Raw genomic sequence first — 54,391 nt, 5'->3', positions numbered from 1 at the left:
CTCGGGCAGCGGCGGCAGCGGGTCGCCCTCGGGCAGGCCGGAGTCGACGAAGCCGAGCCACTCCTGCCGGACGCCGAGGATCTCCCGGGCCTCCTCCATCTCCTTCCTGCGCACCTCGTGGATGTGTTCCTCGATGTAGGCGTCACCCTGCAGCTTGGGGTTGAGGATGGACCCGCGCTCGCCGCCGGTGCAGGTCACCACCAGCACGTCCACCCCCTCGGCCACGTACTTCGCCATGGTGGCCGCGCCCTTGCTCGACTCGTCGTCGGGGTGTGCGTGAACGGCCATCAGTCGCAGCTGGTCAGTCAAGACTCAATCCTCGGTAAGTCGGCGCCCCGTGTCTTCGGCGCAATCGCAGGCTTCTATAGTGACGGAATCGGGGGGCGATTGATTCCGCGGAAAGGACGATCATGAGCACGGCGAGCACGCGGCTGCCCGAGGGCCGCTACGGCCGCTCCTCGGACGAGCGCGCCGACCGCAGGCTCAAGGTCGCCGGCTCCGTGCTGGGTGTGCTCCTCCTCGCCCTGATCGGCTACTTCGCCTACCACTACATCGTGCAGAGCGAGATCAGCGCCCAGGTGATCGCCTTCAAGGCCTCCGACGACGCGGTCCGGGTCCATCTCGAGGTGCACAAGGACTCCGGCGCCTCGGGCTACTGCACCCTGCGCTCCCAGTCGGCCGAGGGCGCCGAGGTCGGCCGGGCCGACTTCCGCTTCAGCGGTCAGGACACGCGCATCGACAAGGTCGTCACGCTCCGTACGACGGCCAGGGGGACGACGGCCGAGCTGCTCGGCTGCCACGCCGACTGACCGGACGCAGGCCATGACCTGCCCCGACGCGATTCTGATGGCTTATGTCCTCCCCCTTCCGCCGTTGAATTGTTAGGCTCGTGGTTTCGCCCATCCAAGAGGGAACATTCTTCTGGGTAGGGCGATGCTTTGTATTTCCCAGTACCGACGAGGAGCACCCTGTGACCCAGACCAGCGAGAACGTCACCTGGCTGACCCAGGAGGCGTACAACAAGCTCAAGGACGAGCTTGAGTACCTTACTGGTCCTGCGCGCACGGAGATCGCCGCCAAGATCGCCGCCGCGCGCGAGGAGGGAGACCTGCGCGAGAACGGCGGGTACCACGCGGCCAAGGAGGAGCAGGGCAAGCAGGAGCTCCGTGTGCGCCAGCTGACCCAGCTCCTGGAGAACGCCCAGGTCGGCGAGGCTCCGGCTTCCGCGGACGGTGCCGTCGCGCCGGGCATGGTCGTCACGATCGCCTTCGACGGTGACGAGGACGACACCATGACGTTCCTGCTCGCCTCCCGCGAGTACGCGAGCGCCGACATCGAGACGTACTCCCCGCAGTCGCCGCTCGGCTCCGGCGTCATCGGCCACAAGGTCGGCGAGGACGCGGAGTACGAGCTGCCGAACGGCAAGAAGGCCTCGGTGCGGATCCTGAAGGCCGAGCCGTACTCGGGCTGACCCGCTCGCTGGACCAGGTTCGTGCCGCGCCCCCGGCGTCCCAGGACACCGGGGGCGTCTTCATGCCCTCACCGGCCGTCCGGCCTCACGCGGTGGCCGAGCGGTACTTGCGGACCGCGAGGGTCCGGAAGGCCACGGTGATCAGGACCGACCAGATCAGCGAGGCCCACACGGGGTGCTGCATGGGCCAGGCGTCCGGGGTCTGGAAGCCCGGCGGCAGGTTGCCGAACAGTTCGCGGCACGCCTGCACGGTGGCGCTGAAGGGGTTCCACTCCGCGATGTGCCGCAGGAAGGCCGGCATCTGGTTCGCGTCCACGAAGGCGTTCGAGATGAACGTCAGCGGGAAGAGCCAGATGAGGCCGCCCGAGGTCGCCGCCTCGGGGGTGCGCACGGAGAGGCCGATGAGCGCGCCGATCCAGGAGAAGGCGTACCCGAGCATCAGGAGCAGCCCGAACCCGGCGAGCACCTTGCCGAGGTTCTCGTGCGTGCGCCAGCCGACCAGCAGCGCCACCAGGGCGAGGACGAGCAGGGTGAGCGCCGTCTGGACCAGGTCCGCGAGGGTCCGCCCGGTCAGCACCGCGCCGCGTGCCATGGGCAGCGAGCGGAAACGGTCGATGAGGCCCTTGTGCATGTCGTCGGCGATGCCAGCGCCCGCGCCCGCCGTGGCGAACGTGACGGTCTGGGCGAAGATGCCGGCCATCAGGAACTCGCGGTAGGCCTGCGTGGAGCTGGACCCGCCGACCTGGATCGAGCCGCCGAACACGTAGGTGAACAGCACCACGAACATGATCGGCTGGATCAGCCCGAAGATGACCATCTCGGGGATCCGGCACATGCGGATCAGATTGCGCTTGGCGACGATCAGCGAGTCGCGGACGGACCGGCCGACGGGGTTGCCGGGGGCCGCGAGAGGCGCGGCTTCGGTCACGGCACTCATTTCACGCTCTCCTTGCCCTTGGCGCCCTTGCTGCCCTTGCCGGCCTGGTCACCGCTCCCCGCGGACTCCTCGGCCTCGGCCACGTGTCCGGTCAGGGAGAGGAAGACGTCGTCCAGGGTGGGGCGGCGCAGTCCGATGTCGTCCATCTCGATCCCGCGGGAGTCCAGCTCCCGGATGACCTCGGCGAGCAGCTTGGCGCCGCCGGTGACCGGGACCGTGAGCTTGCGGGTGTGCTCCTCGACCGTGGTGTCGCCCTTGCCGAAGCCGCGCAGCACCTCGGCGGCGGTGCCGATGTGCTCCCGCTCGTGCACCACGACCTCCACCCGCTCGCCGCCGGTGCGGGCCTTGAGCTGGTCGGATGTGCCCTTGGCGATGACCCGGCCGTGGTCGACGACCGCTATGTCGTGGGCGAGGTGGTCGGCCTCCTCCAGGTACTGCGTGGTCAGCAGCAGGGTGGTGCCGCCGGAGACGAGCTGCTTGATGACCTCCCAGAGCTGCTGCCGGTTGCGCGGGTCGAGACCGGTGGTCGGCTCGTCCATGAACATCACGGGCGGTGAGACCACCAGGGCGGCGGCGAGGTCGAGCCGTCTGCGCATGCCTCCGGAGTAGGTCTTGGCGGGGCGGTCGGCGGCGTCCGTCAGATGGAACTGCTCCAGCAGCTCGACCGCGCGCTGCCGGGCCGCTCGGGCCCTCATCTGGTAGAGCTGACCGACCATCTGCAGGTTCTCCCGGCCGGTCAGGTACTCGTCGACCGCGGCGAACTGGCCGGACAGGCCGATGGAGCGGCGTACGGCGTCGGGATGCCTGAGGACGTCGACGCCCGCCACGACGGCCCGGCCGCTGTCGGGCCGCAGCAGGGTCGTCAGGCAGCGGACCGCCGTCGTCTTGCCGGCGCCGTTCGGCCCGAGCAGGCCGAGGACGGTGCCTTCGGGGACATCGAGGTCTACGCCGTCCAGTGCCCTTACGTCGCCGAAGGTCTTCACCAGACCTTCGGCATAGATGGCGCCTGGCATGTGGTCTCCACGTCGTCGGGGATGCTTCGGAAAGGCTAGGTTCGCGTGCTCGCCGCCGCCTTCGGTTTTCCCTCGGCGGTCTCGTCCCGGGGCGTCCGCGTGGTTGCCGGACATCGCGAGCGGCACGAGACACCATAACGCGATGTATCGCGTTCGCCAATGGATTTACCCGTACGAGTGACACCGGGATGTCGCGCCGGCCCACCGCGCCGCCCGTCCGGGCCGCGCGCGCCTCAGTCGATGACCGTGTAGCCCGCCTCGCGCAGCGCCTGGCCGACCTCGACGCAGTGCGCCGGGCCCATCGTCTCCAGATGCAGCTCCACCTCGACCTCCGTGAGACCGAGCCGGGGGTCGGTCCGCACATGGCTCACGTCGAGGACGTTTGCGTCGACCGCGGACAGCACGCCGAGGAGCGTGGCGAGCGCGCCCGGACGGTCCGTCAGCCGCAGCCGGACCGCCAGGTAGCGGCCCTGCGCGGCCATGCCGTGCCGCAGCACGCGCTGCATCAGCACCGGGTCGACGTTGCCGCCGGAGAGCACGGCGACGACCGGTCCGGCGAAGGCGCCGGGCTCGGCCAGCAGGGCCGCGACCGGGCTGGCCCCGGCCGGCTCGACGACCAGCTTGGCCCGCTCCAGGCACAGCAGCAGCGCCGCCGACAACTGGTCCTCGCCGACCGTGCGGACCTCGTCCACCAGTTCCTCGATGATCCCGAACGGCACCACGCCGGGGCGGCCCACCTTGATGCCGTCGGCCATCGTCGTGGGGTTCAGCACCGACACCGGACGGCCGGCGGCGAGCGAGGGCGGGTAGGCCGCGGCGCCCGCCGCCTGCACACCGACGATCCGGACCTCCGGCCGCAGCGCCTTCACCGCGACCGCGATGCCGGCCGCGAGCCCGCCGCCGCCGATGCCGACGATGATCGTGCGCACCTCGGGGCACTGCTCCAGGATCTCCAGGCCGACCGTGCCCTGCCCGGCGATGACGTCGGGGTGGTCGAAGGGATGGATGAACACCGCGCCGGTGGCGGCCGCGTACTCCTGTGCGGCGGCCAGGGTCTCGTCGACCACCTGACCGTGCAGCCTCACCTCGGCGCCGTACTCCCGGGTCGCGCTGATCTTGGGCAGCGGGGCGCCCTTCGGCATGAAGACGGTCGCGTGCACCCCCAGCAGCGAGGAGGCCAGGGCGACGCCCTGCGCGTGGTTGCCGGCGCTCGCCGCCACCACCCCGGCGGCCCGCTCCTCCGGCAGCAGCCCGGCGATCCGGACGTAGGCGCCGCGCAGCTTGAACGAGCCCGTGCGCTGCAGGTTCTCGCACTTGAGGTGCACCGGCGCGCCGACCAGCCGGGACAGGTGCCGGCTGCCCTCCATCGCGGTCGCCCGCGCCACGCCCGAGAGCATCTTCTGGGCCCCGCGCACGTCGTCGAGGGTGACGGAGCGCAAGGAACCGGCCGTGCGGTAGCTCATGTCTCAAGTCTCGCAGTCCACGGTCGCGTGTGACGGGTGTGACCAACCTCCGAGACCGGGTTTGCACAGCGCCGGTACGGCTCACGCCCGGGCCGCGTACCCTGTCCCCCAACCCAGCAGCCCTCATGAAGCGAGCCTCCGGCCATGCCCACAACACCTGAAATGTCGATGGACATGACGACCGTCGGTGACACCGGTCTCCTCGAAACCCTCCAGCACGAGGTGGCGGTGTTCGCCCGGCGTGCCGAACAGACCCGGCTCGGCGGCGTCGGGCAGGTGCGCAACACCATGGACCGCGCCGCCTACCTGCTGCTCAACCGTCTCGACAGCGAGGGTCCGATGGGCGTCAAGGCACTCGCCGGGAGCATGGGGATCGACTCCTCCACGGTCACCCGGCAGGTGGCCCCGCTGGTCGACACGGGCCTCGTCAAGCGCACCTCGCACCCGGAGGACGGGCGGGCCGTGGTGCTCCAGCTCTCCCCGCGCGGCGCCGCCCGGCTGGAGGAAGTACGTTCGTCGAGGCGTCAGTTGATGGCCGAGCTGACACACGACTGGGCGCCGGAGGAGCGCGAGCAGTTCTGCGCGCTCCTCACGCGCTTCAACACCGCTCTCTCCGCCCGGATGACGGTCCAGCCGGCGCCGGCGGCCGAGCGGACGCCCGCTTCCTGACGGACCTCCCCCGGCACGGTTGCGGTCCCGAGTCTTGACCCCGGGCCGCCGCTGTCCTCATATGAGACCGGGGCCTGCGTGGTGCGCGGTCCGCCCGTCCCGTACCGGACAGGACCCCTCAGGGGGGAGGCGCGGTGCGTGATCGGCAGGCGTCCCGCGATGCCCGCCGGGCCCGGGAATTCGAGGCGTTCGTCGCGGGCGCGGCAGGGCGGCTGCTGCATGCCGCCACCCTCCTCACCGGGGAGGCCCCGGACGACGGTCCGCGCGCGCGGAGGCTGCTGGCTCCGGCGCTGGCCCACACCTACGCCCGCTGGCACCGGCTGCGCGGCGAGGACCCCTACGAATGCGCCCGGCAGTACCTGGCCACCCGGTTCGCGCACGAGGCCTGGCGGCACTACGGCGCCGTGGGCCGGGGCCGTCCGCACCCGCGCAGCCCGCTGGCCGAACTGGCGCCGCAGGAGCGGCTGATCCTGGTGCTGCGGATGTTCGAGGGGGTGGCCGAGGAGCAGACGGCGGCCCTGCTGGGCCTGCCCGTGGAACGGGTGCACGCCATCTGCGACCGCGCGACGGCCACCGTGCTGCATCCGGCGCGCAGACAGGCGCCGCGCGTGACCGGCGTGAAGGCGGCGTCCTCATGAGGCGGCGGCCGGGCGGGAGGCACCGGTGAACCGGGCCCAGCGGGAGGCCGCGGTGCGCCGGGTCCTGGAACAGGTCCCGGTGCCGGTGCCGCCCGACCTGCACGCCGAGGCGGTCCGCCGCGGCAGCCGCCTGCTGCGGCGCAGGTTGCTCGCGCACCGCCTGCTGTGGCTGCTGCTGTGCGCGGCCGTGGTGGCGTTCACCGTGTGGGCGGTGCGGACCCAGCCGTGGGTGGAGCCGCCCTCGCAGACGACTCCACCGCTCACCGGCTGGTGACCCGGACGGGCGGGCCGCGGCGGCGGCCGGCCCGCTCGCGGCCGGGGGCCCGCTGTCAGCCGAGGGCCTGCTGCAGGTCCTCGAGCAGGTCGTCGACGTTCTCGATGCCGACGGACAGGCGCACCAGGTCGGACGGGACCTCGAGGGCGGAGCCGGCCGCGGAGGCGTGGGTCATCCGGCCGGGGTGCTCGATCAGCGACTCGACGCCGCCGAGGGACTCGCCGAGGGTGAAGACCTTGGCGCGGTTGCACACCTCGACGGCCGCCTCCTCGCCGCCGTCGACCCGGAAGGACACCATGCCGCCGAACGCCTTCATCTGCTTGGCGGCCACCTCGTGCCCGGGGTGCTCGGGCAGGCCCGGGTAGAGCACGCTGCTCACGCGCGCGTGCCGGGTCAGCATGTCGGCGATCCGTGTGGCGTTCTCGCTGTGCCGGTCCATGCGCACCGCGAGGGTCTTGGTGCCGCGCAGCACCAGCCAGGAGTCGAAGGGGCCGGCGACGGCGCCCATCGCGTTCTGGTGGTAGGTCAGCTCCTCGCCCAGCGCCTGGTCGGAGACGATCAGCGCGCCGCCGACGACGTCCGAGTGGCCGCCCATGTACTTGGTCAGCGAGTGCACCACGACGTCGGCCCCGAGCGACAGCGGCTGCTGGAGGTAGGGCGTGGCGAAGGTGTTGTCGACGACGAGCCGCGCGCCCGCGTCGTGCGCGACCTGGGCGACGGCGGCGATGTCGGTGATGCCGAGCAGCGGGTTGGAGGGGGTCTCCACCCAGACCACCTTGGTCTTCGGCGTCATCGCGGCGCGCACGGCGGCCGGGTCGCTGGTGTCGGCGACGGACCACTCCACGCCCCAGCGGGTGACGACCTTGGCGAAGAGGCGGAAGGTGCCGCCGTAGGCGTCGTTGGGGATCACCACATGGTCGCCGGGGCTGAGCAGCGTACGCAGCAGGGTGTCCTCGGCCGCCAGGCCGGACGCGAACGCCAGACCGCGCCGGCCGCCCTCCAGCGCGGCGAGGTTCTCCTCCAGGGCCGTCCTGGTCGGGTTGGCGCTGCGGCTGTACTCGTAGCCGCCGCGCAGACCGCCGACGCCGTCCTGCTTGTAGGTCGAGACCTGGTAGATCGGCGGGACGACCGCGCCGGTGAGGGGATCCGCGGTGTTGCCCGCGTGGATCGCGAGGGTCTCGAAGTGCTGACTGATGTGCCTGTCGCTCATGTGCACCGAGCGTAATGCGCTTGGCCGGATGGTGACGTCCTACGGGCCCGGGAGCCGGCCGGCTCCGGGGCGCCGCCACTGCGGGGCCGCGGGTTTTCCACAGGTCCGGCGGGCGGGGTTGGCCAATCGGCGGCGGCGTCTGGTTCGCTTGAGGCATGGCGATTCTCTGGCTGCTCGTGGCGCTGGTCCTGCTGTCCTTCGTGCTGCTCCCAGCCCTGCGGCGCAGGCGCGGGGCGGCCGGGCGGGGTCCGGCGGCCCTGTCGGACGGCGCGCGCGTGGCGGCCTACGGCTTCGTGCCCGAGGACGAGCTGGACGTGCGGATGCCCGGCCCCGACAAGGATCTGCTGGACGTGCTCGACCTGGTGCAGCGCACTCAGGACTACCGCCCCGCCGCCCAGCTCCTGGCCGGCACCCCGGCGGAGGACGAGGCGCGCTGGCAGCGGGTGCAGGCCTTCGCCGGCGCGGCGGCGCTGGAGCTGGGGCAGCGCCCGGGCGGGGTGCACGAGACGCCGGGCGGGCAGTGGCTGCGGGTGTGGCGGGCGGAGCGCCCCAAGGACGCCGGCGGCGCGGCCGTGCACGCCGAGTTCCTGGCGCAGCAGGCGTGGCGGACGTCGACGCCGGGCACGAACGACTTCCGGATCATCATGGAGGAGGCCCGGCAGGCCTGCGGCGAGGCGGCGCTGCTCGCCCCCGGCGACCCGGTCCCCTACATCGTCGAGCTGTCCGCGGCACGGGGCCTCGGCTGTCCGCGGCCGGAGTTCGAGAAGCTGTGGCTGGACGTCCTGGACCGCGCCCCGCACCACATGGGAGCGCATCTGGCCGCGCTGCACTACTGGTGCGAGAAGTGGCACGGCTCCCGCGAGGAGGCCTACGCGTTCGCCGAGAGCGCCGCGGCCCGCGCCCCCGAGGGTTCGCTGCTGGCCGCGCTGCCGCTCTTCGCGGTCTTCGAGCACCTTCCCGAGGTGAACCTGGTCCGCAGCTTCTACCAGAGCGAGGTGGTCACCCGGGCGATGCAGGGCGCGCTGCACGCGGTGCACACCGCCCGCCCCGACGACCCGGTGCTCGCGCACGTCCGCCATCTGCTGCTGTTCTTCCTGGTCCGGGCCGAGCGCTGGCCCGAGGCCATGGACCAGCTCGCGCACGTCGACGGCCATGTCGGCGCGCTGCCCTGGATCCTGTCCGCCGACCCGGCCGCCGCCTTCGCCGCCCACCGAGCGCTGGCGGTGGCCGGGTACGAGGCGGCCGGCGGCAGCCCGGCGGGCCTGCCAGGCTGACCTGCGGGCCTGCCCGGCCGACCGGTCCGGGCGGGTCGCGGCCGGGCCCCGAACGGGATCGCTGCCCGTGGAGCGGCAGAACAGCGAGCACGCCGCCCCGCTGCCCGCGGACTGGACGGCGGCGCTCACCGCGGTCGGGGCGGGTGACCGGCGGCCCGCCGCCGGCCTGCTGAGCGGCGTCGGCCGGGACTGGGAGCGGCGGTCGGCGGCCGCGCCACCTGCCGGCGTTCCACCTCCATCGCAGGGCCGCGAAGAGGCCGCGCTCGAACAGTCCAAGCCGGCCGACGGCCACGTCAACGCGCTGCCCTGGCGCTACCGGGGTGACGGCATGGCACGCCACTTCTGCCAGGTGCGCGACACGGTGGCCCGCACGGTGACGGCCGCGGCACTGGTCCCCGCCCGCTTTTTCGGGCGACGGCACCGGCCCCGACCCCGTACATTCGCCCCTCGCACGAGAACGAGACGGCGAGAAGACGAGCAGACGGGAAGTCACAGGGCGGCGGGTCGTGTGACGACGCGTGAACGGGAGGGGCTGGATGGACGGTCGTACGTTTCTGATCGGTGGCGGCTGGGACCGGGCGGAGGTGTACGCGCCGTTCGTGCGGGCGGCCGCGGAACGCGCCGGCGGCGTGCCCCGGATCGCCTGTGTCGTGCTGGACGAGGGCGACGGACCGGCGCAGTTCGACCGGTTCGCGCAGGCTCTGGGCAAGAGCGGGGCCGCGTGCGCGCCCGTGCCGGTGCTGGTCCCGCTCGGTGGGCGTCTGGATCCGGAGAGCGCCCTGGAGGGCGCCGACGGGCTGCTGGTGTGCGGTGGGCTGACGCCCGCCTACCAGGAGGCGTTCGCCGGCTGCGCGGACCGGCTGGCGCGGCTGCTCGCCGAGCGCAGGGTGCCGTACGCGGGGTTCTCCGCGGGTGCCGCCGTCGCCGCCCGGCGGGCGGTGGTCGGCGGCTGGCTGGTGGACGGGGTTCCCGTGTGCCCCGAGGACACGGCGGAGGACCTGGCGGAGGTCGCGGTGCGGCCGGGGCTGGGGCTGGTGCCGTTCGCGGTGGACGTGCATGCCGCCCAGTGGGGGACGCTGGCGCGGCTGGTGACGGCGGTGGCGCGCGGGGACGTGCCCTACGGCGTCGCCGTCGACGAGAACACCCTGGTGGAGGTGGCGGGGCCGGCCGCCCGGGTCGAGGGGCTCGGGCGGGCGCACGTCGTACGGCCCGGCGCAGACGGCGTGAGCGTGCGTTCGTACGCCGACGGGGAGAGCTTCGGCCTCGCCTGAGCCGGCCGGCGGACCGGCGGACCGGACACCCGGACGCCCGGCGGACCGGAGGACCGCAGGACCGGCGGACCGGCGGACCGGCGGACCGGACACCCGGACGCCCGGCGGACCGGCGGACCGGAGGACCGCAGGACCGCAGGACCGGCGGACCGCAGGACCGGCGGACCGCAGGGTCCGGAGCCGTCGGCGGCCCCGGACCCGTTAGGACGCGGCGGTCAGATGGTGGCCGTGTCGATGACGAAGCGGTAGCGGACGTCGCTGGCCACCACCCGCTCGTAGGCGTCGTTGATCTCGGCCGCGCCGATCAGCTCGATCTCCGCGCCCAGGCTGTGCTCGGCGCAGAAGTCCAGCATCTCCTGGGTCTCGGGGATGCCGCCGATGTTGGAGGTGGTCAGGTTGCGCAGGTTGCCGAAGAGCGAGGACAGGGCCACGTGGACCGGCTCCTCGGGCAGGCCGACGTTGACCATCGCGCCGCCGGTGCGCAGCAGCGAGAGGTAGGCGCCGAAGTCGAGCGGGGCCGACACGGTGTTGAGGATGACGTCGAAGGTGCCCTTCAGGCTCTCGAAGGTCGCCGGGTCGCTGGTGGCGTAGTAGTGGTCGGCGCCCAGCTTCAGGCCGTCGTCCTTCTTGCGCAGGGACTGGGACAGCACGGTGACCTCGGCGCCCATCGCGTGCGCGATCTTGACGCCCATGTGGCCGAGACCGCCGAGGCCGACCACGGCGACCCGCTTGCCGGGGCCCGCGTTCCAGCGCTTGAGCGGGGAGTAGGTGGTGATGCCGGCGCACAGCAGCGGGGCGGCCACGTCGAGGGACAGCCCGTCGGGGATGCGGACGACGTAGTTCTCGTCGACCACGATCTTCTCGGAGTAGCCGCCGTAGGTCGGCTCCCCGTCCCTGCCGACGGAGTTGTAGGTCCAGGTCGGGCCGCGGTCGCAGTACTGCTGCAGACCGGCCTTGCAGTTGTCGCACTCGCGGCAGGAGTCGACCATGCAGCCGACGCCCACCCGGTCGCCCACGGCGAACTTCGTCACGCCCGGGCCGACCTCGGACACCACGCCCGCGATCTCGTGCCCGGGGACCATCGGGAAGATCGCCTCGCCCCAGCCCTCACGGGCCTGGTGGATGTCGGAGTGGCAGATGCCGGCGAACTTGATGTCGATCAGGACATCGGACTCGCCCACCGGACGCCGCTCGATGGTGGTGCGCTCCAGCGGGGCCTTCGCGGCGGGCGCGGCATAGGCGGCAACAGTGGTCATGGGGGGATCTCCTAGCAGACTCTCGGTGACCGGTCGCCTTCCGGCCAGGTACGTCTTCCAGCGTGCCCCATGTCCAGCGAGTCACCCAGGTCACGCCTTTTCGTACGACCATCGTGCCTACCACTGGCGGGGACAGGCTGACCGGCGTACGACCGCGCGGCACCACGGATACTTGGCCCTATGGACCTACAGCCGGAAGCCGCCGCCGGACCGCCCCTGGACCGGTGGGCCGAGCTGAGCGAGTTCCTGCGCAGCCGGCGTGCCCGGCTGCAGCCGGAGGACGTGGGACTGCCCCACTTCGGCCGGCGCCGCAGGGTGCCGGGGCTGCGCCGCGAGGAACTGGCCCAGCTCGCCGGTGTGTCGGTGGCGTACTACACACGGCTGGAGCAGGGCAACGGGCGGAACGTCTCGGCGGAGGTGCTGGACTCCATCGCCCGGGCCCTGCGCCTGACGGACGCCGAGCACGCCCACCTCACCCACCTGGCCAAGCCGACCGCGCACAAGAAGAAGCCGGCGGCCCGGCAGCAGCAGGTGCGGGCGGCGCTGCGCCAGTTGCTGGACTCGATGGACGGCGTCCCCGCGTACGTGGTCGGCCGGCGCTCGGAGATCCTCGCCTGGAACCGGATGGCGGCCGCGGTCTTCGGCGACTGGGCCGAACTCGCGCCCGTCGAGCGCAACTGGGCCCGGATGGTGTTCCTGCGCCCCGACTACCGGGACCTGTTCATCGACTGGGAGCAGAAGGCGATCGACATCGTCTGCGCCCTGCGCATGGACGCGGGCTGCTGTCCGGACGACCCGCGGCTGTCCGCCCTGGTCGGCGAACTGTCGGTGAAGAGCGCGGAGTTCCGCAGACTGTGGGCCACCCACGACGTCAAGGAGAAGGGCTACGGCGTCAAGCGCCTGCTGCATCCCCTGGTGGGTGAGCTGGCCCTGAGTTTCGAGACGTTCCGGCTGGCGGACGACGGCGACCAGGCGCTGGTCACCTACCACGCCGAGCCGGACTCCCCGTCCGCGCAGTCGCTGCGGCTGCTGGCGAGCTGGGGCACGGACGCGGCCCGCGGGGTGCCGTCGGCCTGACCAGCCGGACCGGTTCCGGGCCTGTCGTCCGGGTCGCCGGACAGGCGCCGGCGGCACGGCGAAGGGGCGTGCCGGAAGCTGTCTCCCGGCACGCCCCCGCTCGCGGGACCTCAGAACCGCTGCCCGCCGCTCACTTGCCGTAGTAGGCGTCGTAGACGGTGATCAGCGAGGTGTTGCCCTTCTTGTCGGTGATCTTGGCGCGGAACGAGACGGACTTGTTCCGCGCCGGGTTCTTCACGGTGATCCCGCCCCCGCGGACCTGGGTGGCCTTGAAGGTCTTGCCGTCGTAGGAGACGTACACCTTCAGGGACTTCAGGTTGCGGCCCGCGGCCGAGCCCTCGACGGTCACCGGGAAGGTGGCCTTCCTCCCGGCCTCGACCCGGCTGTCCAGTCCGGTCTTCGCGCCGAAGTGCAGCGCCGAGACGGGGAGCCGGGCGAATCCGTCCGCCGGCTTCTTCGAGCGGAAGGTCCAGCTCGCGTCGATCCGCGAGGAGGCCTTCGCGACCGTGGCCGGACGCCTGACCGAGGTGGTCAGCTTGTAGGCGGCGTTACCGGCCGGGACCTTGAAGGTCTCCTCGCCGAACAGCGGGTCGTGGTTGGAGCCGACCTTGACGCCGTCGCGGTACAGGGTCGTGCGCGCCGAGGAGAACACCGAGTAGCCGGTGTTCCCGGAGCCGTCGGCGAACAGCGGCAGCGAACCGTAGATCTCGTTGCCCTCCCGGAAGACACCGAGGTCGGCGCCGACGCGAGGGGCGAAGACGGCGGTGTTCATGGTCCTGGTGTACGTCTTGCCCGCCTTGAACGGCCACGGGAGCGACGAGTAGGCGGCGTCGGCGACCGGGAAGCCGTCCTGGTCGACCCCGCCGTCCTGCTCGAACTCGAGCTGCCACCGCACGCCGCCCCTGGCGGACAGGTGCAGGGTGTGCGTGGCGGGCAGCTTGCGCTGGAGGCTGATTGCGGAGCCGCTGGTGCTGCCGGGCAGCCGGCCCAACGCGCCCACGGAGCCGGTCTTGCCGCTCGCGGCGGCGCCGAGCCGGGCCTTGACCGTGGCCAGGTCGGCCGGCTTGTAGTGCTTGGTGTAACCGGTGGCGAACTGCTCGACCGGGCCGCCGGAGACGGTGGCGTACTCCTGCGTCGCGCCCTTCGACCAGTGGCCGTCCCACTGCTGGAACAGGGTGCCGGAGGCCGGCCGCGGGCCGAGGGCCGCGGTGCGGAAGTTCTTGTACGAGTCGAGCAGCCAGCCGTAGCCGTACTGGCCGTCGCCGACGGTGACGTCGAACTCCGGGACGGCGAACTCGGACCTGGTGCCGGACGCCGGCACGGTGATGTCCACCGGCTTGGCCTTGCGCGCGTCGACGGTGACCGTCTGCTTCTTGGTGACGGTCAGCTTCGGCTGGGCGATCCAGTCGGCGCCCTTGGCGGCGTTCGCGGGGTCGGCGATGACACCGCTGTTGAGGATGTACGTGCCCTTGGGCGCGCGCACCTTCACGGTGCCGGACTGGTCGTACGGGTTCAGGTACTGGCCGCGGGCCAGGCCCGACACGCCGGTCAGGTCGGCGCTGTAGTACGGGGCCGGCTTGCCGTCCCGGCCGATGAACTTCAGCGTCAGGTCGTACGATTCCGCCTCGCGCTGAACCGCGGCGGCCGTGCGGACGCTCTGCCCGCCGCCGGTCGCGGTCACGTAGGCGGAGTAGGAGCCGTCGACGGCGCCGCCCAGCCTGGTGTCGGCGGTGAGGCCGACCGAGGCCGTGCCGTGGGCCGGGACGGTGAGCTGGGTCGCGTCCAGCTTGAAGAAGCCGGCCGGGGCCGCGTGGCCCTTGGGGTCGGTGGCGGTGCTGGTCAGGTCGAGCGTGACGGCCTCGTCCCCGAGGTTGCGGTACGTCAGCGGCTTGGTGACCGGCTTGTCGTCGGTGTGCGGCCAGGCCTGGGTGCCGAAGCCGACCGAGACGGGCTCGGCGACGACGGACTGCTTGATCGCGCGGTCGACCGCGATCCGGCCCGAACCCTGCTCGAAGGGGGTGTACTTGCCGCCCTTGGCGGAGCCGGTGAGCGCGCCCTTCAGCTCGGCGTAACCCCAGTCGGGGTGCTCCTGCTTCAGGATGGCGGCGGCGCCGGCGACGTGCGGGGTGGCCATCGAGGTGCCGGAGATGGTCAGGTAGCCCTCGGGCTTCTCGCCGACCTCCCGGTCGATGACGCTGCCCTTGGCCGCCGCTGCGGTGATGTCGACGCCGGGCGCGGTGACGTCCGGCTTGATGGCGCCGTCGCCGGTCCGCGGGCCGGTGGAGGAGAAGTCCGCCAGCGCGTCCTTGTCGTCGACGGCGCCGACGGTGAGTGCGGCGTCCGCGCTGCCCGGCGAGCCGATCGACCGGGGACCCTCGTTGCCCGCGGCGATCGCGAACAGGATGCCCTTCTCGGCGGAGAGCTTGTTGACCTCGGCCTCGAGCGGGTCCACCTCGGGGGTGTCGTAGCCGCCCAGGCTGAGGTTGACGACGGAGGCGCCCTGCGCGGCCGCCCACTCCATGCCGGCGATGATGCCGGAGTCGTCACCGTAGCCGGAGTCGTCCAGCACCTTGCCGTTGAGGATCTCGGCGTCCGGTGCGACGCCCTTGTACTTGCCGCCCGACTTGGCTCCGGTGCCCGCCACGATGGACGCGACGTGCGTGCCGTGCCCGAAGTGGTCGGTGGCGTCGGCGGCCTGCGTGAAGTTCCTGGACTCGGTCACCTGGTCCTTGAGGTCCGGGTGGGTGGTGTCCACACCGGTGTCCAGGACGGCGACCTTCACGCCCTTGCCGGTGTAGCCGGCGGCCCACGCGGTGGGGGCGCCGATCTGCGGCACGGACTTGTCCAGGGACGCCTTGCGGACGCCGTCGAGCCAGACGTGCGCGATGCCGGAGGCGGCCCGGTCCCCGTCGGTGACCGCGGCCCACAGCCCCCTGGTGTCCCGGGCCGGGGCCTGCACGGCGTCCGCGTTCAGCGCCTTGAGGGTGCGGCGCAGGTGGCCCGCGTCGCGGACGTCGGTCCTGGCGGCGTTGGCGGTGCCGCGGTAGCCGACGATGACCTTCAGGCCGTTCTTCTGGGCCTTGCGGTTGGCCGCGCGGTTCAGCTCGGTGATGTCGAACAGCCGCTGGTCCAGCGTGCCGGAGGCGACCAGGCGGGCCGCGTCGGCCGGGACGACCAGGGTGTGTCCGTGGGCCTTGCGGACCTGGAACGGTATGTGCTCGCGTCCCTCGGCCCGTCGCAGGCCGACGATCCGGCCCTTGCCGTCGAGGGTCACGCGGTCACCGGTGATCAGGGTGACGTGGTGCCGGGCGGTTGACGCCGAGGCGGCGGCCGGGATCCGCCTGCCCTGGTTCGCCGACGCCGGGCTGGTCATACCCGCTGCGAGGGCGACGGCCGCGGCGGTGGCCACGGTGGCCGCGGCGGCTCTCTTCACTTGTCTGCGCAAGTTCTCCCCCTGGAGATGAGGTACCGGGCGAATTCCCCGTTCACCCGGCCGGGGGAAGATTCGTACACCTGCACGTCAATCCCCCCGGAGCACGCAGTATGGCGGGGGGTGATCGGAAGCCTCAAGAGCGGGAGACGGGACGGCAAGCCCCGCCGGGAACTGTTACGCCCCGGGCGGGACACCGTTACACAACCGCGAAGTCCCGCCGGAGCGTGCGGTGTTATGGGCGGTCAGGCGCCGGCGTTCTCCTTGACGGTGATCCGGCCCTTGCGCAGGGTCGCCAGCCGCGGGGCCTTCCGCGCGATCGAGGAGTCGTGGGTGACCATGATGAAGGTCAGCCCGTGCTCCTTCCACAGGCGTTCGAGCACGTCCATGATCTCGTCGCGCGTCCCCTCGTCGAGGTTGCCGGTCGGCTCGTCGGCGAGCAGCACCTTGGGCCGCTTGACGAGGGCCCGGGCGATGGCGACACGCTGCTGCTGCCCCCCGGACATCTCCGAGGGCAGGTGGGCCAGACGCTCGCCGAGGCCGACGGAGCTCAGCGCCTCGGCCGCCCGCTCGCGCCGCTCCCCCACCTTCCCCCCGAGCGGGACCAGGGCGGTCTCGACGTTCTCCTGCGCGGTGAGGGTGGGGATGAGGTTGAACGACTGGAAGACGAAGCCGATGTTCTCGCTGCGGACCCGGGTCAGCCGGCCCTCGGAGAGCCCGGCCAGGTCGGTGCCGTCCAGGACCACCTCTCCGGAGGTGGGCCGGTCCAGCCCGCCGAGCATCTGCAGCAGGGTGGACTTGCCCCCGCCGGTGGGGCCCTGGATGACCAGGCGGTCACCGTCGGGGATGGTCAGGTCGATGCCTTCGAGGGCGTGGACGCTCTCCTTGCCTCTCGTGTAGCGCTTGGTGACGTTCCTGAGTTCGTACATGGGGACTCCTGGGGGCGTTCGGATGGTGCGCGCCGCCGTGCGCCGCGCGTTCGGTGCGGGCCGGCCGCTACTCCACGCGCCGCAGCGCGTCGGCCGGACGCAGCCGCGAGGCCCGCCAGCCGCCGAACGCGCCCGCGGTCAGGCCGCCGGCCACCGCGAGGCCCACCGCGAGGAAGATCGTGGTGACGCTGACCGGGGCGGTGAGGGCCACCTCCAGGGTCCTGGCCGCCTGGCGCCCGGGGCCGCCGAAGCCGCCGCCACCGCCCGGTCCGCCGCCGAAGCCGCCGCCCCCGCCCGTGCCGCCGCCGAGCTGCGCCTGCAGGCTGGGGCTGATCGCCGTCACGGCGTAGGCGCCCGCCAGACCGAGCGCGATGCCGAGGACGCCGCCGACCAGGCCGTTGACGACCGCCTCGCCGACCACCTGCCGGGTCACCCGGCCGGACTTCCAGCCCAGGGCCTTCAGCGTGCCGAACTCGCGCACCCGGCGGGAGACGGCGGAGGAGGTGAGCAGTCCGGCCACCAGGAACGCGGCCACGAGCACCACGATCGACAGCCACTTGCCGACCTTGGTGGCGAGCGACGAGGCGGTGGACAGCGAACCCGAGACGGTCTTGGCCAGGTCGGCGGAGGTGGTGACCGTGGTGCCGGCGACGTTCTTCTGGATGGCGCTCTTCACCGTGTCGATCCGCTGGGAGTCGGTCGCCTTGACGTAGATCGTGGTGATCTTGTTCTTCTCGCCGGCGAGGGTCTGCGCCCGCTTCAGCGGGACGTACAGGTCGGCCGCGGCGTCACCGCTGTCGGCGGTGGCGATGCCGATCACCTTGAACTCGGTGCCCTTGACCGTGACCGTCGAACCGACCTTGTACTTCTTCGACTTGGCGTAGGCCGAGTCGGCGACGGCCACCTCGGCGTCGGTCTCGGTGGTGCGGAAGGTGCGGCCGCTGGTGATCTTCGAGCAGGTCAGCGGACCGAGCGCGGTCCGGGTCACGTCGGTGCCGAAGACGGTGTACTGGTTGATGTCGAAGTCGGCGCCGCCGCCGCGCACCTCGCCCTGCGGCCGGCCGCTCTCGGCGCCGCCGGGACGGCCCGGCTGCCCGCCGGCGTCGCCGTTCTGCTGGAACTGGCCGCGGGTGAACTGGCCGTTGACCTTGACCACGTTGAGGCTGAGACCGCCGACGGCCGAGGAGACCCCCCGCTGGCCCGCGACCTCGGTGACGGTCGAGGAGGCGAGGGTGGTGAACCCCTGCACCATGACCCGGTCGCTGCTCTGGGACTTCGAGTCGCCGTCGTTCTGCGCGTCGAAGCGGAAGCGCGGCCGCTGCGCGTCGCCGGTGGACGCCGAGGCGGCCTTGGTGACGGTCATGTCCGTGCCCAGCCCGTACAGCGACTGCAGGACCTTGTCCTGGGCCTTGCCCATCCCGCTGGACACCGAGTCGACCACGATGACGAGCGCGATGCCGAGCGCGAGACCGGAGGCGACGACGAGAGCCGCCTTTCTACGGCGGCGCAGTTCGCGCCTCAGGTAGGTGAAGAACATGCCCGCAAGCTAGGGACGGACCGTGATGACTCGATAAGGCCGAAATAAAAGAACCATGAGAAGGCCGCGCCCCGCGCCAGGAGGAGCCCGGAAAACGCCGGTGCCGCCCCTGTCGGCAGGGACGGCACGAAAGCGGGTGTGCGGGGAGCGCGGGATCAGACGGCCGAACCGGCCTTCCACTGCGCCCAGTCCATGTTCCAGCCGTTGAGGCCGTTGTCCGGGGAGACCGTCTTGTCACCGGTGTGCCGGACCACCACGACGTCACCGACGAGGGAGTGGTTGTAGACCCACGCGGCCGGCGTGCTGGGGTCGTTGGCGCCCTTGGTGTCGGACAGGCCCACGCAGCCGTGGCTGGTGTTGACGCTGCCGAAGATGGACTTCGCGCCCCAGTAGTTGCCGTGCAGGAAGGTGCCGGAGCTGGTCAGCCGGATGGCGTGGGGCACGTCCTTGATGTCGTACTCGCCCTTGCCGTCGTCGTCGGTGAAGCCCACGGTCGCGCCGTTCATGCGCGTCTGCTTGAACTTCTCGGACATCACCATGATGCCCTCGTACGTCTTGTTCTCCGGGGAACCGGCGGAGATCGGTATGGTCTTTATCGTCCTGCCGTCCTGCGTGACCTTCATCTTCTTGGTCTGCGCGTCGACGTAGGAGACCTGGTTGCGGCCGATGTGGAAGGTGACCGTCTTCTGCTGCACGCCGTAGACGCCGGAAGCGCCCTCGACGCCGTCGAGCGCGAGCTTCAGCGTGACGGTGGAGTTCTCCTTCCAGTACTCCTGGGGGCGGAAGTCGATGCGGTTGGCGTTGAACCAGTGGCCCACGACCTCCTGACCGCTGCTGGAGGTGACCGTGATCCCCTTCTGCACGGCGGCCTTGTTGGTGATCGCCTTGTCGAAGTTGATCGACACCGGCATGCCCACGCCGACGGTCGAACCGTTCTCCGGCGTGAAGTTGCCTATGAAGCTGTTGGCCGGCGAGACCGTGGTGAAGGATGCGTTCTCGTGGGCCACGCGGCCGGCGGAGTCCTTGGCCTCGGCGGCGAGCCTGTAGGTGGTCGACCGTTCCAGCTGGGCGTCGGGCTGCCAGCTCGTGCGGTCGGCGGACAGTGCGCCGGCCACGGTCTTGCCGTCCTCGGTGGTCATGGACACGTTGGTGAGGGTGCCCTTGGCGACCTTGACGGCGGCCGAGTTGTTGATGGAGGCGTTGTTCGAGCCGTCCTTCGGCGTGATGGTGATCTGGGCCTCGGAGGACTTCTTGGCCGCCGCCTCGTCGGCCTTGGCCTGCGAGGTGTCACCGCTGTCGGACCCCTTGGCGTCGCCGCCGCCGCCGGAACATCCGGTGAGTGCCAGCACGCCACCGAGCAGTGCGGACGCGACCGTGAGGCCCCTGCGCCGCTTGCTGTCCGTCATCACACGCTTCTCCATCGTTGCCGTCGTCGCGAACCCCGGGTCCCCATGGGAACCACCAACGCTACGGGCGATTCGCCCCGCTCCACGCCGACTGCGGGTGTGGGTCTCCCCACGTCCGCCCGTGACGGGTGGTGCCGAAGTCGTCCGCGCGCCCCCTGAGACGAGAAAACCCCGGACGGCGGTTGCCGTCCGGGGTGCACAAGTGCCCCTGGACGCTCAGCCGATGCCGCCCTCTTACTCGTCGTCCTCTACATCATCCCCGTCCATCTCCCAGTCCGGGGAGTCGGGGTCGTAGTCGATGTGCTCGCTGGACCAGGAGGCCTGCTGGAGTTCCACCCCGGGCACCTCGCTGACCAGGTCGAACGGATCCACGAGGTACGCGAGGGCCTCCGCGGTGTCTTCCGTCACAGCGTCCTCGGCGTGCGCCCGCTCCTCCTGCGGCAGCTCCGGATCGGCGGCGAGCCGGCGCAGCGCGGCCTTGGTCAGCTCGTCGCCGTCCTCCACCTCGAGGACCAACTCCACCCGAAGTCGTACAAATCTGGATGTCTCTTCCGTGCTCATGCCGCGAGCGTACGACTGAAACCCCTTGTGACTTTCCTGTGACCCGCGATTTTCACTAACATCGCCCCACACGGCCAATTCGCCAGCGTCACAAGGGGATCGATATTCCGTGTCATCCGCTCGCCGTCCGCTGCTGACCGCCACCGCCGCGGGAACGCTGCTGTGCGCCCTGTGGTTCGTCCCGTCCGCCAACGCGTCGCAGGACGGCCCGGCGAGAGCGGCGACCGGGGCGGCCTCGACGACACCCGTCACCCAGCAGGCGAAGGCCGTGTCCGAGGGCACCGCGGCCGACGCCGCGGACACCGCGGAACTGGCCGACACCGGCAGCTTCGACACCACGCCGTACGTGGCCGGCGGCAGCCTGTTCCTCGCCGTGGGCGCCGGGTTCGTGGTGTATTCGGTGCGCCGGGAACGCCTCGGCCTTTAATACCGCTTGACGATTCTTTGACAGTACACGCATAGTCCGCTCATGAAGAGATCATCGGGCGTGCGGCTGTGCGCCACCGCGGTCGTCGGCGCCCTCTCGCTCGCCCTCGTGACGGGCTGTTCCGACGGCGGCTCCGGGGACGGCGGGGGCGGCTCCGCCAAGGCGCTGACCGCCGCCGAGCTGAAGGACCGGCTCATCGCCAAGGGCGAGGTGCCGGGATTCAAGGTCGAGGCCGTCAAGGGCGGGATCCCCGACAAGAGCAAGGTCAAGGCGGGCGAAGCGCGGTGCGACCCGCTGCTGCGCGCCCTCACCGCCATCGCCCCCGGCGAGCCGGCGGCGCAGGCCAGCCGCATGGCGACGGAGGACAAGAAGGACCCCACGGACGACGCGACGTCCCTGGACGATCTGGCCGACGGCAAGTTCGAGGACGCGCTCAACAAGTCCATGGACCTGGACGTCACCGTGGTCACCCTGGCCTCGTACGACGGTGACGGCGCCGGGAAGGCCCTGAAGTCGGTCTCGGACGCGGTGAAGGCGTGCTCGGGCGGCTTCGCCGGTGAGCAGGACGGCGAGAAGGGGAAGTTCACCAAGGTGGCCGAGGAGAAGTCCTCGGGCACGGGTGACGAGTCGGTGGCCTTCACCGCGACCAACGACAGCTCCGACGAGGGTGACATGCCGCTGCACGCAGAGGTCGTGCGGCACGGCAACACGCTGGCGACGTACTCCACGGTCAACATCGGCGCGATGATGTCCAAGAAGCCGTACTCGGTCTCCGCGCCGGTCGTCAAGGCACAGGCGGCCAAGCTGAAGTGACGGCCCGTCCGCGGACGGGGCCGGGCCGGTGGGGGGCGCCGTCCGACGGCGCCCCCCACCGGACGCGGGTCAGGCCAGCGGCCCCGTCACGGACTCCGCGGCGGTGACGAGGCGCCCCCCGCGGACGAAGGCGTCGGCGGCGGCCAGGTCGGGGGCCAGGAAGCGGTCCGGGCCCGGTCCCCGCACGCCGGCGGCGCGTACGGCGTCGATCACCGCCCGGGAGGCGGGCGCCGGGTTCAGCCCCTCGCGCAGTTCGATGGCGCGGGTGGCCGCGTACAGCTCGATGGCGATGACCCGGGTGAGGTTCCCGACGGCGGTGCGCAGCTTGCGCGCGGCCGACCAGCCCATGGACACGTGGTCCTCCTGCATGGCGGAGGACGGGATGGAGTCGGCCGAGGCCGGGACGGCCAGCCGCTTCAGCTCGCTGACCAGGGCGGCCTGGGTGTACTGGGCGATCATCAGGCCGGAGTCGACGCCGGCGTCGTCGGCGAGGAACGGCGGCAGCCCGTGGCTGCGGTTCTTGTCGAGCAGCCGGTCGGTACGGCGCTCGGCGATGGAGGCCAGGTCGGCGGCCGCGATGGCGAGGAAGTCCAGGACGTAGGCGACCGGGGCCCCGTGGAAGTTGCCGTTGGACTCCACCCGCCCGTCGGGCAGCACGACGGGGTTGTCCACGGCGGAGGCCAGCTCGCGCTCGGCGACCAGGCGGGCGTGCGCGAGGGTGTCCCGGCCGGCGCCGGCGACCTGCGGAGCGCAGCGCACCGAGTAGGCGTCCTGGACGCGCGGGGCGTCGTCCTGGTGGTGGCCGGTGAGCTGGGAGCCCTTGAGCACGGCCAGCATGTTGGCGGCGGAGGCGCCCTGACCCGGGTGCGGGCGGATGGCGTGCAGCTCGGGGGCGAGCACCTTGTCCGTGCCGAGCAGCGCCTCCAGGCTGAGGGCGGCGGTGACGTCGGCGGACTTGTACAGGGTGTCGAGGTCGGCGAGGGCCATGACCAGCATGCCGAGCATGCCGTCGGTGCCGTTGAGGAGGGCGAGCCCCTCCTTCTCGCGCAGCTCGACGGGGGCGATCCCGTGCTCGGCGAGCAGCTCGCCGGCCGGCCGGACCACGCCGTCGGGGCCCTCCGCGTCGCCCTCGCCCATGAGGGCCAGGGCACAGTGGGAGAGCGGGGCCAGGTCCCCGGAGCAGCCCAGGGAGCCGTACTCGTGCACGACCGGGGTGATCCCGGCGTTGAGCACGTCGGCCATGGTCTGCGCGACCTCGGGCCGGACCCCGGTGTGCCCGGAGCAGACGGTCTTCAGCCGCAGGAACATCAGGGCGCGTACGACCTCCCGCTCGACCCGCGGGCCCATGCCGGCGGCGTGCGAGCGGACGATGTTGCGCTGCAGCTGGGCGCGCAGTTCCTGGCTGATGTGCCGGGTCGCCAGGGCTCCGAAACCGGTGGAGACGCCGTAGACCGGGTCGGGCTTGGCCGCGAGGGCGTCCACGATCTCCCGGGCCGCCGCGAGGGCCGCCACGGCCTCGGCCGACAGCTCGATGCGGGCACCGCCGCGCGCCACGGCGAGAACGTCGGACGCCGTGACACCGGACGTCCCCACCACCACAGTGTGCATATCCATATTCAGGAGCGTACGCATTGAATGCGTTGGTGTCACTAGTGGGGTGCGGGAGCACCCCTTACCGTCCCGCGGGGGTACGCCCCGGGCGCTCTCAGGGCAGCCGGCCCCTGAAGCGGCGCCGCTCGGCCCGCCCCGGGGAGGGCTCGTCGGCGAGGCGTACGACGGGGTCGTCCGGCCCCTCACGGCCCGCCACCACCGGCCGATCCGCCCCCAGGGCCTTGGCCCGGTACTGCGCGGCGTCGGCCAGCCGGAACAGCCGCCGGGCGTCGCGCACCGGCCCGATCGGGTCCTCGGTCGAGGCGACGCCGCAGGCCACCCCCTCGCCCAGCTCCAGCTCCCCGGCCCGCCGGCACAGCTCGTCCGCCGCCTTGACCACGTCGTCCGCGGGCGGGCCGGCCACCAGCAGGCAGAACTCGTCGCCGCCGAGCCGTGCGGCGAGCGCCCCCGGCACCATCGCCCCGCACAGCGACAGCACCGAGCCGAACCGCTCCAGCAGCCGGTCGCCGACGGCGTGCCCGAGGGTGTCGTTGACCCGCTTCAGCCCGTTGAGATCACAGACGACCAGGCTGACGACCACACCCCGGGTGCGGTGCCGCTCGACGGCCTCCTCCAGGTGGACGTCCACGGCACGGCGGTTGGCCAGGCCGGTGAGGGAGTCGGTGAACGCCAGCCGGCGGGCCTCCTCGAGCCGCTCGGTCTGGGCCAGCCCCGCGGCGACGACCGCGGCCAGCACGGTGGCGAAGTCGGCGTCGGGAGGCCCGAAGACGGGGGCGCTGACCGCCCGGGCCACGTACAGCTCGCCCCACGCCCGGCCGTGCAGCACGACGGGGGCGACCACGCAGCAGCCCCGGCCGCGGCGGCGCAGCGCGGCCACCCGCTGGTGGAAGTAGCCGGGGTCGCCGGCGGCCGTGCCCTCGGCGGTCTCCACCCAGGCGTTCGGACCGCCCCCGCCGACCCAGCGCTCGTGCAGGAACTCGGTGATCTCCGGGAACTGGTGCACCGGGTAGGTCTCGGCCTCCGGGAACTCCTCCTCGTCCGGGCGGCGCTCCCCCACGTTGACCAGCACGCGCAGCCGGCCCAGGTCCCGCTCCCACACCGACAGCGCGGCGAAGCTGCCGTCCAGCGCCCAGCACGCGCCGAGCGCGGCGGCGCGCCACGACTCCATCGGCGCACGCGCCGCGGCCATCCCCTGAGCCAGCGCCACCACGGCGGCCAGCCGCTTGTCCTCACCCATTGCTCCAGATTAGGGAGGAAATGAGATGAACAGGAACATCAAGGCATCGCGCTGCCGACTCGACGCGACGCCGCCCGGCCGGTCCCTGTCGGGACGGGCGGCCGGCCCCGGGTGGACCGCCGTCAGGCGGCGTCCCGCACCGTCACTCGCCCGGCCACCGCGGCTCGCGCTTCTCGTTGAAGGCCGCCACGCCCTCCGCCCGGTCCCCGGAGAACGCCACCGACCGCCACGCCGCGTCCTCGACCTCCAGACCGGCCCGCAGGTCCAGGCCGTGCCCCAGCCGCAGCGCCCGCTTGGCCGCACGCAGCCCCACCGGCGAGTTCCGGGCGATGCGCGCCGCCAGCGCCAGCGCCTCCTCGCGGTCCCGGCCCTCCTCGACCAGTTCGTCCACCAGCCCGAGGCCCGCCGCCTCCGCCGCGTCCAGCCGCCGGGCGGTGAAGATCAGCTCGGCCGCCCGGGCCGCCCCGACCCGCCGCGGCAGGAGCTGCGTGCCGCCGCCGCCCGGGATCACGCCCACCGACACCTCCGGCAGCCCCACCACCGCCGTCGGGTCGGCCACGATCAGGTCGCAGGAAAGCGCCAGCTCGAACCCTCCGCCCAGCGCGAAGCCGTGCACCGCCGCGACGGTCGGCATCGGCAGTTCCAGCACCCCGGTGTACGCCCCGCGCGCCACCGGCCGCTGCCGCACCAGGTCGGCGTCGCTGAAGGAGTTCCGCTCCTTCAGGTCGGCCCCGACGCAGAACGCGCGCTCGTGCGAGGAGGTCAGCACGACCACCCGCGCCTCCCGGTCGGCGGCGAGCGCAGCGCACGCGCCCGCGAGGGAGCGGGCCATCTCCGTCGAGACGGCGTTCATGGCCTTCGGCCGGTCCAGCACCAGCTCCGCCACGTGCCCGTGCCGCCGCACCAGCACGAACTCCCCGTACCGCTCCTCGCTCATGACACCCTCCGGTTAACGCGGGTTAACTCACTGCCGTCCCGATCATCGCAGCCGCACCCCGCCGCGGGAAAGAGCCGTCCCCTCCGCTCCCCTACACCCGTTCGAGTGACATCCCGGCCGTTTCGGTCCACACCGACCATGAGCGCGCATAGCGTGCGCTCCGCGCCACGGTGGGGAGGGGACCTCATGAGACCGATACGCGCCGGGTCCGGTGCCGGGGAAACGAATCAGCGGAGCACCGCGGCCCGGACCGCGACGCTTCCCGGCCACCGCGGCCGGCACCGCAGGCCCCGCCCCCGCAAGGTGCTGCTGGCCGCGGGGGGTCTGGCGCTGGCCGCCGGGGTGCTCAGCCTCGTGCGCGCCGCACCGGAGTCCGGTGTCGGCGCCCCGGACGCGGCGCAGGCCGAGCCCCGGCTCGACCCGAGCGGCACCGTCACCGCCCGCTCCTCGGCCCCGGCCGCCGCCTCGGCCACGGTCCGCACCGCCCGGCCCTCGGCCACCGCGGCCATGGACGGGGTGAACGCGGCGCCGACGGACACGGAAGCGCCGGCGGATCCGCACCCGGCCGCCCCCAGCGCCTCGGCGACCCGCCTCGCGCCGCCGAGCGGCAGCACCGCACCGACCAGCGGGCCGCGGGACACCGAGCCGGCCACCACCGCCCCGCACGCCTCGCAGCCGGCGCCCGCGCCGACCAGGACCACGCCCGCGCCGGCCCCGAGCCACGGCCCGACGGACCCGCCCACCCGGGGCGGCGGCGGCCTGTGCCTGCCGGTGATCGGCCTCTGCGTGGACGTGCTGGGCGACGGTCAGGACTGACCGTCGCGGCGGGCGAGCAGCCACGGCTCGACCACTCCGAGCCCGCGCACCGGGCGTTGCCACATCGGCTGGAGCGCGAAGCGGTACACCGGCGGCTCCTCGCCCTCCTTCTCCGCGGCGGCGGCCGCCTCGGCGGCCTCCGCCTCCGAGGCGGGCGCCTCCTTGGTGCGCACCAGCTCCTCGGCGAAGGCGCTGTCCACCAGCACGGCGTCGCGCGGGGCTATGGAGGTCAGCCGGGAGGCCAGGTTGACGGTCGTGCCGAAGACGTCGCCCATGCGCGTGGTGACCGTGCCGAACGCCATCCCGACGCGCAGCTCCGGCATCGTCTCGTCGTTGGCCATCGTCTCCACCAGCCGCAGTGCGATGTCCGCGGCCGTGCCCGCGTCGTCGGCGACGTAGAGCACCTCGTCGCCGAGGGTCTTGATGAGCCGCCCGCCGCGCGCGGCGACCAGGTCGGCGGCCGTGGTCTCGAAGGCCTCGACCAGCTCGCCGAGCTCCTCCTCCTCCATCCGCCGGGTCAGCCGGGTGAAGCCGACCAGGTCGGCGAAGCCGACCGCGAGCCGCCGGTCGACCATCTCCTCGTCGTCGGCGGTCTGCACGACCCGGCCGGCCGAGGCGGCGAGCTGCCGCCGCCACACGTAGACCAGGAACTCCTCGAGCTCGGGCAGCAGCAGCTCGACGATCGGATAGGTGACCTCGGTGCGGGTCATGCCGGGCTCGGGCGGCTCGGTCAGGCCCTCCAGGAAGGAGTCGATCTGCCATTCGGCCAACCGGGCGGTGGTCTGCCCCGTGGACCGGGCCACCTGCACCGCCATGGCCTCGCTCAGCAGACCGGCCTCGACCAGACCGGCGAGCCGCCGCAGGGCGAGCACGTCGGCCTCGGTGAGCGCCTTGGCCTGCCCGATGTCGGCGAAGCCCATGGCGCGCCAGAAGCGGGACGCCAGCTCCATGGAGACACCGGCGCTGCGGGCCGCCTGGAACGGCGTGTAGCGCCGCTCGGCGCCGAGGATGAGCTGCTCGAGACGCAGGGCGAGCGGATCGTCGCCGGGGTCGGCGGCGTGGGGATCCACCTGCGCGTCCGCGCCGGAACCCGTGTCGTCGACGGTCACGCCTGCTGCCCTTCCGATCTGCCGCGGTCAGGTACGACCGGCCTCAACTCTACGGCAGTGTGCGCCAGCTCACTCCGTCGGGCCGAGCGGGGGTCCCCCTCCGGCACCGGCCGGCCGAAACCGGGCCCCCGGCCGGCGACAGCCCCGGGTGTGCCGTCCCGTCGCCCCCGGCCGCGGGCCCACGAGGGCCCCGCACGCGGTTCTCCGCGCGCCCCGGGGCACCCGGGAGCGGCAGCCGCTCCCGGGCCCTCGGGGCGCACTACGCGGGGCGCAGGTGGACGATGTCGCCCGCGCCCACCGGCTCCCGCACCCCCTCTTCCGTGGCGATGACCAGGCGTCCGTCACCGTCGACCGCCACCGCCTCGCCGACCACGGAGCGGTCCCCGGGCAGTTCCGCCCGGACCGTGCGCCCCAGCGTCGCGCACCCCGCCGCGTAGGTCTCCTGCAGTCCGCTGACGTCCGGGTCGCCCGCCGCCGAGCGCCACCGCCCGTACCAGTCCTCGAGCGACCGCAGCACGCCGCGCAGCAGCGGGTCCCGGTCCGTGTTCGCAGCCCCGGCCAGCGCCAGCGACCCCGCCTGCGGCACCGGCAGCTCCGGCGCGCGCAGGCTGACGTTGACGCCCACGCCGATGACGACCCCGTCGTCCCCGGCCCGCTCCGCGAGGATGCCGCCGGTCTTGCGCTCCTCGCCGCCGACGGTCACCAGCAGGTCGTTTGGCCACTTCAGCGCCGTGTCCACGCCGGCCGTCCGGGACAGCCCGGTCGCCACCGCGACACCGGTGAGCAGCGGCAGCCAGCCCCAGCGGGCGACCGGCACCTCGGCCGGCTTCAGCAGCACGGAGAAGAACAGACCGGAGCGCGGCGGAGCGGTCCACTGCCGGTCCAGCCGGCCCCGCCCTGCCGTCTGCTCCTCGGCGACGAGCACCGCGCCCTCCCCGGCCCGGCCGGCGGCGGCCCTGGCCACCAGGTCGGAGTTGGTGGATCCGGTGCGCTGGACCACGTCCACCGCCGACCACAGCCCGCCCTCCCGGACCAGCCCGCGCCGCAGCGCCGCGGCGTTCAGGGGCGGACGGTCCAGATCGGACCAGCGGTTGTCGTCTGATGCATTGTGCGGCGTCATGCAAGTCACCCTAGGTGTGGGAAACGCCGCACTGCTGATGCGCAGCGGCACCACTACGCTACGGATGAGTAACCGTCCCCCCTTTTGAGCAGGCAGGGAGCCGCGATCCCGATGTCCGAGCCGGAAGAGCGCCAAGAGATCGACATCCACACGACCGCGGGCAAGCTCGCGGATCTGCAGCGCCGCATCCACGAGGCGACGCACGCCGGCTCGGAGCGCGCCGTCGAGAAACAGCACGCCAAGGGCAAGCTGACGGCGCGTGAGCGCATCGAACTCCTTCTCGACGAGGGTTCCTTCGTCGAGCTGGACGAGTTCGCCCGTCACCGCTCCACCAACTTCGGCCTGGAGAAGAACCGCCCGTACGGCGACGGTGTCGTGACCGGCTACGGCACGGTCGACGGCCGCCCGGTCGCGGTGTTCTCCCAGGACTTCACCGTCTTCGGCGGCGCCCTCGGCGAGGTCTACGGCCAGAAGATCGTCAAGGTGATGGACTTCGCGCTGAAGACCGGCTGCCCGGTCATCGGCATCAACGACTCAGGCGGCGCGCGCATCCAGGAAGGCGTGGCCTCGCTGGGCGCCTACGGCGAGATCTTCCGCCGCAACACCCACGCCTCCGGGGTGATCCCGCAGATCAGCCTGGTCGTCGGCCCGTGCGCGGGCGGCGCGGTGTACTCCCCGGCGATCACCGACTTCACGGTCATGGTCGACCAGACGTCGCACATGTTCATCACCGGTCCGGACGTCATCAAGACCGTCACCGGCGAGGACGTCGGCTTCGAGGAGCTGGGCGGCGCCCGCACCCACAACTCCGCCTCCGGTGTGGCCCACCACATGGCCGGGGACGAGAAGGACGCCATCGAGTACGTCAAGCAGCTCCTGTCGTACCTGCCGTCCAACAACCTCAGCGAGGCCCCGGTCTTCCCGGAGGAGGCGGACCTCGCCGTCAGCGCCGAGGACCTGGAGCTGGACACCCTGGTTCCGGACAGCGCGAACCAGCCGTACGACATCCGCACGGTGGTCGAACACGTGTTGGACGACGCCGAGTTCTTCGAGACGCAGGCGCTGTTCGCGCCGAACATCGTCACCGGCTTCGGGCGGGTCGAGGGCCATCCGGTGGGCATCGTCGCCAACCAGCCGATGCAGTTCGCCGGCTGCCTGGACATCGACGCCTCGGAGAAGGCCGCCCGCTTCGTGCGGACCTGCGACGCCTTCAACGTCCCGGTGCTCACCTTCGTCGACGTGCCGGGCTTCCTGCCGGGCGTCGACCAGGAGCACACCGGCATCATCCGGCGCGGCGCCAAGCTGATCTTCGCCTACGCCGAGGCGACGGTCCCGCTGATCACCGTCATCACCCGCAAGGCGTTCGGCGGCGCCTACGACGTCATGGGCTCCAAGCACCTGGGCGCCGACCTCAACCTGGCCTGGCCGACCGCCCAGATCGCGGTCATGGGCGCCCAGGGCGCCGTCAACATCCTGCACCGCCGCACCATCGCCGAGGCGGAGGGCCGCGGAGAGGGCGAGGCCGCCAGGGCCCAGCTCATCCAGGAGTACGAGGACACCCTGCTCAACCCCTACGTCGCGGCCGAGCGCGGCTACGTCGACGCGGTGATCATGCCGTCCGACACCCGCTCCCACGTCGTCCGGGGCCTGCGTCAGCTCCGCACGAAGCGGGAATCCCTCCCTCCGAAGAAGCACGGCAACATCCCCCTGTAGGACCTGCGGGGCCGGCCCGGCGCACCCCGCCGGGCCGGCCCCGGCCCCGCCGACCCCCTGGAGCGGTCATGAACATCAAGGTCGTACGAGGCAACCCGACGCCTGAGGAGCTGGCCGCCGCACTGGCGGTGGTCCGGGCCCGCGCCGTGGCGGTCGCCGCGGCGCCGCCCGGCGCGGCCGGGACGAGGGACTCGTGGTCGGACCCCGCCCGCATCGCGTCCGCGCGCCTGCCCCAGCCGGGCCCCGCGTCCTGGACCCGCACCTACTGGCCAAGCTGAGCGCGACGCCGGGCAAGCGACTTGAGTACGGGTACTCAGGCGCCCGGCCGGAAGCCACCGGCACGCTGGAGGGATGCTGTGGTCAGACCCCGAGAACGAGCCGCCCGAAGAACTGCGCGACACGCAGGAGATGCTGCGGCGGCTCGGACTCGTCCTGGCCCTGGCGATGGTGCTGGGAATGATCGTGATCGGCCTTCGGTAGCGCGGCGCGTGATCCGCACACGAGGGCCTAACCTGGCCGCATGACTGCCAAGCCACGCAGGCGACTCGTCCTCGCCTCCCAGTCCCCCGCCCGGCTCGGCCTGCTGCGCCAGGCGGGCCTCGCCCCCGAGGTGATCGTGAGCGGGGTGGACGAGGACGCCGTGACCGCGCCCACCCCGGCGGAGCTGGCGCTCGCCCTGGCCGAAGCCAAGGCCTCGGTGGTGGCGGCGAAGCCGGAGGTGCTGGGCGCCCTGGTCATCGGCTGCGACTCGGTGCTGGAGCTGGACGGGCAGGCACTCGGCAAGCCGGCCGACGCCGGGGAGGCCACCGCCCGCTGGAAGGCCATGCGCGGACGGGCCGGGACCCTGCAGACGGGGCACTGCATCTGGGACACGACGGCGAAGCGCTACGTCTCCGCGACCGCGTCCACCGTCGTCCGCTTCGGCGAGCCGAGCGACGAGGAGATCGCCGCCTACGTCGCCTCCGGCGAACCCCTCTACGTCGCCGGGGCGTTCACCCTGGACGGCCGTTCGGCGCCGTTCATCGAGGGCATCGACGGCGACCACGGCAACGTGATCGGCATCAGCCTGCCCCTCGTCCGCCGGCTGCTGGCCGAACTCGGCGTCGGCATCACGGAGTTGTGGGAACCGGCTGAGTGACCTGGGCGGGGACGGAGTCCTGCGGCTCCTCGTCCCCGTCCTGCGGCTCGCCGGCGCCGCCGTGCGAGGCGCCCGCCTCCCGCGCGGGCCCGGCCGCCGGCTCGTCCTCCACCCGCGGGTCGCCGCCCGCCCCGGGCGCGCCGCCGGAGGCGTCCCCCGCCGGGCCGCCGTCCCGGTCGTACGTCACCAGCAGCAGGACGAGCAGGCCGAGCATCACCACCATGAACACGAAGGCCTGCCAGCCCACCAGGCTCAGCGTGAACGCCCCCAGCAGGCCGTGCACGACCGCGACGCTGATCAGCAGCACCCGGCCGAAGCCGGCGGGCGCGCGGTCGCGTACCGCCACCAGGAGGGCCACCAGGGCGCACAGGGCGAAGTAGAGGCCGAAGACGAGGCCGCCGACCTTCGAGGACGCCGACATGACGTCCGGGTCCAGTCCGGCCAGCGACATCCGCTGACGCTCCACGATCACCCCGAGGAACCAGTTGAGCGCCCCGATGCCGAACGCCTCGGCCAGGAGGACGACCGCCACGATCCCTGCCACCGGCCTGCGCACCACCAGCCCCCACCCACTCTCCAGCCAGACCCGTTACTCCGGGTACGTTCGAGTCATCGTGAACGCTACTAACGGGTAAACCCCGGGACAAGGGTTCGGCCACCGGCAAAGAATCATTGGGCCATTCGTAGGGACTCGACAAAGATTCGGAGTGGGGCGCGGCACCCTCTCACAGAGACCTTGACCACACGTCGGGGCTAGGGTTGCCCGGAGGAGTCCTGCCGCACCCCAGGTGCGACATGGGCTTTCGCGGGTCGAGCGGGCCTCGGATCACGCTCCGTGTGGGCAAGCTCACCATTGGGAACGGGTCGATGAGCGGTGTCGGCAGTCCCTAAACTCGGCTTGTTTCAAGGAGGGAGCCTCAATCGTGCGCAAGGTGCTCATCGCCAACCGTGGCGAAATCGCTGTCCGCGTGGCCCGGGCCTGCCGGGACGCCGGGATCGCGAGCGTGGCCGTCTACGCCGACCCGGACCGGGACGCTCTGCATGTCCGCGCCGCGGATGAGGCGTTCGCCCTGGGCGGTGACACTCCGGCGACCAGCTATCTGGACATCGAGAAGGTGCTGAACGCCGCCCGTGAGTCGGGGGCCGACGCCATCCATCCGGGCTACGGCTTCCTCTCGGAGAACGCGGAGTTCGCGCAGGCCGTGCTGGACGCGGGCCTGAACTGGATCGGCCCGCCGCCGCAGGCCATCCGCGACCTGGGCGACAAGGTGGCCGCCCGTCACATCGCCCAGCGCGCCGGCGCCCCGCTGGTCGCCGGCACGCCCGACCCCGTCTCCGGCGCGGACGAGGTCGTCGCGTTCGCCGAGGAGTACGGCCTGCCGATCGCCATCAAGGCCGCCTTCGGCGGCGGTGGCCGCGGCCTGAAGGTCGCCCGGACCCTCGAAGAGGTTCCGGAGCTGTACGACTCCGCGGTGCGCGAGGCGGTCGCCGCCTTCGGCCGCGGCGAGTGCTTCGTCGAGCGTTACCTCGACCGTCCGCGGCACGTCGAGACCCAGTGCCTGGCCGACAAGCACGGCAACGTGGTGGTCGTCTCCACCCGTGACTGCTCGCTGCAGCGCCGCCACCAGAAACTGGTCGAGGAGGCCCCGGCGCCGTTCCTCTCCGAGGAGCAGGTCGCCGAGCTGTACCGCGCCTCGAAGGCCATCCTGAAGGAGGCCGGCTACGAGGGCGCCGGCACCTGTGAGTTCCTGGTCGGCCAGGACGGCACGATCTCCTTCCTCGAGGTCAACACCCGCCTCCAGGTGGAGCACCCGGTCACCGAGGAGGTCGCCGGCATCGACCTGGTCCGCGAGATGTTCCGCATCGCCGACGGCGAGGAACTCGGTTACGACGACCCCGCCCTGCGCGGACACTCGTTCGAGTTCCGGATCAACGGCGAGGACCCGGGCCGCAACTTCCTGCCCGCCCCCGGTGCGGTCACCCGCTTCGACGCGCCGGCCGGTCCCGGCGTCCGCCTTGACGCGGGCGTGGAGGCCGGCAGCGTGATCGGCCCGGCGTGGGACTCGCTGCTCGCCAAGCTGGTCGTCACCGGCCGCACCCGCAAGGAGGCCCTGGAGCGGGCCGCCCGGGCGTTGGACGAGTTCCAGGTCGAGGGCATGGCGACGGCCATCCCGTTCCACCGCGTGGTCGTCAGGGACCCGGCGTTCGCTCCCGAGCTGACCGGTTCCGATGAGCCGTTCGCGGTCCACACCCGCTGGATCGAGACCGAGTTCGTCAACGAGATCAAGCCCTTCACCGCTCCGGCCGACGCCGAGGCGGAGGAGGAGACGGGCCGCGAGACGGTCGTCGTCGAGGTCGGCGGCAAGCGCCTCGAGGTCTCCCTGCCGTCCTCCCTGGGCATGTCGCTGGCCCGCACCGGCCTCGCCGCCGGCGCCAAGCCGAAGCGCCGCGCGGCCAAGAAGTCCGGCCCGGTGGCCTCCGGCGACACCCTCGCCTCCCCGATGCAGGGCACGATCGTCAAGGTCGCCGTGGAGGAGGGCCAGGAGGTCAAGGAGGGCGACCTGGTCGTCGTCCTGGAGGCCATGAAGATGGAGCAGCCGCTCAACGCCCACAGGTCCGGCACCGTCAAGGGCCTGAACTTCGAGGTGGGCGCCTCGGTCACGTCCGGCGCCGCGATCTGCGAGATCAAGGACTGACGCCAGGCCGTCCCGAACAACGCCGCCCGGTGGCGCCCGTCAGGGCCCACCGGGCGTCCGCGTTCCACGGGCGCCCGGGCGGCACCCGGGGCCCGCGCGCGGGTCGGCCCGGGGAGGCGGCGCGGGCGTCCGGCACGGCGCAGGGCGCGGTGCCGGCCTCCGGCCACGCCCCGCGGGACCCGAAGCCCGGGCAGGCCCTCAGCGCCTGCGCAGGTCGGCGACGCGTCCCCGTTCGGCCCCGGTCGGCTGGTCACCGAGCATCCCCCGCAGCGCGGCCCCGGCGACCTGTCCCCGCCGGGGCCCGGGCAGCGACGAGGAGCGCTGCTGGCGCGCCGCGGGCACGGGTTCACCCACCGGGTTTCCCCCCGCCCCCGCCACGGCGATCTGCACGCCCTGGTCGGCAAGGGCCTGCAGTTCCGTGCCGGCCCGGTCGTCGTGCGCGGGCGGCTCGTCGGTGACCAGGCGGGTGATGACGTCGGTCGGCACCGTCTGGAACATCGTGTCGGTGCCCAGCTTGGTGTGGTCGGCGAGGACCACGACCTCGGCGGCGGCCTGCACCAGGGCCCGGTCGACGGAGGCGGACAGCATGTTGGACGTGGACAGCCCGCGCTCCGCGGTGAGCCCGCTGCCGGACAGGAAGGCCTTGGAGACCCTGAGCCCCTGGAGGGACTGCTCGGCGCCGGAGCCGACGAGGGCGTAGTTGGAGCCGCGCAGGGTGCCGCCGGTCATCACGACCTCCACCCGGTTGGCGTGGGCCAGCGCCTGGGCGACCAGCAGCGAGTTGGTGACGACGGTCAGCCCGGGCACCCGCGCGAGCCGGCGTGCCAGCTCCTGCGTGGTGGTGCCCGCCCCGACGACGATGGCCTCGCCCTCTTCGACGAGGCCGGCGGCGAGGTCGGCGATGGCCGTCTTCTCGGCGGTCGCGAGGTGCGACTTCTGCGGGAAGCCGGACTCGCGCGTGAACCCGCCCGGCAGTACCGCACCGCCGTGCCGGCGGTCGAGGAGTCCTTCTGCCTCCAGTGCGCGCACGTCCCGCCGTACGGTCACTTCGGAGGTCTGGACGACGCGGGCGAGCTCACGGAGCGACACGGCCCCGTTCGCTCGCACCATTTCGAGGATCAATTGGCGACGTTCTGCAGCGAACACGAAACTGACAGTAACCCCAACGACCGTCTGGTTTCAGCAGTTTGCGCCGAATAACAGAAGTTGTTCGCACGGCATGACGGGAGGTGGTATAAGTCCTTAGTCCTCCCGCCTATGCCGCACGCATGCGCGGCAACTCCCCGTGACCAGCGGGAAGTCGGCCCGTTCCGGTCAGGCCTCGACGCCCGCCTTGCGCGTGTGCAACTGCCGTGCCACCTCGGCGATCGAGCCCGAAAGCGAGGGGTACACCGTGAAGGCGTTCGCGATCTGCTCGACCGTCAGATTGTTGTCGACGGCGATCGAGATGGGGTGGATCAGTTCCGAGGCGCGCGGCGCCACGACGACGCCGCCCACGACGATCCCGGTGCCCGGCCGGCAGAAGATCTTGACGAAGCCGTCCCGGATGCCCTGCATCTTGGCGCGCGGGTTGCGCAGCAGCGGCAGTTTCACCACCCGGGCGTCGATCTTGCCCGCGTCCACGTCCGCCTGGCTGTAGCCGACGGTGGCGATCTCGGGGTCGGTGAAGACGTTGGAGGAGACCGTCTTCAGGTTCAGCGGGGCCACCGCGTCGCCGAGGAAGTGGTACATGGCGATGCGTCCCTGCATCGCCGCGACCGACGCGAGCGCGAAGACGCCCGTGACGTCACCGGCCGCGTACACGCCCGGAGCCGTCGTGCGCGACACCTTGTCGGTCCAGATGTGCCCGGAGTCGCGCAGCTTGACGCCGGCCTCCTCCAGGCCGAGGCCCGCGCTGTTGGGGATCGCGCCGACGGCCATCAGGCAGTGCGAGCCGGTGATGACCCGGCCGTCGGCCAGCGTCACCTCGACCCGGTCGCCGACGCGCTTGGCGGACTGCGCCCGGGAGCGGGCCATGACGTTCATGCCGCGGCGGCGGAAGACGTCCTCCAGGACCGCGGCGGCGTCCGGGTCCTCGCCCGGCAGCACCCGGTCCCGGGAGGAGACCAGGGTGACCTTGGACCCCAGCGCCTGGTAGGCGCCGGCGAACTCGGCGCCGGTGACGCCGGAGCCGACCACGATCAGTTCCTCCGGCAGTTCGTCGAGGTCGTAGACCTGCGTCCAGTTGAGGATGCGCTCGCCGTCGGGCCGGGCGTCGGGCAGCTCGCGCGGGTGACCGCCGGTGGCGATCAGGACGGCGTCGGCGGTGAGGGTCTCCTCGGTGCCGTCGGCGGCGGTGACGACGACCTTGCGGGAACCGTCGAGGGCCTGCATGCCGTCGAGCCGGCCGCGGCCGCGCATGACGCGGGCGCCGGCCCGGGTGACGGAGGCGGTGATGTCGTGGGACTGGGCGAGCGCGAGCCGCTTCACCCGGCGGTTGACCTTGCCCAGGTCCACGCCGACCACCCGGGCCGCCTGCTCCAGCGGCGGGGTGTCGTCGGCGACGATGATGCCGAGCTCCTCGTACGAGGAGTCGAAGGTGGTCATCACCTCGGCCGTGGCGATGAGTGTCTTCGACGGCACGCAGTCGGTCAGCACCGACGCTCCGCCCAGACCGTCGCAGTCGACGACGGTCACCTCCGCGCCGAGCTGGGCGGCCACCAGGGCCGCCTCGTATCCGCCGGGTCCGCCACCGATGATCACGATCCGAGTCACGTACCCCATTGTCCCGCACGCTACAAGGTGCTACTGCCCGGGGGCGGCGGCCGGTGCCACCGGGACCCGCGGGACGGGAGTTCCGCCTGCCGTACCCTTCGTCCATGTCGCTCTATGCCGCGTACGCCGGCAACCTCGACGCGCGCCTGATGTCCCGCCGCGCCCCGCACTCCCCGCAGCGCGCCGTGGGCTGGCTGAACGGCTGGCGGCTCACCTTCGGCGGCGAGCAGCTCGGCTGGGAGGGCGCGCTGGCGACGATCGTCGAGCAGCCGGGGGCCCAGGTCTTCGTCGGGCTGTACGACGTCGCGCCGATGGACGAGGAGTCCCTCGACCGGTGGGAGGGCGTGGGCCTGGAGATCTACCGCCGCGTCCGGGTGCGCGTGCACACCCTGGACGGCGAGGAGCCGGCCTGGGTGTACGTGCTCAACGGCTACGAGGGCGGACTGCCCTCGGCCCGCTACCTGGGCGAGATCGCGGACGCGGCGGAATCCGCCGGCGCGCCCCACGACTACGTGATGGAACTGCGCAAGCGGCCGTGTTAGCGCCCGCCGCGCAGCGACGCCCCGTCTGGGGCCGGGTCTCGTTGGAAACGACAAGACAACGATCGCCATCCCGTGGGCTCCGTCATCTACGCGCGTAGGCGAGAACCGGCTACCCTCGTCGGCGTGAACGCATCTCTTCTTCCGGACGACCTCCAGGGCGATCCCTACGCCGCCGCCGACGCCGCCGCCGCGCGCCTGCGCGAACTGACCGGCGCCGAGACCCACGACGTCGCCCTCGTGATGGGCTCCGGCTGGGCTCCGGCCGTCGACGCCCTGGGCGCCCCCGACGCCGAGTTCCAGGTCACCGAGCTGCCCGGCTTCCCGCCGCCGGCCGTCGAGGGTCACGGCGGCAAGGTCCACTCGTACTCCTTCGGTGACAAGCGCGCCCTGGTCTTCCTGGGCCGTACCCACTACTACGAGGGCCGCGGAGTGGCCGCCGTCGCGCACGGCGTCCGGACGGCCGTCGCCGCCGGCTGCAAGACCGTGGTCCTCACCAACGGCTGCGGCGGACTGCGCGAGGGCATGCGCCCCGGCCAGCCGGTGCTGATCAGCGATCACATCAACCTGACGGCGACCTCGCCGATCGTCGGCGCCAACTTCGTCGACCTCACCGACCTCTACTCACCTCGGCTGCGCGCCCTGTGCAAGGAGATCGACGCCAGCCTGGAGGAGGGCGTCTACGCCCAGTTCCCCGGCCCGCACTACGAGACCCCGGCGGAGATCCGCATGGCCCGCGTCATCGGCGCGGACCTGGTCGGCATGTCCACGGTGCTCGAGGCGATCGCCGCCCGCGAGGCCGGCGCCGAGGTGCTGGGCATCTCCCTGGTCACCAACCTCGCCGCGGGCATGACCGGCGAGCCGCTGAACCACGAGGAGGTCCTGCAGGCGGGCCGCGACTCGGCGGCGCGCATGGGGCAGCTGCTGGCGCAGGTGCTGGGCAGGATCTGAGAGACCGCGCGCCCGCCGGCCCGGCCGGCGGGACGGCGCGGAACGGGGGTCCGGGGGCGAAGCCTCCGGCAGGAACTGAGGAGAGGTTGATCCCAAGGTGCACGACGAACTCATCGCCAAGGCCAAGGCATGGCTCGCCGAGGACCCCGACCCGCAGACCCGCGAGGAGCTCGCCGGGCTGATCGACGCCGGTGACGTGCCGGCGCTCACGGACCGGTTCTCCGGCACCCTCCAGTTCGGCACCGCGGGCCTGCGCGGCGAGCTGGGCGCCGGCCCGATGCGCATGAACCGCGCGGTCGTCATCCGTGCCGCGGCCGGCCTCGCCGCGTACCTGAAGAAGAGCGGGACCCCCCACGGGGGCGACGGCGCCGGGCTGGTCGTCATCGGCTACGACGCCCGCCACAAGTCCGCCGACTTCGCCCGGGACACCGCCGCCGTGATGACCGGCGCCGGTCTGCGCGCCGCCGTGCTCCCCCGCCCCCTGCCCACCCCGGTGCTGGCGTTCGCCATCAGGCACCTGGGCGCGGTCGCCGGCGTGGAGGTCACCGCCAGCCACAACCCGCCCCGGGACAACGGCTACAAGGTCTACCTGGGCGACGGCTCCCAGATCGTCCCGCCCGCCGACGCGGAGATCGCCGCCGAGATCGACGCGATCGCCTCCCTGCACGACGTCCCGCGTCCGGAGTCCGGCTGGCGGACCCTGGACGACGCGGTGCTGGACGCCTACCTGGCCCGCACGGACGCCGTCCTCGCCGCCGGCTCCCCGCGCACCGCCCGCACGGTCTACACGGCGATGCACGGCGTCGGCCGGGACGTGCTGCTGGCCGCCTTCGCGCGCGCCGGCTTCCCGGAGCCGGTGCTGGTCGCCGAGCAGGCCGACCCGGACCCGGACTTCCCGACGGTGGCCTTCCCCAACCCGGAGGAGCCGGGCGCCATGGACCTGGCGTTCGCGCGGGCCCGCGCCACGGACCCGGACCTGGTCATCGCCAACGACCCGGACGCCGACCGCTGCGCCGTGGCCGTCCGGGACGGCGCCGACTGGCGGATGCTGCGCGGCGACGAGGTGGGCTCGCTGCTCGCCGCCCACCTGGTCGAGCGCGGGGTGGCCGGCACCTTCGCGGAGTCGATCGTCTCCTCCTCCCTCCTCGGCCGCATCGCCGGGAGCGCGAAGCTGCCCTACGAGGAGACCCTGACCGGCTTCAAGTGGATCGCCCGCGTGGACGGCCTGCGCTACGGCTACGAGGAGGCGCTCGGCTACTGCGTGGACCCGGAGGGCGTGCGCGACAAGGACGGCATCACCGCCGCGCTGCTGATCACCGAGCTGGCCTCGGCGCTGAAGGAGCGGGGACGCACCCTGCTCGACCTGCTCGACGACCTGGCCGTGGAGCACGGGCTGCACGCGACGGACCAGTTGTCGGTCCGCGTCGAGGACCTGTCGGTCATCTCGGACGCGATGCGCCGGCTGCGCGAGCGGCCCCCGACCGAGCTGGCGGGCCTGGCCATCACCCGCGCCGAGGACCTGACCCTGGGCACGGACCGGCTCCCGCCCACCGACGGCCTGCGCTACACGCTCGACGGCGCCCGGGTCATCGTCCGCCCCAGCGGCACCGAGCCCAAGCTCAAGTGCTACCTGGAGGTCGTCGTCCCGGCCCCGGACCGCACCGCCCTCCCGGCGGCCCGCACCCGGGCCGGCGAACTCCTGACGGCCCTGAAGCGGGACCTGTCGGCGGCGGCGGGTCTCTGAGCGGCCCTTCTTCTCCGATCACCGCACGCCTCCAGACCGGCCCCGCTACCGTGACCGATGACCCTGCGCGCACAGGGAGTCACGGAGCGGGGCCGAGTCGGTGAGGGCGGTATGACGGTCGACGGACAGGCGGAACGCCTCAGGACCGAGGCGGACGAGCCGGGCTGGGAGGTCGACCCGGACGACGAGTGGGGCGTCGCCGTGATCGCGACGGTCGGGCGGCAGTTGAGGCTGCGCCGTGAGGCCGCCGGAGTGCGTGCCCCGGATTTCGGCCGGGCCGTGGGCTACGGCGAGGACATGGTCTACAAGATCGAGGCGGGCAAGCGGATCCCCCGGCCCGAGTACCTGGACCGCGCCGACGAGGCGCTGGGGGCGGGCGGTCTGCTCGCGGCGATGAAGGAGGACGTGGCCAAGGTCCGGTACCCGAGGAAGGTTCGGGAGCTGGCCAAGCTGGAGGCACAGGCCGTCGAGATCGGCGCGTACGAGTGCAACAACATTCACGGCCTGTTGCAGACCGAGGAGCACATGCGGGCGCTCTTCGAGGTCTGGCTACCCGCCTACCCCGAGGAGGAGGTGGAGCGCATGGTGGCCGCACGGATGGCTCGGCGTTCCGTGTTCGAACGGGTGCCGAGGCCGACGCTCAGTTTCGTGCAGGAGGAAGTGACGTTGCGGCGTCCGGTGGGCGGCAGAGCGGTGTGGCGGCGGCAACTCGAACGCCTGCTGGAGCTGGCGCGGTCCCGGAACGTCTCCATTCAGGTCACGCCGACCGACAACGAGGAGCACTTCGGCACCGGCGGGGTGATCGAGCTGCTGAAGTTCCCCGACGGTACCGCGGTGGGGCGCTCCAGCGGTGCGTTCAACAGCCGCCCCGTCTCCGAGCCGAAGCACATCAGGATTCTCGAACTGCGCTATGGAATGATCCGAGCCCAGGCCCTTACCCCACGGCAGTCGCGGGCCTTCATCGAGCAACTCCTGGGAGAGACATGATCGACGAGACCGTCCCTGGGAACTCCACGGCACCCGCGTGGTTCAAGAGCAGCCACAGCAGTAGCGGCGACGGCGAATCCTGCGTCGAGATCGCGATAGCCCCCCGCACCGTCCGCGTCCGCGACTCCAAGAACACCGAGGGCCCCGCTCTCGCCCTCTCCCCCGCGGCCTGGGACTGCTTCCTGCCCTACGCCGCCCGCTGACTCAGCCCACCGCCAGCAGTACCGCCAGCAGCACCGCCCCGGCCGCCGCGGGGGCGATCACCTCGTAGGCCCAGCGGACGGTCACCTCGCCCTGGGCCGTCCTGGCCGGGCCCCGGCTTTCCGCGGTGGCCCGCAGGTCGGCGATGATCTGGTCGGACTCCGCGCGGGTCGGGCCGTCGTGGTCGCCCGTGCCGCCGAGCACGCCGCCGAGGCCCAGCCCGCCGAGACCGGGCCCGCCCGAGCGGCCGCCCCGGGCCGCCGCCTCCGCGCGGGCCTGCCGGCGCGCGGCCTTCTTCCGGGCGCGCAGCGAGACCGGGACGGCCCAGAGCTGGTACTTGTCGCCGGAGTTGGCGACGACCTCGTTGGTGTAGCCGGAGCGCAGGGAGGCGACCTCGCCCCAGGGCAGGGTGACCGACCGGAAGGGGTTGCGCACCCGCAGCCGGTCCTCGCCCGAGAACACCGCCGGGCGCAGCGTGAACGCGATCACCAGCGGAACGGCGAGGATCAGGGCGGCGAGCGCCAGCCAGGGGGTGCGCCCGTGCCCGCGGACCAGCGCGTCGAAGCCCAGCCAGCAGGCGAGCACCAGCAGCAGCACACCGGCCACCAGCGCCAGGGGCGAGCGGTAGATCACGTCCTTGGCGGTGGGCCGGGGCTCGGGTGACTGGTGGTCCGGGGTCGTCATGGTGCCGATTGTGCACGACGCCGGCGAGGCGGTCCCGCGCACCCCGGGGCCCGGCGCCGGTCCGCGGTCGCCGGGCGGGTGACGAGCGTCTCGGGGGTATACATCCGCTACGCGCGTAGATATGCTCGTCTGGTGACCATGCCCACCACTGCATCCCCCGCACAGCCTTTCGCTGACGTCACCGCGTCCGACAGCACGCTGCGCCGCTTCCTCCACGGGCTGCCCGGCGTCGACGCGGTCGGCCTGGAGGCGCGCGCCGCGTCTCTCGGCACCCGTTCCATCAAGACCACCGCGAAGGCGTACGCCATCGACCTCGCCATCTCGATGGTCGACCTGACGACGCTGGAAGGCGCGGACACCCCGGGCAAGGTCCGGGCGCTCGGCGCCAAGGCGGTCCATCCGGACCCGACGGACCGCACCACCCCGGCGACCGCGGCCGTCTGCGTCTACCCCGACATGGTGGCCACGGCCAAGGAGGCCGTCGCCGGTTCCGGCGTGAAGGTCGCCTCGGTCGCCACCGCCTTCCCGGCCGGCAGGGCCGCCCTCGGGGTGAAGCTGGCCGACGTCCGGGACGCCGTGGCCGCGGGCGCCGACGAGATCGACATGGTCATCGACCGTGGCGCGTTCCTCGCGGGCAAGTACCTCAAGGTGTACGACGAGATCGTCGCCGTGAAGGAGGCCTGCGGCACGAGCGCCCGGCTGAAGGTCATCTTCGAGACCGGCGAGCTGTCGACGTACGACAACATCCGCCGGGCGAGCTGGCTGGGCATGATGGCGGGCGCCGACTTCATCAAGACGTCGACCGGCAAGGTGGCGGTGAACGCCACGCCCGCGAACACCCTGCTCATGCTGGAGGCCGTCCGCGACTTCCGCGCCCAGACCGGCGTCCAGGTCGGCGTGAAGCCGGCCGGCGGCATCCGCACCAGCAAGGACGCGATCAAGTTCCTGGTCCTGGTCAACGAGACCGCGGGCGAGGACTGGCTGGACAACCACTGGTTCCGCTTCGGCGCCTCCTCGCTCCTGAACGACCTGCTCATGCAGCGTCAGAAGCTGGCCACCGGCCGCTACTCCGGCCCCGACTACGTGACGGTGGACTGATCACCATGGCATCCGCATTCGAGTACGCACCGGCGCCCGAGTCCCGCGCGGTCGTCGACATCGCCCCCTCCTACGGCCTGTTCATCGACGGCGAGTTCACCGAGGCCGCCGACGGCAGGGTCTTCAAGACGGTCTCGCCGTCCACGGAGGAGGTGCTCTCCGAGGTCGCGCAGGCCGGCGCCGAGGACGTCGACCGCGCCGTCAAGGCCGCCCGCAAGGCCTTCGAGAAGTGGTCGGCGCTGCCCGGTTCCGAGCGCGCCAAGTACCTGTTCCGCATCGCCCGCATCATCCAGGAGCGCAGCCGCGAACTGGCGGTCCTGGAGACGCTGGACAACGGCAAGCCGATCAAGGAGACCCGGGACGCTGACCTCCCGCTGGTCGCCGCGCACTTCTTCTACTACGCCGGCTGGGCCGACAAGCTCGGCCACGCCGGGTTCGGACCGGACCCGAGGCCGCTCGGCGTCGCCGGCCAGGTGATCCCCTGGAACTTCCCGCTGCTGATGCTGGCGTGGAAGATCGCCCCCGCGCTGGCCACCGGCAACACGGTCGTGCTGAAGCCGGCCGAGACCACCCCCCTGTCCGCCCTGTTCTTCGCGGACATCTGCCGCCAGGCCGGCCTGCCCAGGGGCGTCGTCAACATCCTCCCGGGCTACGGCGACACGGGCGCCGCGCTGGTCGCGCACCCGGACGTGAACAAGGTCGCGTTCACCGGGTCGACGGCCGTCGGCAAGGAGATCGCGCGGACCGTCGCCGGCACCCGCAAGAAGCTCACCCTGGAACTGGGCGGCAAGGGCGCCAACATCGTCTTCGACGACGCGCCGGTCGACCAGGCCGTCGAGGGCATCGTGAACGGCATCTTCTTCAACCAGGGCCAGGTCTGCTGCGCGGGCTCCCGGCTGCTGGTCCAGGAGTCGGTCCACGACGAGCTGCTCGACTCCCTCAAGCGCCGGCTGTCCACCCTGCGGCTCGGCGACCCGCTCGACAAGAACACCGACATCGGCGCGATCAACTCCGCCGAGCAGCTCGCCCGGATCACCGCGCTGGCCGAGCAGGGCGAGGCGGAGGGCGCCGAGCGCTGGGCCCCCGCCTGCGAACTGCCCTCCTCCGGCTACTGGTTCGCCCCGACGCTCTTCACGAACGTCACCCAGGCGCACACCATCGCCCGCGACGAGATCTTCGGCCCGGTGCTGTCGGTCCTCACCTTCCGCACGCCCGACGAGGCGGTCGCCAAGGCCAACAACACCGCGTACGGCCTGTCCGCGGGCATCTGGACCGAGAAGGGCTCCCGGATCCTGGCCGTCGCGAACAAGCTGCGCGCCGGTGTCGTCTGGTCCAACACGTTCAACAAGTTCGACCCGACCTCGCCGTTCGGCGGTTACAAGGAGTCGGGCTTCGGCCGCGAGGGCGGCCGCCACGGCCTGGAGGCGTACCTCGATGTCTGAGCAGAACCGTCTGAGCGTCTTCAAGACCTACAAGCTGTACGTCGGCGGGAAGTTCCCGCGTTCCGAGAGCGGCCGGGTGTACGAGGTGACGGACTCGAAGGGCAACTGGTCGGCCAACGCTCCGCAGTCCTCGCGCAAGGACGCCCGTGACGCGGTGGTCGCCGCGCGCAAGGCGTTCGGCGGCTGGGCCGGCGCGACCGCCTACAACCGCGGCCAGGTCCTCTACCGCGTCGCGGAGATGCTGGAGGGCCGCCGGGATCAGTTCGCCCGGGAGGTCGCGGACGCCGAGGGCCTGTCGAAGTCCAAGGCGGCCGCGGTCGTGGACGCCACGATCGACCGCTGGGTCTGGTACGCGGGCTGGACGGACAAGATCGCCCAGGTGGTGGGCGGCGCCAACCCGGTCGCGGGCCCGTTCTTCAACCTCTCCTCCCCGGAGCCGACCGGCGTGGTCGCCGTCCTGGCCCCGCAGGAGTCGTCGTTCCTCGGACTGGTCTCGGTCGTCGCCCCGGTGATCGCCACCGGCAACACGGCGGTGGTGATCGCCTCCGAGAAGGCCCCGCTGCCCGCGCTGTCCCTGGGCGAGGTGCTGGCCACCTCCGACGTCCCCGGCGGTGTCGTCAACGTCCTGTCGGGCCGCACGGCGGAGATCGCCGCGCCGCTGGCCGCGCACCAGGACGTCAACGCGATCGACCTCGCGGGCGCCGACGAGGCGCTGGCCAAGGAGCTGGAGATCGCGGCCGCCGACAACCTCAAGCGCGTCCTGCGTCCACAGCCTGTGGATTACTTCGAGACGCCGGGCACCGACCGCTTGACGGCGTTCCTGGAGACCAAGACGGTCTGGCACCCGACGGGCTCCCTGGGCGCGTCCGGCTCGGCGTACTGACCCGGCCGACGCCCGCACGAGCGAGCCGCGTCACCCCTCCGTCCGGGGGTGGCGCGGCTCTTCGCCGTACCGGGGCGCAGGCCAGGGGGCGCGTCAGTCCCGCGGCGCGCCGTGGGAGGCGCCCTGCGGGTCCATGACCCGCCCCACCACGGGCAGACTGCCGAACGAGTCCGCCTCGGCGACCGGCCGGGTCAGATCGCGGGAGTCGACCGGCTTGAAGTCGGCGATCTGGGTGCCGACGCCGTTGTCCAGCGGGTCGACTCCGGTGCCGGCGAGCGGATTGGGCTTGAGTCCCGCTACCGGACCGGTGGCGTGGCCGACCGCGCCGGCGACGCTCGTCAGCCCCGCCGCCGGGTCGACGCCGCCGAGCGAGGCGGGCGCGTCGGCGAGCCGGGCGCCGTCGGCGTGCGCGGACGCCGCGCCCGCTCCCAGCGCCGCTCCGGCGGCCGCGAGGGCGATCAGGGCGCGCTGCACGGTGGGGTGCGGGGAGGAAGAGTGTCGGGCCATCGCCGGTGCCGCCTTCTGGTGCGCTGGGTGAACGGACAGGCACGTAGGGTAGTTGAGATGTGACGCGCGCTCCAAAGCCGACCCGCGGGGTCGGCAGGAGCGCCACCATGCGTCAAACTGGTGTTCCGTGAGCCTTCATCTCCCGCCTCCCGCCCGCGTCGTGCTGCTGTGCGGCCCCTCGGGTTCGGGCAAGTCCCTCGTCGCCGCCCGTTCCGGGCTTCCCGTGCTGCGCCTCGACGACTTCTACAAGGAGGCCGGCGATCCGACCCTGCCGCTGGTGGACGGGAGTTCGGACATCGACTGGGACCACCCCCGGTCGTGGGACGCGGATGTCGCGGTCGACGCCATCGTGCGGCTGTGCGCCACGGGGGTGACGCCCGTACCCGTGTACGACATCTCGCTGAGCGCCCGCACTGGCGAGGAGACGCTGAGCATAGGGTCCGCACCGCTGTTCATCGCGGAGGGCATCTTCGCCGCCGAGATCGTGGAGCGGTGCCGGGAACGGGGCGTGCTGGCCGACGCGCTGTGCCTGAGCCGGGGTTCGGTCACCACCTTCCGCCGACGCTTCCTGCGGGACCTCAGGGAGGGCCGCAAGTCGGTGCCGTTCCTGCTGCGGCGGGGCTGGCGGCTGATGCGCACCGAGCGGTCGATCGTGGCCCGTCAGGTGGCCCTCGGCGCCCACCCCTGCGACCGGGACGAGGCACTGGACCGGCTGGCCGCGGCGGGAGTGCGGACGCCGCAGCGGACGGTGGCCTGAGGGAACGCGTCACGCGGGAACGCGAGACGGGACTGGCCGGACCCGAGGTCCGGCCAGTCCCGCTCCCTTTCGCTCCCCCGTGTTCCCCCGTGGGTTCCACCCCCCAGTGGTCCCCCGTTCCCCCGTGTTCCCCCTGACCTCAGGCGACCAGCTCGCCGAAGGCGCTCTCCTCGTCACGGCCGAAGCTGAGGACCTCGTCCTCGCGCAGCCGGCGCAGGGACCGCCAGATGCTGGACTTCACCGTGCCGACGCTGATGCCGAGGATCTCCGCGATCTCCGGGTCCGTACGGCCCTCGTAGTAGCGCAGGACCAGCATGGTGCGCTGCGGTTCGGGCAGCCGGGCCAGCGCCTGCCACAGGACCGCGCGCAGCTCGGTGCCGCGCATCGCGTCCGTGTCACCGGGCGTCTCGGGCAGTTCCTCGGTCGGGTACTCGTTGAGCTTGCGGCGCCGCCAGGCGCTGATGTGCAGATTGGTCATGGTGCGGCGCAGGTAGCCGCCGACCGCCGCCTTGTCGCTGATCCGCTCCCACGCCCGGTACGTCGAGAACAGCGCGCTCTGCAGCAGGTCCTCGGCCTCGAAGCGGTCGCCGGTCAGGTGGTAGGCGGTGGCGTACAGGGAGGCGCGACGCTCCTGGACGTAGGCGGTGAACTCCGCCTCGGTCAGCGAGCGACGCTCCCCCGGTTCCTCCCCGTACGCGGATCCCCCGTGCGTCTCCCCCGTGTGCGCGTCAACCACCGTCATGTAACCGGTGTGCTGACGCCCGGCGCCGCGAGCGCACCCCCGCCCTCCCCCACGCTCGAACGAGCTCGCGCGGGAGGGACCCCCATCGGCACCGGACTTCTCCGGCCCCCGGTGCACGTCGTGCAGACGCGTGACCACTGCGCTGGTGCTGATGCTGTGCAGCGTGTTCATCTCGCGCTCCCCGTGGTGGACTTCCGGCCCGGCCTGCTCGGTCGTGCTTCCTTGCCTGTGCCGAGAAGCTTGCCGAGCGACCTTCATGGCCGTGTCCGCCGACTGTCACAGACCTGTCACAGGGGTTCGGATCCAGGCGTGTCAGCAACGGTGTGCGCGAGCGGGCGGCACGGTTCGCCGGCCTCCGGCGCGACGGCCCCGCCGGGGCGCGCCCGGCCGCCCGCGGGCCCCGCGCGCCGCGTTCTGCGTCCCGCCGGTCGATCCGCACCCCGTCCATGGGCCAGAATGAGCCCGTGCCTTCCCTGTTGCTGATCGAGGACGACGACGCCATCCGCACGGCCCTGGAGCTCTCCCTGACGCGCCAGGGCCACCGGGTGGCGACCGCTGCCAGCGGTGAGGACGGTCTGAAGCTGCTGCGCGAGCAGCGGCCGGATCTGATCGTGCTGGACGTGATGCTGCCCGGCATCGACGGGTTCGAGGTGTGCCGGCGCATCCGGCGCACCGACCAGCTGCCGATCATCCTGCTGACCGCCCGCAGCGATGACATCGACGTGGTGGTCGGCCTGGAGTCCGGCGCCGACGACTACGTCGTGAAGCCGGTCCAGGGCCGGGTGCTGGACGCCCGGATCCGGGCCGTGCTGCGGCGCGGGGAACGCGAGTCCAGCGACTCGGCGACCTTCGGCAGCCTCGTCATCGACCGCTCCGCGATGACCGTGACCAAGAACGGCGAGGACCTGCAGCTCACGCCGACCGAGCTGCGGCTGCTGCTGGAGCTGAGCCGGCGCCCCGGTCAGGCGCTGTCCCGGCAGCAGTTGCTGCGGCTGGTCTGGGAGCACGACTACCTGGGCGACTCCCGCCTGGTGGACGCGTGCGTGCAGCGGCTGCGCGCCAAGGTGGAGGACGTGCCCTCCTCCCCGACGCTGATCCGCACCGTCCGCGGTGTCGGCTACCGCCTGGACGCCCCTCAGTGACCGATACGCGAGGGGGGCCGCGCGGCTGGACCGCGGGGCGCGGGGGAAGTCTGTCGCGGCTGCGGTTCACCAGCCTCAGGCTGCGGCTGGTGCTCGTCTTCGCGCTGGTCGCGCTCACCGCCGCGGTGTCGGCGTCGGGCATCGCGTACTGGCTGAACCGGGAGGCCGTGCTGACGCGCGCCCAGGACGCCGTGCTGCGCGACTTCCAGCAGGAGATGCAGAACCGGGCGGGCGCGCTGCCCGCCCGGCCCACCCAGGACGAACTGCAGCGCGCAGCGGGCCAGATGGCGGCGAGCAGCCAGCGGTTCAGCGTGCTGCTGGTCGCCGAGGACGCCCGCGGCAAGACGGTGTACGGCACCTCGGGCGGGATCAACGGCTTCTCGCTGGAGGACGTGCCGGCGTCGCTGCGCGCTGCGGTGAACAAGCGGCAGAAGGTGACCGGCGGCAACAAGGCGCCGTACCACCTGTACTGGCAGCGGGTCGACGAGCACGGCACGCCGTACCTGGTGGCCGGCGCGCGGCTGGCCGGCGGCGGGCCGACGGGCTACCTGGCCAAGTCGCTGGAGCCCGAGGCCAAGGACCTGAACTCGCTGGCCTGGTCGCTGGGGATCGCGACAGCCCTGGCCCTGATCGGCTCGGCGCTGCTCGCGCAGGCCGCCGCCACGACCGTGCTGAAGCCGGTGCACCGGCTCGGGGTGGCCGCCCGGCGGCTCGGCGAGGGGCGGCTCGACACCCGGCTGAGCGTGTCCGGCACCGACGAACTGGCCGATCTGTCGCGGACGTTCAACAACGCGGCCGAGGCCCTGGAGAAACGGGTCGCCGACATGGCCGCCCGGGACGAGGCCTCGCGCCGCTTCGTGGCGGACATGAGCCACGAGCTGCGGACCCCGCTGACCGCCATCACCGCCGTGACGGAGGTGCTGGAGGAGGAGCTGGAGTCCGAGGCCGGAGGCATCGACCCGATGGTCGAGCCCGCGGTACGGCTGGTGGTCAGCGAGACCCGGCGGCTGAACGACCTGGTCGAGAACCTGATGGAGGTGACCCGCTTCGACGCGGGCACCGCCCGGCTGGTCCTGGACGACGTGGACATCGCCGACCAGATCACCGCCTGCATCGACGCCCGGGCCTGGCTGGACGCCGTCGACCTGGACGCCGAGCGCGGCATCCACGCGCGACTGGACCCGCGCCGCCTTGACGTCATACTGGCCAACCTGATCGGCAACGCCCTCAAGCACGGCGGGTCGCCGGTCAGGGTGTCGGTGCGGATCGACGGCGACGACCTGGTCATCGCGGTGCGCGACCACGGTCCGGGCATCCCCGAGGACGTGCTGCCGCACGTCTTCGACCGTTTCTACAAGGCCAGCGCCTCCCGGCCGCGCTCCGAGGGCAGCGGTCTGGGTCTGTCCATCGCCATGGAGAACGCCCACATCCACGGCGGCGGCATCACCGCCGCCAACTCGGCCGAGGGCGGCGCGGTGTTCACACTGCGGCTGCCACGGGACGTCTCCGGGCTGACAGAGCAGGACGAGGAGCACACGGGGAGCGACAAGGCAGGCGACGCCGGGAAGGGGGGATCATGACCGCACGGACCACACGGACCGCACGGACCGCACGGGCTGAACGGACCGCACGGGCTGAACGGACCGCGCCGGCGGCCCGGACCGTACGACGTCTGCTCGCGGCCTCCCTCCTGACCGCGGTGCTCGCCGGGTGCGGGATCCGGCCCACCGAGGTGCCGACGGACTTCGGCGCGGCCCCCTCCCGGGTCCCGTGCTCGCTGTCCGCGCCCGATGCCACGGCACAGTCCGCGCACGGGGTGCCGGTGCAGGTGTTCCTGCTGTGCGGGTCCTCCCTGGTGGCCGTCGACCGCACCGTGCGCGTCCCGGAGGGCACGCCGGACGCGCGGCGCCGGGTCATCGTGGCCCAGGGCCTGCTGGACCAGCTCGCCGCGTCCCCCACGGCCGCGGAGAAGGCGGCGCGCTACACCACGAACGTGCCGGGCGGCCTGGGCGTGGCGGGCCCCGGCCACAAGGACCCGGAGGACACGCTGCGGCTGAGCACCACCCCGGCCCGGCTCACCTCCTACGCCCTCGCCCAGATCGTGTGCACCCTGTCCGACTCGGCGGCGACCGAGGGCGACGGCTCGGTGATCCTCGGCGGCCCCGCTCCCGCCCCGCTGCACCGCTACGAGTGCACCGACGCCGTCCGCAACCGGCCGGGCAGCACGGCCCCGCCGTCGACCGACGTCACCGCGGGCTGAGCGGCCGCCGGCGCACGGGTGTGGCGGACGCCTCACGCGGGGCGGCGTGCGGGGTGCGGAACCGTTCGTGCACGGGGGCGCGTCTAGGGGGGCGTGCAGCGTCAAGGCTCCATCGGCGGCAGCGCCGCGATCCGTATCCGTGTGGCGGGGGGTGTCCTCCTCGTCGCCCATCTCGGGCTCGTCGCCTGGCTGATGCTGCGGCCCCTGGACGTGCCCTGGGTGATGCCCGCCAATCTGCGTCCGCTGGCCGGCATCCGCGCCGATCTGGCGCTGGGCGGGGCGCGGGCGGCCGGACGCGTCGCCGAGGGGCTGGCGCTGCTCGCGCCGATGGGCGTCCTGCTGCCGGCGGTGCACGGCAGGCTCGCCGTGTCCCCGCTCGCCTCCCTGGTCCGGACGGCCGCCGCGGGCGTCCTGGTCTCCACCGGCATCGCCCTGCTGCAGACCGGTGTGCCCGGCCGGGTCGTGGACGTCGACTCGCTGCTGCTGAACACCGTGGGCGTGGCTCTGGCCCACCTGGCCTTCGTCCCGGCGGGCCGGGCCTGGCTGCGCCGAAGGGCGGGACGGGCGCCCGGCGCGACCGGGCAGGTCACCGTCCAGGAGGACCTGACTCAGGGGCGTACCCCGACGATTCCCAGGGTCGGGATCGCCCCGTAGAGCGACGCTTCGCCCCGTTCGTCTCCGTACCGTGGACATCGTTGAGGCAGCCGACCGGACCGCCTCGCCCGACGCCCACCAAGGAGCCGCAGATGTCCACCCTCGCCCGCCCCACCCACGGCCGCGTGATCGGCGGCGTGTGCGCCGCGCTGGCCCGGCGCTTCGGTACCTCGGCGACGACGATGCGGGTCGTCTTCCTGGTGTCCTGCCTGCTGCCCGGCCCGCAGTTCCTGCTCTACATAGCGCTGTGGATCCTGCTCCCGGCCGAGGACAAGGCGCGCGCCGCGACCTGGTGACCCGCCGGCCGGACCTCCGCCCGCGCACGCGGCCGGCCTGCCCCGGGACTTTCCCGGGGCAGGCCGGCCGCGTCGGACGGAGGGGGTCAGCCGAGCGGCAGGCCGTTCACCATGAGGCCCTGGGTGGGCATGCCCTGGAGCGGCAGCCCGCCGAGCAGCCCGGCGAGCGGCGTGGCCGGTCCCCCGGCGACGACGTTCCCGACCGCCGGCTGCGCGACGGCGCCCCCGGCGCCGAGGGCGCCCTGCCCCTGGGCGAGCGCCTGGCCGGCGCTCGGCAGCGCCTGGCCGACGTTCTGGGCGGGCAGCGCGGCGGTGACGGAGTCCAGGGCCTGCGGGGCGACCGGAGCGGCCGGGGCCGCCTCGGCGGCGCCCGCGCCGACGGCCGCGAAAGCGGCGCCGAGGGCGGCGACACCGAGGGTCTTGGCTGCAGACTGCTTCATGTTAAATGCGTCCTTGAATACGGAGACGGGGAATCGCAATGTTCTGAGCGGTACCACGACCGTAGACAGCCCCCACCGCACCCCGCAAACACCGAAATGCGTACGACTTGCGAAGGGGCGTTCGCATTTCGCCGGACCCTTTACCCGCGCTCAGTCCGCCGAGCCGGAAGAACCACTGGTGGATGGGGTCTGCTGGAACAGCCATTCGGACTTCAGCTCTGCATATCCGGGCTTGATCACTTCGTTGATCATCGCGAGTCGTTCATCGAAAGGAATGAACGCCGACTTCATTGAATTGACGGAGAACCATTGGAGGTCGTCGAGTGTGTAGCCGAACGCCTCGACGAGGTGCTCGAATTCCCGGCTCATGCTGGTGTGCGACATCAGCCTGTTGTCCGTGTTCACCGTGGCCCTGAAGTGCAGCCGCCGCAGCAGACCGATCGGGTGGTCGGCGTAGGAGGACGCGGCCCCGGTCTGCAGGTTGGAGCTGGGGCACAGCTCCAGCGGGATGCGCTTGTCACGGACGTAGGCGGCCAGCCGTCCGAGCCGCACCGAGCCGTCCGCCCGCACCTCGATGTCGTCGATGATCCGCACCCCGTGCCCGAGGCGGTCCGCGCCGCACCACTGCAGCGCCTGCCAGATGGAGGGCAGCCCGAAGGCCTCGCCGGCGTGGATGGTGAAGTGGTTGTTCTCCCGCTTCAGGTACTCGAAGGCGTCCAGGTGCCGGGTGGGCGGGTAGCCGGCCTCGGCGCCGGCGATGTCGAAGCCGACGACGCCCAGGTCCCGGTAGCGGTTGGCGAGTTCGGCGATCTCCAGGGCGCGGGCCGCGTGCCGCATGGCGGTCAGCAGGGCGCCGATCCGGATGCGGCGGCCGCTCTCCCGGGCCAGCCGCTCGCCCTCCCGGAAGCCTTCGTTGACCGCCTCGACGACCTCTTCGAGGCTCAGCCCGGACGCGAGGTGCTGCTCGGGCGCGTAGCGCACCTCGGCGTAGACGACCCCGTCCTCGGCGAGGTCCTCGGCGCACTCCCGGGCGACCCGGACCAGCGCTTGCCTGGTCTGCATGACGCCGACGGTGTGCGAGAAGGTCTCCAGGTACCGTTCCAGCGAGCCGGAGTCGGCGGCGTCGCGGAACCACAGGCCCAGCTTGTCGGGCTCGGTCTCGGGAAGCGCGGAGTACCCGGTCTCCCGGGCGAGTTCGACGACGGTCCCGGGGCGCAGCCCGCCGTCGAGGTGGTCGTGCAGCAGAACCTTGGGTGCCCGTCGGATCTGGTCCGGCGTCGGAACGTGGGCCGGGACGGTCCCAGTCGGTGCGGTCTGGCTCGTCATTTCCGCACTCTAACTCCTACGCGCGTAGAGCGCGCCTGTTGCGCGAGGAGACACAACGGGTTCTCGCCGATACGCAACGGTGACCGCCCGGACGGGTTTCGTACACCACGCCTTCTGACACTGTTCTGTCATGGGACAGCAAGCGACGCCGGTCCGAACGGCCGGGCTGGGAAAGGCGGTCGGGCCGGAGCCGACGGCGGTGAGCGGAGCGGTGCTGCTGCTCCCCGGCGGGGAGGAGACCTCCGCCCGCAGGCCGTCCCCCGTCTGGGCGACGGCCTTCGTGCCTTCCCTGGGCCGCCGGTTCGCCCGCGCGGGCCGGGAGGAGGGGCTGGCCGTGCACGCCGTGCGCTACCGCTACCGCGGCTGGAACGGCAGCGAGGCGCATCCGGCGGCGGACGCCGAGTGGGCCGCCGACGAGGTCGTACGCCGCTACGGGGACGTGCCGGTGTGCCTGGTGGGCCTGGACATGGGCGGGCGGGCGGCGCTGCGGGCGGGCGGCCACGAGGCGGTGAACTCCGTCGTCGCGCTCGCTCCCTGGCTGCCCGAGGACGACGTGGCCGCGCCCGCCGAGCCGGTGCGGCAGCTCGTGGGGCGGCGGGTGCTGATCGTGCACGGCACGAACGACGAACGCACCGACCCGGAGCTGTCGTTCCGGCTGGCGGAGCGGGCGAAGAAGGCGAACCGCGACGTGTGCCGCTTCGAGGTGCACTCCGACGGCCACACGTTGCACCAGTACCGCGACGAAGTGCGCTCGCTGGCGGTGGACTTCGTCATGGGCGCCCTGTTCGGGCACCCGGTGTCGCGGCCGGTGGAGGACGCGCTGGCCGCTCCGCCGCCGATCGGGCTGCGGATGCCGCTGGCCGCGGGGTTCGGCAAGTCGCTGCGGCGGTGAGACCCGGGGTCCCGCACGGTCTCCCGGGCGCCCTCAGGGCAGCAGGCTCCCCCTCCTGG

Annotated in this window: 56 protein-coding genes (2 of these 56 running past the window's edge); 31 read left to right on the top strand and 25 right to left on the bottom strand. The window is 72.6% G+C overall.

From position 1 onward, the window contains the following. Nucleotides 1-309 carry the start of a mycothiol conjugate amidase Mca gene (gene mca / locus ACFQ9Z_RS19270; RefSeq protein WP_383018768.1) on the bottom strand. Its footprint begins 573 nt before the window's first position, so 309 of the gene's 882 nt are visible here — the first part of the coding sequence; its start codon is at nt 307-309; its stop codon lies off the left edge, out of view. Between the two features lie 101 nt (nt 310-410). Between mca and ACFQ9Z_RS19265 the strand changes: the two genes are divergently transcribed. Then, the gene (locus ACFQ9Z_RS19265) at nt 411-809 is read left to right on the top strand and encodes a DUF4307 domain-containing protein (RefSeq protein ID WP_383018765.1); all 399 of its coding nucleotides are present in this window, start codon (nt 411-413) and stop codon (nt 807-809) included. 161 nt (nt 810-970) lie between these two features. Next, entirely contained in the window at nt 971-1,471 is a 501-nt protein-coding gene (gene greA / locus ACFQ9Z_RS19260) for a transcription elongation factor GreA (RefSeq protein ID WP_383018762.1), read from the top strand. 85 nt (nt 1,472-1,556) lie between these two features. Here greA and ACFQ9Z_RS19255 read toward each other — a convergent pair whose 3' ends face one another. From ACFQ9Z_RS19255 to ilvA, 3 genes are all read right to left on the bottom strand, one after another. Next, nucleotides 1,557-2,408, bottom strand: a complete 852-nt coding sequence (locus ACFQ9Z_RS19255; RefSeq protein WP_383018759.1) for an ABC transporter permease — start codon at nt 2,406-2,408, stop codon at nt 1,557-1,559. Next, nucleotides 2,405-3,421 (bottom strand): ATP-binding cassette domain-containing protein, encoded by a 1,017-nt coding sequence (locus ACFQ9Z_RS19250; protein ID WP_383018756.1) that lies wholly within the window; start codon nt 3,419-3,421, stop codon nt 2,405-2,407. The genes ACFQ9Z_RS19255 and ACFQ9Z_RS19250 overlap by 4 nt, the downstream gene beginning before the upstream one ends. Nucleotides 3,422-3,654: 233 nt before the next feature. Further along, complete coding sequence (gene ilvA / locus ACFQ9Z_RS19245; protein ID WP_383018753.1) at nt 3,655-4,884, bottom strand: threonine ammonia-lyase; 1,230 nt, start codon at nt 4,882-4,884, stop codon at nt 3,655-3,657. Nucleotides 4,885-5,046: 162 nt separating this feature from the next. Here ilvA and ACFQ9Z_RS19240 point away from each other — a divergent pair, with 162 nt between their 5' ends. The 3 genes from ACFQ9Z_RS19240 (at nt 5,047) to ACFQ9Z_RS19230 (ending at nt 6,465) form a co-directional block, all read left to right on the top strand. Beyond that, a complete protein-coding gene (locus tag ACFQ9Z_RS19240) occupies nt 5,047-5,553 on the top strand; it encodes a MarR family winged helix-turn-helix transcriptional regulator (RefSeq protein ID WP_383019885.1) in 507 nt (168 codons plus the stop codon). 134 nt (nt 5,554-5,687) lie between these two features. Next, nucleotides 5,688-6,191: a sigma factor-like helix-turn-helix DNA-binding protein gene (locus ACFQ9Z_RS19235; RefSeq protein WP_383018750.1), complete on the top strand. Its 504-nt coding sequence runs from the start codon at nt 5,688-5,690 to the stop codon at nt 6,189-6,191. Nucleotides 6,192-6,216: 25 nt separating this feature from the next. Continuing rightward, nucleotides 6,217-6,465 (top strand): hypothetical protein, encoded by a 249-nt coding sequence (locus tag ACFQ9Z_RS19230; protein ID WP_383018747.1) that lies wholly within the window; start codon nt 6,217-6,219, stop codon nt 6,463-6,465. Nucleotides 6,466-6,520: 55 nt separating this feature from the next. Here the strand turns inward: ACFQ9Z_RS19230 and ACFQ9Z_RS19225 are convergent, their stop codons facing one another. Beyond that, nucleotides 6,521-7,675 (bottom strand): cystathionine gamma-synthase, encoded by a 1,155-nt coding sequence (locus ACFQ9Z_RS19225; RefSeq protein WP_383018744.1) that lies wholly within the window; start codon nt 7,673-7,675, stop codon nt 6,521-6,523. A 155-nt stretch (nt 7,676-7,830) separates the two neighbouring features. Between ACFQ9Z_RS19225 and ACFQ9Z_RS19220 the strand changes: the two genes are divergently transcribed. Together ACFQ9Z_RS19220 and ACFQ9Z_RS19215 are read left to right on the top strand one after the other, a co-directional pair. Beyond that, a complete protein-coding gene (locus ACFQ9Z_RS19220; RefSeq protein WP_383018741.1) occupies nt 7,831-8,949 on the top strand; it encodes a hypothetical protein in 1,119 nt (372 codons plus the stop codon). A 536-nt stretch (nt 8,950-9,485) separates the two neighbouring features. Then, complete coding sequence (locus ACFQ9Z_RS19215) at nt 9,486-10,220, top strand: hypothetical protein (RefSeq protein WP_383018738.1); 735 nt, start codon at nt 9,486-9,488, stop codon at nt 10,218-10,220. A 215-nt stretch (nt 10,221-10,435) separates the two neighbouring features. Here ACFQ9Z_RS19215 and ACFQ9Z_RS19210 read toward each other — a convergent pair whose 3' ends face one another. Continuing rightward, the gene (locus ACFQ9Z_RS19210; RefSeq protein ID WP_383018735.1) at nt 10,436-11,476 is read right to left on the bottom strand and encodes an NAD(P)-dependent alcohol dehydrogenase; all 1,041 of its coding nucleotides are present in this window, start codon (nt 11,474-11,476) and stop codon (nt 10,436-10,438) included. 180 nt (nt 11,477-11,656) lie between these two features. Here ACFQ9Z_RS19210 and ACFQ9Z_RS19205 point away from each other — a divergent pair, with 180 nt between their 5' ends. Then, nucleotides 11,657-12,553, top strand: a complete 897-nt coding sequence (locus ACFQ9Z_RS19205; RefSeq protein WP_383018732.1) for a helix-turn-helix domain-containing protein — start codon at nt 11,657-11,659, stop codon at nt 12,551-12,553. Nucleotides 12,554-12,683: 130 nt separating this feature from the next. Here the strand turns inward: ACFQ9Z_RS19205 and ACFQ9Z_RS19200 are convergent, their stop codons facing one another. The 5 genes from ACFQ9Z_RS19200 to ACFQ9Z_RS19180 all read right to left on the bottom strand — a co-directional run bounded on the left by ACFQ9Z_RS19200 (nt 12,684) and on the right by ACFQ9Z_RS19180 (nt 20,416). Next, complete coding sequence (locus ACFQ9Z_RS19200) at nt 12,684-15,986, bottom strand: S8 family serine peptidase (RefSeq protein WP_383018729.1); 3,303 nt, start codon at nt 15,984-15,986, stop codon at nt 12,684-12,686. A 242-nt stretch (nt 15,987-16,228) separates the two neighbouring features. Further along, nucleotides 16,229-16,912, bottom strand: a complete 684-nt coding sequence (locus tag ACFQ9Z_RS19195; RefSeq protein ID WP_383018726.1) for an ABC transporter ATP-binding protein — start codon at nt 16,910-16,912, stop codon at nt 16,229-16,231. Nucleotides 16,913-16,979: 67 nt separating this feature from the next. Continuing rightward, nucleotides 16,980-18,449 (bottom strand): ABC transporter permease, encoded by a 1,470-nt coding sequence (locus ACFQ9Z_RS19190; protein ID WP_383018723.1) that lies wholly within the window; start codon nt 18,447-18,449, stop codon nt 16,980-16,982. 155 nt (nt 18,450-18,604) lie between these two features. Beyond that, nucleotides 18,605-19,855: an Ig-like domain-containing protein gene (locus ACFQ9Z_RS19185; RefSeq protein ID WP_383018720.1), complete on the bottom strand. Its 1,251-nt coding sequence runs from the start codon at nt 19,853-19,855 to the stop codon at nt 18,605-18,607. Between the two features lie 234 nt (nt 19,856-20,089). Beyond that, on the bottom strand, nt 20,090-20,416 hold the full coding sequence (locus ACFQ9Z_RS19180; RefSeq protein WP_383018717.1) for a hypothetical protein: 327 nt from the start codon (nt 20,414-20,416) through the stop codon (nt 20,090-20,092). A 109-nt stretch (nt 20,417-20,525) separates the two neighbouring features. Here ACFQ9Z_RS19180 and ACFQ9Z_RS19175 point away from each other — a divergent pair, with 109 nt between their 5' ends. Both ACFQ9Z_RS19175 and ACFQ9Z_RS19170 read left to right on the top strand, forming a co-directional pair. After that, nucleotides 20,526-20,843 carry an LAETG motif-containing sortase-dependent surface protein gene (locus tag ACFQ9Z_RS19175; protein WP_383018714.1) on the top strand — a complete coding sequence of 106 codons (318 nt, stop codon included), beginning with the start codon at nt 20,526-20,528 and terminating at the stop codon, nt 20,841-20,843. A 42-nt stretch (nt 20,844-20,885) separates the two neighbouring features. Beyond that, complete coding sequence (locus tag ACFQ9Z_RS19170; protein WP_383018711.1) at nt 20,886-21,656, top strand: hypothetical protein; 771 nt, start codon at nt 20,886-20,888, stop codon at nt 21,654-21,656. A 69-nt stretch (nt 21,657-21,725) separates the two neighbouring features. Here ACFQ9Z_RS19170 and hutH read toward each other — a convergent pair whose 3' ends face one another. The 3 genes from hutH to ACFQ9Z_RS19155 form a co-directional block, all read right to left on the bottom strand. Beyond that, nucleotides 21,726-23,264, bottom strand: a complete 1,539-nt coding sequence (gene hutH / locus ACFQ9Z_RS19165; RefSeq protein ID WP_383019880.1) for a histidine ammonia-lyase — start codon at nt 23,262-23,264, stop codon at nt 21,726-21,728. A 97-nt stretch (nt 23,265-23,361) separates the two neighbouring features. After that, complete coding sequence (locus ACFQ9Z_RS19160; protein WP_383018708.1) at nt 23,362-24,504, bottom strand: diguanylate cyclase domain-containing protein; 1,143 nt, start codon at nt 24,502-24,504, stop codon at nt 23,362-23,364. Nucleotides 24,505-24,646: 142 nt separating this feature from the next. Then, nucleotides 24,647-25,441, bottom strand: coding sequence for an enoyl-CoA hydratase/isomerase family protein (locus tag ACFQ9Z_RS19155; protein ID WP_143627517.1), 795 nt, complete (start codon nt 25,439-25,441; stop codon nt 24,647-24,649). Between the two features lie 186 nt (nt 25,442-25,627). Between ACFQ9Z_RS19155 and ACFQ9Z_RS19150 the strand changes: the two genes are divergently transcribed. After that, nucleotides 25,628-26,257, top strand: a complete 630-nt coding sequence (locus ACFQ9Z_RS19150) for a hypothetical protein (protein WP_383018705.1) — start codon at nt 25,628-25,630, stop codon at nt 26,255-26,257. Here the strand turns inward: ACFQ9Z_RS19150 and ACFQ9Z_RS19145 are convergent. Then, entirely contained in the window at nt 26,248-27,366 is a 1,119-nt protein-coding gene (locus ACFQ9Z_RS19145) for an adenylate/guanylate cyclase domain-containing protein (protein ID WP_281293639.1), read from the bottom strand. The two genes, ACFQ9Z_RS19150 and ACFQ9Z_RS19145, sit on opposite strands and share 10 nt — an antisense overlap. Nucleotides 27,367-27,625: 259 nt before the next feature. After that, on the bottom strand, nt 27,626-28,486 hold the full coding sequence (locus tag ACFQ9Z_RS19140; RefSeq protein WP_383018702.1) for a biotin--[acetyl-CoA-carboxylase] ligase: 861 nt from the start codon (nt 28,484-28,486) through the stop codon (nt 27,626-27,628). 111 nt (nt 28,487-28,597) lie between these two features. Between ACFQ9Z_RS19140 and ACFQ9Z_RS19135 the strand changes: the two genes are divergently transcribed. The 4 genes from ACFQ9Z_RS19135 (at nt 28,598) to ACFQ9Z_RS19120 (ending at nt 31,337) form a co-directional block, all read left to right on the top strand. Continuing rightward, nucleotides 28,598-30,199 (top strand): acyl-CoA carboxylase subunit beta, encoded by a 1,602-nt coding sequence (locus tag ACFQ9Z_RS19135; RefSeq protein WP_383018699.1) that lies wholly within the window; start codon nt 28,598-28,600, stop codon nt 30,197-30,199. 68 nt (nt 30,200-30,267) lie between these two features. Then, nucleotides 30,268-30,477, top strand: a complete 210-nt coding sequence (locus tag ACFQ9Z_RS19130; RefSeq protein WP_383018696.1) for an acyl-CoA carboxylase epsilon subunit — start codon at nt 30,268-30,270, stop codon at nt 30,475-30,477. Between the two features lie 73 nt (nt 30,478-30,550). Continuing rightward, the gene (mmpB, locus tag ACFQ9Z_RS19125; RefSeq protein ID WP_268894155.1) at nt 30,551-30,679 is read left to right on the top strand and encodes a morphogenic membrane protein MmpB; all 129 of its coding nucleotides are present in this window, start codon (nt 30,551-30,553) and stop codon (nt 30,677-30,679) included. A gap of 40 nt (nt 30,680-30,719) precedes the next feature. Continuing rightward, the gene (locus tag ACFQ9Z_RS19120; protein ID WP_383018693.1) at nt 30,720-31,337 is read left to right on the top strand and encodes a Maf family protein; all 618 of its coding nucleotides are present in this window, start codon (nt 30,720-30,722) and stop codon (nt 31,335-31,337) included. On the opposite strand, the gene ACFQ9Z_RS19115 is transcribed toward ACFQ9Z_RS19120, so the two are convergent. Continuing rightward, nucleotides 31,309-31,881 (bottom strand): hypothetical protein, encoded by a 573-nt coding sequence (locus tag ACFQ9Z_RS19115; protein WP_383018690.1) that lies wholly within the window; start codon nt 31,879-31,881, stop codon nt 31,309-31,311. The genes ACFQ9Z_RS19120 and ACFQ9Z_RS19115 overlap by 29 nt on opposite strands. 379 nt (nt 31,882-32,260) lie before the next feature. Between ACFQ9Z_RS19115 and ACFQ9Z_RS19110 the strand changes: the two genes are divergently transcribed. Continuing rightward, on the top strand, nt 32,261-34,033 hold the full coding sequence (locus ACFQ9Z_RS19110) for an acetyl/propionyl/methylcrotonyl-CoA carboxylase subunit alpha (protein WP_383018687.1): 1,773 nt from the start codon (nt 32,261-32,263) through the stop codon (nt 34,031-34,033). A gap of 198 nt (nt 34,034-34,231) precedes the next feature. Here the strand turns inward: ACFQ9Z_RS19110 and ACFQ9Z_RS19105 are convergent, their stop codons facing one another. Both ACFQ9Z_RS19105 and ACFQ9Z_RS19100 read right to left on the bottom strand, forming a co-directional pair. Beyond that, a complete protein-coding gene (locus ACFQ9Z_RS19105) occupies nt 34,232-35,179 on the bottom strand; it encodes a DeoR/GlpR family DNA-binding transcription regulator (protein ID WP_383018684.1) in 948 nt (315 codons plus the stop codon). A 168-nt stretch (nt 35,180-35,347) separates the two neighbouring features. Then, a complete protein-coding gene (locus ACFQ9Z_RS19100) occupies nt 35,348-36,796 on the bottom strand; it encodes an NAD(P)H-quinone dehydrogenase (RefSeq protein ID WP_383018681.1) in 1,449 nt (482 codons plus the stop codon). 95 nt (nt 36,797-36,891) lie between these two features. Here ACFQ9Z_RS19100 and ACFQ9Z_RS19095 point away from each other — a divergent pair, with 95 nt between their 5' ends. The 5 genes from ACFQ9Z_RS19095 to ACFQ9Z_RS19075 all read left to right on the top strand — a co-directional run bounded on the left by ACFQ9Z_RS19095 (nt 36,892) and on the right by ACFQ9Z_RS19075 (nt 41,211). Beyond that, nucleotides 36,892-37,329, top strand: coding sequence for a gamma-glutamylcyclotransferase (locus tag ACFQ9Z_RS19095; RefSeq protein WP_281293637.1), 438 nt, complete (start codon nt 36,892-36,894; stop codon nt 37,327-37,329). A gap of 123 nt (nt 37,330-37,452) precedes the next feature. Continuing rightward, nucleotides 37,453-38,277 (top strand): purine-nucleoside phosphorylase, encoded by an 825-nt coding sequence (locus ACFQ9Z_RS19090; protein ID WP_383018677.1) that lies wholly within the window; start codon nt 37,453-37,455, stop codon nt 38,275-38,277. Between the two features lie 97 nt (nt 38,278-38,374). Continuing rightward, entirely contained in the window at nt 38,375-40,021 is a 1,647-nt protein-coding gene (locus ACFQ9Z_RS19085; protein ID WP_383018674.1) for a phospho-sugar mutase, read from the top strand. A 111-nt stretch (nt 40,022-40,132) separates the two neighbouring features. Continuing rightward, a complete protein-coding gene (locus tag ACFQ9Z_RS19080; protein ID WP_383018671.1) occupies nt 40,133-41,008 on the top strand; it encodes a helix-turn-helix domain-containing protein in 876 nt (291 codons plus the stop codon). Continuing rightward, complete coding sequence (locus tag ACFQ9Z_RS19075; protein ID WP_383018667.1) at nt 41,005-41,211, top strand: DUF397 domain-containing protein; 207 nt, start codon at nt 41,005-41,007, stop codon at nt 41,209-41,211. Before ACFQ9Z_RS19080 ends, ACFQ9Z_RS19075 begins: the two co-directional genes overlap by 4 nt. A 1-nt stretch (nt 41,212) precedes the next feature. Here the strand turns inward: ACFQ9Z_RS19075 and ACFQ9Z_RS19070 are convergent, their stop codons facing one another. After that, nucleotides 41,213-41,893, bottom strand: a complete 681-nt coding sequence (locus ACFQ9Z_RS19070) for a PH domain-containing protein (RefSeq protein ID WP_383018664.1) — start codon at nt 41,891-41,893, stop codon at nt 41,213-41,215. 132 nt (nt 41,894-42,025) lie between these two features. On the opposite strand from ACFQ9Z_RS19070, the gene deoC reads away from it, so the two are divergent. Genes deoC through ACFQ9Z_RS19055 form a run of 3 tightly spaced genes read left to right on the top strand, consistent with a single transcriptional unit; the run spans nt 42,026 to nt 45,316 of the window. Beyond that, nucleotides 42,026-42,991, top strand: coding sequence for a deoxyribose-phosphate aldolase (gene deoC, locus ACFQ9Z_RS19065; RefSeq protein ID WP_383018661.1), 966 nt, complete (start codon nt 42,026-42,028; stop codon nt 42,989-42,991). 5 nt (nt 42,992-42,996) lie between these two features. Continuing rightward, nucleotides 42,997-44,433, top strand: coding sequence for an aldehyde dehydrogenase family protein (locus tag ACFQ9Z_RS19060; protein WP_383018658.1), 1,437 nt, complete (start codon nt 42,997-42,999; stop codon nt 44,431-44,433). After that, entirely contained in the window at nt 44,426-45,316 is an 891-nt protein-coding gene (locus tag ACFQ9Z_RS19055) for an aldehyde dehydrogenase family protein (protein ID WP_383018655.1), read from the top strand. The genes ACFQ9Z_RS19060 and ACFQ9Z_RS19055 overlap by 8 nt, the downstream gene beginning before the upstream one ends. A gap of 93 nt (nt 45,317-45,409) precedes the next feature. On the opposite strand, the gene ACFQ9Z_RS19050 is transcribed toward ACFQ9Z_RS19055, so the two are convergent. Beyond that, entirely contained in the window at nt 45,410-45,823 is a 414-nt protein-coding gene (locus tag ACFQ9Z_RS19050; RefSeq protein WP_383018652.1) for a hypothetical protein, read from the bottom strand. Nucleotides 45,824-45,983: 160 nt separating this feature from the next. On the opposite strand from ACFQ9Z_RS19050, the gene ACFQ9Z_RS19045 reads away from it, so the two are divergent. Then, nucleotides 45,984-46,580: a uridine kinase gene (locus ACFQ9Z_RS19045; protein ID WP_383019877.1), complete on the top strand. Its 597-nt coding sequence runs from the start codon at nt 45,984-45,986 to the stop codon at nt 46,578-46,580. Nucleotides 46,581-46,719: 139 nt separating this feature from the next. Here the strand turns inward: ACFQ9Z_RS19045 and ACFQ9Z_RS19040 are convergent, their stop codons facing one another. Beyond that, nucleotides 46,720-47,493 (bottom strand): SigE family RNA polymerase sigma factor, encoded by a 774-nt coding sequence (locus ACFQ9Z_RS19040; protein ID WP_383018649.1) that lies wholly within the window; start codon nt 47,491-47,493, stop codon nt 46,720-46,722. A 293-nt stretch (nt 47,494-47,786) separates the two neighbouring features. Between ACFQ9Z_RS19040 and afsQ1 the strand changes: the two genes are divergently transcribed. From afsQ1 to ACFQ9Z_RS19015, 5 genes are all read left to right on the top strand, one after another. After that, a complete protein-coding gene (gene afsQ1 / locus ACFQ9Z_RS19035; RefSeq protein WP_031024517.1) occupies nt 47,787-48,464 on the top strand; it encodes a two-component system response regulator AfsQ1 in 678 nt (225 codons plus the stop codon). Then, on the top strand, nt 48,461-50,044 hold the full coding sequence (locus ACFQ9Z_RS19030; protein ID WP_383018645.1) for an ATP-binding protein: 1,584 nt from the start codon (nt 48,461-48,463) through the stop codon (nt 50,042-50,044). The genes afsQ1 and ACFQ9Z_RS19030 overlap by 4 nt, the downstream gene beginning before the upstream one ends. Beyond that, a complete protein-coding gene (locus tag ACFQ9Z_RS19025) occupies nt 50,041-50,724 on the top strand; it encodes a hypothetical protein (protein WP_383018642.1) in 684 nt (227 codons plus the stop codon). Before ACFQ9Z_RS19030 ends, ACFQ9Z_RS19025 begins: the two co-directional genes overlap by 4 nt. 93 nt (nt 50,725-50,817) lie before the next feature. Then, nucleotides 50,818-51,378 (top strand): VanZ family protein, encoded by a 561-nt coding sequence (locus tag ACFQ9Z_RS19020; protein ID WP_383018639.1) that lies wholly within the window; start codon nt 50,818-50,820, stop codon nt 51,376-51,378. Between the two features lie 92 nt (nt 51,379-51,470). Further along, entirely contained in the window at nt 51,471-51,674 is a 204-nt protein-coding gene (locus tag ACFQ9Z_RS19015; protein WP_143627564.1) for a PspC domain-containing protein, read from the top strand. An 86-nt stretch (nt 51,675-51,760) separates the two neighbouring features. Here ACFQ9Z_RS19015 and ACFQ9Z_RS19010 read toward each other — a convergent pair whose 3' ends face one another. Then, nucleotides 51,761-52,114, bottom strand: coding sequence for an ATP-binding protein (locus ACFQ9Z_RS19010; protein ID WP_383018635.1), 354 nt, complete (start codon nt 52,112-52,114; stop codon nt 51,761-51,763). Between the two features lie 150 nt (nt 52,115-52,264). Further along, nucleotides 52,265-53,440, bottom strand: coding sequence for an adenosine deaminase (locus ACFQ9Z_RS19005; protein WP_383018632.1), 1,176 nt, complete (start codon nt 53,438-53,440; stop codon nt 52,265-52,267). A gap of 130 nt (nt 53,441-53,570) precedes the next feature. Between ACFQ9Z_RS19005 and ACFQ9Z_RS19000 the strand changes: the two genes are divergently transcribed. After that, nucleotides 53,571-54,332, top strand: coding sequence for an alpha/beta hydrolase (locus ACFQ9Z_RS19000; protein WP_383018629.1), 762 nt, complete (start codon nt 53,571-53,573; stop codon nt 54,330-54,332). Between the two features lie 33 nt (nt 54,333-54,365). Here the strand turns inward: ACFQ9Z_RS19000 and ACFQ9Z_RS18995 are convergent, their stop codons facing one another. Then, nucleotides 54,366-54,391: the final stretch of a LysR family transcriptional regulator gene (locus ACFQ9Z_RS18995; protein ID WP_383019873.1), read on the bottom strand. It continues 868 nt past the right edge of the window; the window shows 26 of its 894 coding nt (coding positions 869-894); its start codon lies beyond the right edge, outside the window — the gene reads right to left on this strand; it ends in the stop codon at nt 54,366-54,368.

The organism is Streptomyces sp. NPDC056580 (assembly GCF_042793175.1).
In the GTDB taxonomy this organism is placed as follows: Bacteria; Actinomycetota; Actinomycetes; order Streptomycetales; family Streptomycetaceae; genus Streptomyces.
The sequence above is the reverse complement of the archived record's forward strand: the minus strand, read 5'-3'. Positions and strand labels throughout refer to the sequence as shown.

Bases quoted from the DNA above. Each gene is read 5' to 3' on its own strand.
- ACFQ9Z_RS19120 (WP_383018693.1), top strand. From the start codon at position 30,720: ATGACTGCCAAGCCACGCAGGCGACTCGTCCTCGCCTCCCAGTCCCCC.
- ACFQ9Z_RS19160 (WP_383018708.1), bottom strand. From the start codon at position 24,504: ATGGGTGAGGACAAGCGGCTGGCCGCCGTGGTGGCGCTGGCTCAGGGG.
- ACFQ9Z_RS19265 (WP_383018765.1), top strand. From the start codon at position 411: ATGAGCACGGCGAGCACGCGGCTGCCCGAGGGCCGCTACGGCCGCTCC.
- mmpB (WP_268894155.1), top strand. From the start codon at position 30,551: ATGCTGTGGTCAGACCCCGAGAACGAGCCGCCCGAAGAACTGCGCGAC.
- ACFQ9Z_RS19155 (WP_143627517.1), bottom strand. From the start codon at position 25,441: ATGAGCGAGGAGCGGTACGGGGAGTTCGTGCTGGTGCGGCGGCACGGG.
- ACFQ9Z_RS19240 (WP_383019885.1), top strand. From the start codon at position 5,047: ATGTCGATGGACATGACGACCGTCGGTGACACCGGTCTCCTCGAAACC.
- ACFQ9Z_RS19060 (WP_383018658.1), top strand. From the start codon at position 42,997: ATGGCATCCGCATTCGAGTACGCACCGGCGCCCGAGTCCCGCGCGGTC.
- ACFQ9Z_RS19205 (WP_383018732.1), top strand. From the start codon at position 11,657: ATGGACCTACAGCCGGAAGCCGCCGCCGGACCGCCCCTGGACCGGTGG.
- ACFQ9Z_RS19055 (WP_383018655.1), top strand. From the start codon at position 44,426: ATGTCTGAGCAGAACCGTCTGAGCGTCTTCAAGACCTACAAGCTGTAC.
- ACFQ9Z_RS19080 (WP_383018671.1), top strand. From the start codon at position 40,133: ATGACGGTCGACGGACAGGCGGAACGCCTCAGGACCGAGGCGGACGAG.
- ACFQ9Z_RS19050 (WP_383018652.1), bottom strand. From the start codon at position 45,823: ATGGCCCGACACTCTTCCTCCCCGCACCCCACCGTGCAGCGCGCCCTG.
- ACFQ9Z_RS19135 (WP_383018699.1), top strand. From the start codon at position 28,598: ATGTCCGAGCCGGAAGAGCGCCAAGAGATCGACATCCACACGACCGCG.
- ACFQ9Z_RS19015 (WP_143627564.1), top strand. From the start codon at position 51,471: ATGTCCACCCTCGCCCGCCCCACCCACGGCCGCGTGATCGGCGGCGTG.
- ACFQ9Z_RS19005 (WP_383018632.1), bottom strand. From the start codon at position 53,440: ATGACGAGCCAGACCGCACCGACTGGGACCGTCCCGGCCCACGTTCCG.
- ACFQ9Z_RS19255 (WP_383018759.1), bottom strand. From the start codon at position 2,408: ATGAGTGCCGTGACCGAAGCCGCGCCTCTCGCGGCCCCCGGCAACCCC.
- ACFQ9Z_RS19025 (WP_383018642.1), top strand. From the start codon at position 50,041: ATGACCGCACGGACCACACGGACCGCACGGACCGCACGGGCTGAACGG.
- ACFQ9Z_RS19010 (WP_383018635.1), bottom strand. From the start codon at position 52,114: ATGAAGCAGTCTGCAGCCAAGACCCTCGGTGTCGCCGCCCTCGGCGCC.
- ACFQ9Z_RS19250 (WP_383018756.1), bottom strand. From the start codon at position 3,421: ATGCCAGGCGCCATCTATGCCGAAGGTCTGGTGAAGACCTTCGGCGAC.
- ilvA (WP_383018753.1), bottom strand. From the start codon at position 4,884: ATGAGCTACCGCACGGCCGGTTCCTTGCGCTCCGTCACCCTCGACGAC.
- ACFQ9Z_RS19225 (WP_383018744.1), bottom strand. From the start codon at position 7,675: ATGAGCGACAGGCACATCAGTCAGCACTTCGAGACCCTCGCGATCCAC.
- ACFQ9Z_RS19040 (WP_383018649.1), bottom strand. From the start codon at position 47,493: ATGAACACGCTGCACAGCATCAGCACCAGCGCAGTGGTCACGCGTCTG.
- ACFQ9Z_RS19100 (WP_383018681.1), bottom strand. From the start codon at position 36,796: ATGGGGTACGTGACTCGGATCGTGATCATCGGTGGCGGACCCGGCGGA.
- ACFQ9Z_RS19210 (WP_383018735.1), bottom strand. From the start codon at position 11,476: ATGACCACTGTTGCCGCCTATGCCGCGCCCGCCGCGAAGGCCCCGCTG.
- ACFQ9Z_RS19220 (WP_383018741.1), top strand. From the start codon at position 7,831: ATGGCGATTCTCTGGCTGCTCGTGGCGCTGGTCCTGCTGTCCTTCGTG.
- ACFQ9Z_RS19140 (WP_383018702.1), bottom strand. From the start codon at position 28,486: ATGACGCCGCACAATGCATCAGACGACAACCGCTGGTCCGATCTGGAC.
- ACFQ9Z_RS19000 (WP_383018629.1), top strand. From the start codon at position 53,571: ATGGGACAGCAAGCGACGCCGGTCCGAACGGCCGGGCTGGGAAAGGCG.
- ACFQ9Z_RS19215 (WP_383018738.1), top strand. From the start codon at position 9,486: ATGGACGGTCGTACGTTTCTGATCGGTGGCGGCTGGGACCGGGCGGAG.
- ACFQ9Z_RS19150 (WP_383018705.1), top strand. From the start codon at position 25,628: ATGAGACCGATACGCGCCGGGTCCGGTGCCGGGGAAACGAATCAGCGG.
- ACFQ9Z_RS19095 (WP_281293637.1), top strand. From the start codon at position 36,892: ATGTCGCTCTATGCCGCGTACGCCGGCAACCTCGACGCGCGCCTGATG.
- ACFQ9Z_RS19190 (WP_383018723.1), bottom strand. From the start codon at position 18,449: ATGTTCTTCACCTACCTGAGGCGCGAACTGCGCCGCCGTAGAAAGGCG.
- ACFQ9Z_RS19070 (WP_383018664.1), bottom strand. From the start codon at position 41,893: ATGACGACCCCGGACCACCAGTCACCCGAGCCCCGGCCCACCGCCAAG.
- ACFQ9Z_RS19130 (WP_383018696.1), top strand. From the start codon at position 30,268: ATGAACATCAAGGTCGTACGAGGCAACCCGACGCCTGAGGAGCTGGCC.
- ACFQ9Z_RS19185 (WP_383018720.1), bottom strand. From the start codon at position 19,855: ATGACGGACAGCAAGCGGCGCAGGGGCCTCACGGTCGCGTCCGCACTG.
- ACFQ9Z_RS19170 (WP_383018711.1), top strand. From the start codon at position 20,886: ATGAAGAGATCATCGGGCGTGCGGCTGTGCGCCACCGCGGTCGTCGGC.
- hutH (WP_383019880.1), bottom strand. From the start codon at position 23,264: ATGCACACTGTGGTGGTGGGGACGTCCGGTGTCACGGCGTCCGACGTT.
- ACFQ9Z_RS19195 (WP_383018726.1), bottom strand. From the start codon at position 16,912: ATGTACGAACTCAGGAACGTCACCAAGCGCTACACGAGAGGCAAGGAG.
- ACFQ9Z_RS19180 (WP_383018717.1), bottom strand. From the start codon at position 20,416: ATGAGCACGGAAGAGACATCCAGATTTGTACGACTTCGGGTGGAGTTG.
- ACFQ9Z_RS19075 (WP_383018667.1), top strand. From the start codon at position 41,005: ATGATCGACGAGACCGTCCCTGGGAACTCCACGGCACCCGCGTGGTTC.